The sequence below is a fragment of the Aquimarina agarilytica ZC1 genome, assembly GCF_000255455.1.
Lineage (GTDB): Bacteria > Bacteroidota > Bacteroidia > Flavobacteriales > Flavobacteriaceae > Aquimarina > Aquimarina agarilytica.
Genome location: NZ_JH621250.1, coordinates 95978 through 153648 on the forward strand (window position 1 = coordinate 95978; position 57671 = coordinate 153648).

General features: G+C 30.3%; 47 protein-coding genes (1 of these 47 cut by a window edge). 22 read left to right on the forward strand and 25 right to left on the reverse strand.

The annotated features are described in order from the left end of the window. Positions 1 to 51 precede the first annotated feature (51 nt). Together KQA_RS0204215 and KQA_RS0204220 are read right to left on the reverse strand one after the other, a co-directional pair. Positions 52 to 2469 carry an ABC transporter permease gene (locus KQA_RS0204215; protein ID WP_010178418.1) on the reverse strand — a complete coding sequence of 806 codons (2418 nt, stop codon included), beginning with the start codon at positions 2467 to 2469 and terminating at the stop codon, positions 52 to 54. A gap of 54 nt (positions 2470 to 2523) precedes the next feature. Then, on the reverse strand, positions 2524 to 3207 hold the full coding sequence (locus KQA_RS0204220; RefSeq protein WP_010178420.1) for an ABC transporter ATP-binding protein: 684 nt from the start codon (positions 3205 to 3207) through the stop codon (positions 2524 to 2526). A 201-nt stretch (positions 3208 to 3408) separates the two neighbouring features. Here KQA_RS0204220 and KQA_RS0204225 point away from each other — a divergent pair, with 201 nt between their 5' ends. After that, positions 3409 to 4755: a sigma-54-dependent transcriptional regulator gene (locus KQA_RS0204225; protein WP_010178422.1), complete on the forward strand. Its 1347-nt coding sequence runs from the start codon at positions 3409 to 3411 to the stop codon at positions 4753 to 4755. Beyond that, positions 4745 to 6109: a sensor histidine kinase gene (locus KQA_RS0204230; protein WP_010178424.1), complete on the forward strand. Its 1365-nt coding sequence runs from the start codon at positions 4745 to 4747 to the stop codon at positions 6107 to 6109. The genes KQA_RS0204225 and KQA_RS0204230 overlap by 11 nt, the downstream gene beginning before the upstream one ends. A 56-nt stretch (positions 6110 to 6165) precedes the next feature. Here KQA_RS0204230 and KQA_RS0204235 read toward each other — a convergent pair whose 3' ends face one another. Beyond that, on the reverse strand, positions 6166 to 6663 hold the full coding sequence (locus KQA_RS0204235; RefSeq protein WP_010178425.1) for a thioredoxin family protein: 498 nt from the start codon (positions 6661 to 6663) through the stop codon (positions 6166 to 6168). 125 nt (positions 6664 to 6788) lie between these two features. Between KQA_RS0204235 and KQA_RS0204240 the strand changes: the two genes are divergently transcribed. From KQA_RS0204240 to KQA_RS0204260, 5 genes are all read left to right on the forward strand, one after another. Beyond that, positions 6789 to 7118 carry an FtsB family cell division protein gene (locus tag KQA_RS0204240; protein WP_029209451.1) on the forward strand — a complete coding sequence of 110 codons (330 nt, stop codon included), beginning with the start codon at positions 6789 to 6791 and terminating at the stop codon, positions 7116 to 7118. After that, complete coding sequence (locus KQA_RS0204245; protein WP_232285850.1) at positions 7111 to 8415, forward strand: methylmalonyl-CoA mutase family protein; 1305 nt, start codon at positions 7111 to 7113, stop codon at positions 8413 to 8415. Before KQA_RS0204240 ends, KQA_RS0204245 begins: the two co-directional genes overlap by 8 nt. Then, positions 8408 to 9001 carry a hypothetical protein gene (locus KQA_RS0204250; RefSeq protein ID WP_010178431.1) on the forward strand — a complete coding sequence of 198 codons (594 nt, stop codon included), beginning with the start codon at positions 8408 to 8410 and terminating at the stop codon, positions 8999 to 9001. Before KQA_RS0204245 ends, KQA_RS0204250 begins: the two co-directional genes overlap by 8 nt. A 52-nt stretch (positions 9002 to 9053) precedes the next feature. Beyond that, complete coding sequence (locus KQA_RS0204255) at positions 9054 to 9935, forward strand: SDR family oxidoreductase (RefSeq protein WP_010178433.1); 882 nt, start codon at positions 9054 to 9056, stop codon at positions 9933 to 9935. A 199-nt stretch (positions 9936 to 10134) separates the two neighbouring features. After that, positions 10135 to 10560: a hypothetical protein gene (locus tag KQA_RS0204260; RefSeq protein ID WP_010178435.1), complete on the forward strand. Its 426-nt coding sequence runs from the start codon at positions 10135 to 10137 to the stop codon at positions 10558 to 10560. 68 nt (positions 10561 to 10628) lie between these two features. Here KQA_RS0204260 and KQA_RS0204265 read toward each other — a convergent pair whose 3' ends face one another. Continuing rightward, positions 10629 to 12161: an NAD(P)H-hydrate dehydratase gene (locus tag KQA_RS0204265; RefSeq protein WP_010178437.1), complete on the reverse strand. Its 1533-nt coding sequence runs from the start codon at positions 12159 to 12161 to the stop codon at positions 10629 to 10631. A gap of 402 nt (positions 12162 to 12563) precedes the next feature. Here KQA_RS0204265 and KQA_RS0204270 point away from each other — a divergent pair, with 402 nt between their 5' ends. Next, entirely contained in the window at positions 12564 to 12749 is a 186-nt protein-coding gene (locus KQA_RS0204270) for a hypothetical protein (protein ID WP_157366584.1), read from the forward strand. Between the two features lie 644 nt (positions 12750 to 13393). On the opposite strand, the gene KQA_RS0204275 is transcribed toward KQA_RS0204270, so the two are convergent. Next, the gene (locus KQA_RS0204275) at positions 13394 to 14020 is read right to left on the reverse strand and encodes a T9SS type A sorting domain-containing protein (RefSeq protein ID WP_010178439.1); all 627 of its coding nucleotides are present in this window, start codon (positions 14018 to 14020) and stop codon (positions 13394 to 13396) included. 311 nt (positions 14021 to 14331) lie between these two features. Then, positions 14332 to 14973 (reverse strand): T9SS type A sorting domain-containing protein, encoded by a 642-nt coding sequence (locus tag KQA_RS0204280; RefSeq protein ID WP_010178440.1) that lies wholly within the window; start codon positions 14971 to 14973, stop codon positions 14332 to 14334. A 259-nt stretch (positions 14974 to 15232) separates the two neighbouring features. Between KQA_RS0204280 and KQA_RS0204285 the strand changes: the two genes are divergently transcribed. The 6 genes from KQA_RS0204285 (at position 15233) to moaA (ending at position 18828) form a co-directional block, all read left to right on the forward strand. After that, complete coding sequence (locus tag KQA_RS0204285; RefSeq protein ID WP_010178442.1) at positions 15233 to 15565, forward strand: winged helix-turn-helix domain-containing protein; 333 nt, start codon at positions 15233 to 15235, stop codon at positions 15563 to 15565. Continuing rightward, positions 15565 to 16125, forward strand: a complete 561-nt coding sequence (locus KQA_RS0204290) for a molybdenum cofactor guanylyltransferase (RefSeq protein ID WP_010178444.1) — start codon at positions 15565 to 15567, stop codon at positions 16123 to 16125. The genes KQA_RS0204285 and KQA_RS0204290 overlap by 1 nt, the downstream gene beginning before the upstream one ends. After that, a complete protein-coding gene (locus KQA_RS0204295; protein ID WP_010178446.1) occupies positions 16122 to 16361 on the forward strand; it encodes a MoaD/ThiS family protein in 240 nt (79 codons plus the stop codon). Before KQA_RS0204290 ends, KQA_RS0204295 begins: the two co-directional genes overlap by 4 nt. Positions 16362 to 16440: 79 nt before the next feature. After that, on the forward strand, positions 16441 to 16869 hold the full coding sequence (locus KQA_RS0204300; protein ID WP_010178448.1) for a molybdenum cofactor biosynthesis protein MoaE: 429 nt from the start codon (positions 16441 to 16443) through the stop codon (positions 16867 to 16869). 46 nt (positions 16870 to 16915) lie between these two features. Next, a complete protein-coding gene (gene moaCB, locus KQA_RS0204305; protein ID WP_010178455.1) occupies positions 16916 to 17821 on the forward strand; it encodes a bifunctional molybdenum cofactor biosynthesis protein MoaC/MoaB in 906 nt (301 codons plus the stop codon). After that, on the forward strand, positions 17821 to 18828 hold the full coding sequence (gene moaA / locus KQA_RS0204310; protein ID WP_010178457.1) for a GTP 3',8-cyclase MoaA: 1008 nt from the start codon (positions 17821 to 17823) through the stop codon (positions 18826 to 18828). The genes moaCB and moaA overlap by 1 nt, the downstream gene beginning before the upstream one ends. Before the next feature lie 19 nt (positions 18829 to 18847). On the opposite strand, the gene KQA_RS0204315 is transcribed toward moaA, so the two are convergent. From KQA_RS0204315 to KQA_RS0204340, 6 genes are all read right to left on the reverse strand, one after another. Beyond that, positions 18848 to 22792 carry a DUF2194 domain-containing protein gene (locus KQA_RS0204315; protein ID WP_010178459.1) on the reverse strand — a complete coding sequence of 1315 codons (3945 nt, stop codon included), beginning with the start codon at positions 22790 to 22792 and terminating at the stop codon, positions 18848 to 18850. A 70-nt stretch (positions 22793 to 22862) separates the two neighbouring features. Continuing rightward, complete coding sequence (locus tag KQA_RS0204320; protein WP_010178460.1) at positions 22863 to 24878, reverse strand: hypothetical protein; 2016 nt, start codon at positions 24876 to 24878, stop codon at positions 22863 to 22865. Positions 24879 to 24893: 15 nt separating this feature from the next. Beyond that, the gene (locus KQA_RS0204325; protein WP_010178461.1) at positions 24894 to 25703 is read right to left on the reverse strand and encodes an endo alpha-1,4 polygalactosaminidase; all 810 of its coding nucleotides are present in this window, start codon (positions 25701 to 25703) and stop codon (positions 24894 to 24896) included. Then, entirely contained in the window at positions 25690 to 27303 is a 1614-nt protein-coding gene (locus KQA_RS0204330; protein ID WP_010178462.1) for a hypothetical protein, read from the reverse strand. Before KQA_RS0204330 ends, KQA_RS0204325 begins: the two co-directional genes overlap by 14 nt. Positions 27304 to 27346: 43 nt before the next feature. Further along, a complete protein-coding gene (gene pelF, locus KQA_RS0204335; protein ID WP_157366585.1) occupies positions 27347 to 28924 on the reverse strand; it encodes a GT4 family glycosyltransferase PelF in 1578 nt (525 codons plus the stop codon). A gap of 201 nt (positions 28925 to 29125) precedes the next feature. Continuing rightward, entirely contained in the window at positions 29126 to 33508 is a 4383-nt protein-coding gene (locus KQA_RS0204340; RefSeq protein WP_010178465.1) for a translocation/assembly module TamB domain-containing protein, read from the reverse strand. A gap of 65 nt (positions 33509 to 33573) precedes the next feature. Between KQA_RS0204340 and tsaD the strand changes: the two genes are divergently transcribed. Both tsaD and KQA_RS0204350 read left to right on the forward strand, forming a co-directional pair. After that, on the forward strand, positions 33574 to 34596 hold the full coding sequence (gene tsaD, locus KQA_RS0204345) for a tRNA (adenosine(37)-N6)-threonylcarbamoyltransferase complex transferase subunit TsaD (RefSeq protein ID WP_010178467.1): 1023 nt from the start codon (positions 33574 to 33576) through the stop codon (positions 34594 to 34596). Between the two features lie 2 nt (positions 34597 to 34598). Further along, complete coding sequence (locus tag KQA_RS0204350; protein WP_010178469.1) at positions 34599 to 35309, forward strand: 16S rRNA (uracil(1498)-N(3))-methyltransferase; 711 nt, start codon at positions 34599 to 34601, stop codon at positions 35307 to 35309. A 91-nt stretch (positions 35310 to 35400) separates the two neighbouring features. On the opposite strand, the gene KQA_RS0204355 is transcribed toward KQA_RS0204350, so the two are convergent. The 7 genes from KQA_RS0204355 to KQA_RS0204385 form a co-directional block, all read right to left on the reverse strand. Then, on the reverse strand, positions 35401 to 35976 hold the full coding sequence (locus KQA_RS0204355; protein WP_010178471.1) for a YceI family protein: 576 nt from the start codon (positions 35974 to 35976) through the stop codon (positions 35401 to 35403). 89 nt (positions 35977 to 36065) lie between these two features. Beyond that, a complete protein-coding gene (locus tag KQA_RS0204360) occupies positions 36066 to 36656 on the reverse strand; it encodes a Crp/Fnr family transcriptional regulator (RefSeq protein WP_010178472.1) in 591 nt (196 codons plus the stop codon). Between the two features lie 294 nt (positions 36657 to 36950). Continuing rightward, complete coding sequence (gene lon / locus KQA_RS0204365; RefSeq protein ID WP_010178473.1) at positions 36951 to 39425, reverse strand: endopeptidase La; 2475 nt, start codon at positions 39423 to 39425, stop codon at positions 36951 to 36953. Between the two features lie 305 nt (positions 39426 to 39730). Next, the gene (locus KQA_RS0204370) at positions 39731 to 40420 is read right to left on the reverse strand and encodes a hypothetical protein (protein WP_010178474.1); all 690 of its coding nucleotides are present in this window, start codon (positions 40418 to 40420) and stop codon (positions 39731 to 39733) included. 49 nt (positions 40421 to 40469) lie between these two features. Next, positions 40470 to 41783, reverse strand: coding sequence for an MFS transporter (locus tag KQA_RS0204375; protein ID WP_010178475.1), 1314 nt, complete (start codon positions 41781 to 41783; stop codon positions 40470 to 40472). 157 nt (positions 41784 to 41940) lie between these two features. Next, entirely contained in the window at positions 41941 to 42870 is a 930-nt protein-coding gene (locus KQA_RS18500; protein WP_010178477.1) for a T9SS type A sorting domain-containing protein, read from the reverse strand. A gap of 242 nt (positions 42871 to 43112) precedes the next feature. Next, positions 43113 to 43943: a M48 family metallopeptidase gene (locus KQA_RS0204385; protein ID WP_010178480.1), complete on the reverse strand. Its 831-nt coding sequence runs from the start codon at positions 43941 to 43943 to the stop codon at positions 43113 to 43115. A gap of 189 nt (positions 43944 to 44132) precedes the next feature. Here KQA_RS0204385 and msrB (KQA_RS0204390) point away from each other — a divergent pair, with 189 nt between their 5' ends. From msrB (KQA_RS0204390) to lpdA, 5 genes are all read left to right on the forward strand, one after another. Continuing rightward, on the forward strand, positions 44133 to 44612 hold the full coding sequence (msrB, locus tag KQA_RS0204390; protein WP_010178482.1) for a peptide-methionine (R)-S-oxide reductase MsrB: 480 nt from the start codon (positions 44133 to 44135) through the stop codon (positions 44610 to 44612). Further along, entirely contained in the window at positions 44609 to 45001 is a 393-nt protein-coding gene (msrB, locus tag KQA_RS0204395) for a peptide-methionine (R)-S-oxide reductase MsrB (protein ID WP_010178490.1), read from the forward strand. The genes msrB (KQA_RS0204390) and msrB (KQA_RS0204395) overlap by 4 nt, the downstream gene beginning before the upstream one ends. A gap of 5 nt (positions 45002 to 45006) precedes the next feature. After that, positions 45007 to 45558 (forward strand): hypothetical protein, encoded by a 552-nt coding sequence (locus tag KQA_RS18505; protein ID WP_010178495.1) that lies wholly within the window; start codon positions 45007 to 45009, stop codon positions 45556 to 45558. Between the two features lie 502 nt (positions 45559 to 46060). After that, positions 46061 to 47542: a hypothetical protein gene (locus tag KQA_RS0204410; protein WP_010178497.1), complete on the forward strand. Its 1482-nt coding sequence runs from the start codon at positions 46061 to 46063 to the stop codon at positions 47540 to 47542. A 235-nt stretch (positions 47543 to 47777) separates the two neighbouring features. Further along, a complete protein-coding gene (gene lpdA, locus KQA_RS0204415) occupies positions 47778 to 49169 on the forward strand; it encodes a dihydrolipoyl dehydrogenase (protein ID WP_010178498.1) in 1392 nt (463 codons plus the stop codon). Positions 49170 to 49563: 394 nt separating this feature from the next. Here lpdA and ilvN read toward each other — a convergent pair whose 3' ends face one another. From ilvN to ilvD, 3 genes are all read right to left on the reverse strand, one after another. Further along, on the reverse strand, positions 49564 to 50097 hold the full coding sequence (gene ilvN / locus KQA_RS0204420) for an acetolactate synthase small subunit (protein WP_010178499.1): 534 nt from the start codon (positions 50095 to 50097) through the stop codon (positions 49564 to 49566). Positions 50098 to 50199: 102 nt separating this feature from the next. Beyond that, positions 50200 to 51900, reverse strand: coding sequence for a biosynthetic-type acetolactate synthase large subunit (gene ilvB, locus KQA_RS0204425; RefSeq protein WP_010178500.1), 1701 nt, complete (start codon positions 51898 to 51900; stop codon positions 50200 to 50202). 147 nt (positions 51901 to 52047) lie between these two features. Continuing rightward, positions 52048 to 53724 carry a dihydroxy-acid dehydratase gene (gene ilvD / locus KQA_RS0204430; RefSeq protein WP_010178501.1) on the reverse strand — a complete coding sequence of 559 codons (1677 nt, stop codon included), beginning with the start codon at positions 53722 to 53724 and terminating at the stop codon, positions 52048 to 52050. 650 nt (positions 53725 to 54374) lie between these two features. Between ilvD and KQA_RS0204435 the strand changes: the two genes are divergently transcribed. Further along, positions 54375 to 54920, forward strand: coding sequence for a YbhB/YbcL family Raf kinase inhibitor-like protein (locus KQA_RS0204435; RefSeq protein ID WP_010178502.1), 546 nt, complete (start codon positions 54375 to 54377; stop codon positions 54918 to 54920). Between the two features lie 5 nt (positions 54921 to 54925). On the opposite strand, the gene KQA_RS0204440 is transcribed toward KQA_RS0204435, so the two are convergent. The 3 genes from KQA_RS0204440 to KQA_RS0204450 form a co-directional block, all read right to left on the reverse strand. Further along, positions 54926 to 55669, reverse strand: coding sequence for a hypothetical protein (locus KQA_RS0204440; protein ID WP_010178504.1), 744 nt, complete (start codon positions 55667 to 55669; stop codon positions 54926 to 54928). After that, complete coding sequence (locus KQA_RS0204445) at positions 55656 to 56771, reverse strand: phosphoethanolamine transferase (protein ID WP_198283102.1); 1116 nt, start codon at positions 56769 to 56771, stop codon at positions 55656 to 55658. Before KQA_RS0204445 ends, KQA_RS0204440 begins: the two co-directional genes overlap by 14 nt. 517 nt (positions 56772 to 57288) lie before the next feature. Next, positions 57289 to 57671, reverse strand: partial view of a tRNA (cytidine(34)-2'-O)-methyltransferase gene (locus KQA_RS0204450; RefSeq protein WP_010178508.1) — the 3' portion only. The gene runs 76 nt beyond the window's last position; 383 of the gene's 459 nt are visible here — the last part of the coding sequence; its start codon lies beyond the right edge, outside the window; it ends in the stop codon at positions 57289 to 57291.

Here is a 57671-nt window from a genome sequence, read left to right on the forward strand (position 1 = left end):
AAAACCACTCAATTAGAGTGGTTTTTTTATTTCACATTGTTTTAAACAAACTCACTCCTCTTTCAAGGATTTTACTGGATCTGCTATTGCTGCTCTATAACTTTGAAAACTTACTGTTAACAATGTAATTGTTAGTATAATTATCCCTGAAAGAATAAATAAATGCCATGGTATACTAATATGAAAAGCAAAGTTTTTCAACCATTCTGCAACTAAATACCAAGCCACAGGGAGCACTATTAAAAATGCAATTAAAACCAATTTTAAAAAATCTTTAGAAAGTAAGATGACCAATTCACTTGTTTTGGCTCCTAAAGCTTTCCTTACCCCAACTTCCTTAGTACGCTTATTTCCAATTAAAGCCGCCAATGCATATAACCCCATACACGTAACCAATAATGCTAATAGCGTAAAAAAAGTTAACATTTTTCCATCATTTTTATCTCGAATGTATTGTTCATTATAAAAACTATCCCCAAAAAAGTAATCAAAACTCGTTTTTTTGAAATGTGTATTCCATATTTTTTTTGTAATATCAACAAAGTCATCAATTTTATTTGTCGATAAACTAATCGTGATATAATTGGCTGGAATCCATTCAATAACTCCATTTAAAAGAAATATTACAGGCGTATATCCATTATTTAACCCCTGTTGATGCCAATTTTCAGTTACTCCTACAATAATAAAAGGTATTGACTGTTCTTCTAATAGTACTTCTTTTCCTATAGCTTCTTCTGCATTTTTGATTTCAAGTAATTTTAAGGCGGATTTATTAATGACTATTTTCTGCTTTTCACCTCCAAAATCTTCATCAAAAAATCGACCTGCTATTAAATTTATTTTATACGTATCTAAATAGTGATAATCCACAGGAAGCATCTTAAACAATCGATTTTTATCATCTGTTGCAGACTTTAATTTATTTGCCGCTGCAATCGGTATATCCATCCCGGGTACGGCACCTGACAAACTAACATTTTCAACATCGGTCCTACTTTTTAATTCTTTTGAAAAACTTTCTAATTTATGATACATATTATCTGTCCCTACAGGAAATTTTAAAATCATTTTTTGATTCACATTAAGCCCTAAAGGTTGTGTTTTCATAAATTTAATTTGCTTATATATAGTTAACGTTCCTATAATTAAAAATAAAGACAGACCCAATTGAAGGACTACCAAAAAACTTAAAGGAGCTATTTTTGACTTCCCTACTCTTAATTTACCTTTTAGTAATAGTCCTGGTTTTAATGATGATAAAATAAAAGCAGGATAAAACCCCGAAAGAAAAACACAGATACCAAAAACTAACATGGCTATAGCCCAAAATCTAAACTGTTTTAATGGTAAAAAAAACAGCTTTAAATCCACCAAATTACTTATCTCCGATAAGGCTATCACAATTAATACAACTGCTAAAATTAAAGCCAACACATTCATTAACAAAGATTCAAACATGAATTGATTAAATAGCTTCTTCTTTTTAACCCCTTGTACCTTTTTTATCGCTATTTCTGTAATGCGCTCGTAAGATTGGGCTATTGAAATATTTACATAATTACTCCAAGCTATAATTAATATAATTACAGCTATAAATGATAAAGCATATAAAGTTATTTTATTCCCTTTAGTTTCTCTTTCAGATTCTTTCCACTTATTTAAATGAATATCTTTTAAAGGAACTAATGAGATTCCCCATATTTTTGATTTTAAAGCCTCTTTTGTTTTATACTTTTCTGCCACTGCTGGGAAAGCCTTTTCTACTGTTTTAGGATCAGTATGTTTATCTAATTGTACATAAGTATACGCTGTATGCCAATACCAAAAATTTTGTTTCCAAGCTGGTAAACTGCTATATGATATAAAATAATCAAATTTTATATGTGAATTTTCAGGAAAATCATCAATAACTCCTGTTACTTCACATTTCTTAATTCCCTCTTTGGTAGCAAAAGTCATTACTTTGCCCATAGCACTTTCTCCTTTGAAAAATTTTGAAACTACCTTTTGGGAAATAACAACCGTGTTTGGGTTATCCAACATAGTTAACCGATCTCCTTCTAATAATTTAAAATCAAACAATTCGAAAAAAGTAGTATCTGCATAAGTCACCGTATTTTCTCGGATATATTCATCCTTATAACCAACTATTTGCTCTGTTTGTCCAATGTCTAATCTTGCAAAGTTTTTTACCCCTGCGATATGTTCCTTTATGGCCGGTCCATATCCAAATGAAGCACTAGGCCAAGCATCAGTTAACACGTCTCCTTCATAAAAATCACTCTCTACCCTATAAATATTATCCGCTTTAGTATGAAATGTATCATAACTAAATTCAACACTAACATATAGTACAATTAATACAGTAGCTGCTAAACCAATAGCTAAACCAAAAATATTTATTGTCGCCAGTTTTTTATTTTGCAATAATGTTCTAAATGCAATCTTTAAATAATAATAAATCATTTGTATATTTTTAATTAGGTAATGGAAAAATAATTGACAATTCTATTTTCACTTTTACTGAGTAAACAATCTATTTTCAAATACTTTTTTCCCATCAAGCATTCTAATAATTTTATGCGCATATTTGGCATCATGCTCACTGTGTGTTACCATAACTATGGTGGTCCCTTGATTATTTAATTCCATTAAAAGCTCCATTACCTCACTCCCAGTGCTGCTATCAAGATTTCCTGTTGGTTCATCGGCTAAAATTAATTTTGGATTGTTGATTACTGCCCTGGCAATAGCAACTCGTTGTTGTTGCCCTCCCGACAATTGTTTAGAAAAATGCTTTCGACGATGCATTAGCTCCATTTTTTCTAATATTTTGTGCACCCTTTCTTTTCGCTCTCCTTTTTTTATTCCTAAATAAATTAAAGGCAATTCAACATTTTCAAAAACAGTAAGCTGATCTATTAAATTGAAGTTTTGAAATATAAAACCCAAAGCATCTTTACGGATATCTGCTCGTTGATTTTCATTATAGTTTGTTACATCATTTCCATTAAAAATGTAATTCCCTCCATCTGGAATATCTATCATTCCCAACACATTTAGTAAGGTTGATTTTCCACAGCCTGAAGGTCCCATAATAGCTACAAAATCTCCTTTATACACTTTAAATGAAACTTTATTTAAAGCAGTTGTTTTAACTTCTTTTGTACTGTAATATTTTTCTAAATTATTTATTTCAATCATGTTTAATCTATTTAGAACATACATTATAACAATCGTGCCAACACAATAACCCCTTATAAATAAACACCTTAAACAAATCTATGTAATTTAAGGTGTTCGAAAACGATTCATCTGTGTACGATAATGATACACTTTTTTTAATGCCACATATTACTAATTCATAATTTTTGATAGGCTTAATATTATTGTAATATTGTACATATGCTATTAAAAAATGCCCACATATTAGTAGTTGATGATGATAGTGATGTATTAACCGCTGTAAGACTTTTATTAAAATCTAAGGTTAAATTAGTGATTACCGAAAGGAATCCTAATAATATCGAATCATTAATCACCCGGAATAAATTTGATCTTGTTATTCTGGATATGAATTTTAATGGACTCATAAACACGGGAAATGAAGGTATTTTTTGGCTTAACAGAATAAAAAATATAAATAAACAATTACATGTTATTCTTATTACCGCCTATAGCGATATTGATCTAGCTATTAAAGCCTTAAAAAAAGGAGCTGCTGACTTTTTAGTAAAACCATGGAAAAATGATAAATTAATTACTTCAATTGAAGAAATACTAAATCAAAAAAAGTCGAAAACATATAATAAGCCCAATTTATTAAACTCAGAGTCTCAAATAATAGGAAAAAGCTCCATTATGGAAGCGGTTTTTTCTAAAATAGATAAAGTAGCTCCAACTGATGCCAATATTTTAATTTTAGGTGAAAATGGAACTGGAAAAGACCTTATTGCCAAAGCCATACATCAAAATTCTTTACGAAAAAACAAACCCTTTATAAAAGTAGATGTTGGTGCTTTAACTCCTACTTTATTTGAAAGTGAATTATTTGGGTACACTAAAGGAGCTTTTACAGATGCTAAAACCAGTAGAAAAGGTAGGTTTGAAGCAGCGCAAGGTGGTACACTCTTTTTAGATGAAATAGGTAATATTAGTTTACAACAACAAGCTAAATTATTAAGTGTATTACAAAATAGACAACTCATTCCATTGGGTACAAACACTCCAATTCCTATAGATATTAGACTCATTTGTGCTACCAATTTAGATATTTCATTACTTGCTAATGAAACTAGATTTAGAAAAGATCTTATTTATAGAATTAATACAGTAGAACTAATTATTCCTACTTTAAAAGAAAGGGGAAAAGATATTATTTTATTAGCCCAACATTTTACAAAAGTTTACGCCGAAAAATATTTAAAAGATCAACTCCAACTAGGAGATGATTTTATTGAAAAATTAAAAAAATATCATTTCCCAGGTAATGTACGTGAGCTTCAATATACTATTGAACGTGCCGTTATTATGTCTGAAAATAATCTATTAAATAAAAATGATTTAACATTTTCACCTATTGAAAAGGATACCATAACCATACAACAAAGTGATTTAAGACTTGATATTCTTGAAAAAAAGGCTATTTTAAAAGCTATAGAAAAGCATAATGGTAATATTTCTAAATCAGCAAAAGAATTAGGTATTACGCGTACTGCTCTATATAGAAGACTACATAAATATGACTTATAAAAAATATAAATTAGCTCTAACTATTAGAGTTATAGTTTTATTTTTAACGCTTACTTCACTAGCGTACTTTATAAATATAGTTAACTTTAAATCAACATTACACCTTACTTGGGTAATTATTTTTTTAGTTATTATTGTCCTCTATTTATTTTATACTATTTATGATTCTATTTTTAAACGCTTCAATGAAATAGATAATTTTTTTGAAGCGATTTCCTATCGCGATTTTTCTCGCCATTTTAATGAACAAAATGGGGTTTACGGTATTAGGGAATTACATAAAAAATTTAATTCGGTAAATACAAGCATTAGGGAACTTTACAAAGAAAAAGAAGTACAACACCTTCATCTTAAAAAAATAGTAAATCTTATTGACACGGGTATTATAGCTTATAATTTAACATCTAAAGATGTATTATGGGTTAATGATTCATTTAAACGACAATTAGATATTCCTTCAATAAAAAATATTCAGTTTATAGAAAAAAGGACTCCAAAAATTTATTATAAACTATTTTCTAAAAACTATGTTAATGATTCCAATGTTAATGTGATTATTGATAATAAAAAAACAAGCTTTTTAGTATCAAGTAGCACTTTTAAAGCACAAAATGAATCATTCAAATTAATAGTAATTAAAAATATTGCTGATACATTAAATAGAACAGAATCTGAAGCTTGGAAAAAACTTTTGAGTGTTATGACTCATGAAATAATGAATTCCATAACTCCAATTTCATCATTAGCAGAAACATTACATGCTCATATAACTGCGCATAATAATAATCCTGCTGAAAATTTATTGGATATTGATGATTTAAATATTGGGATTGATAGTATTAAAAAAAGAAGCATAGGCTTACTCTCATTTGCTAAAACCTATCGTAGCTTAAACAAAGTAACGGAACTTAATTTAAGTAAAGTATCTATCAAAGAATTATTTAACTCCATAGAAACGCTCTTATTACCTTCGTTAAAAAACAAATTAATTTCAGTGTTCTTTGAAATTGATAATGAAAGTATTCAAATTAAAATGGATCCTTATTTAATTGAACAAGTACTTATCAATTTAATTTTAAATGCTACAGCATCTCTCGAAGGTATTCAAAATCCCAAAATTATAGTTAAAGCCAAAATAAATAGTACTGGTCAACCCACTATTCATGTTATTGATAATGGAAAAGGAATTCCTGATGAAATTATAGATCAAGTTTTTATCCCATTTTTTACTACCAAAAAAACAGGCAGTGGTATTGGCTTAAGTTTATGTAAACAAATCATGCTACTACATAAAGGAGAAATAACAATAAACAGCATTGAAAATACAGGTACTGTAGTAAATCTATTTTTTTGAATCTAAATAGTATTATGATCCCCCCCTAGTTTATCAATAAACAACATTAGGCTATTTTAAGGAATAATTCTTTTTCCAAAATTAATAAGAATTTGAGGCTTTTTAAAACCCACAACTTTAGTCCTTAGGTTCCCATGATAATCTATAATCAAAAGTGTTGGATAGGAACGTACACTGTACTTGTCAATAAGTGCCCTACCCTCTTTTGTTTCTCCATCAACCGCTATATTTACATAATTTTCATTATAGTATTCCCCCACTGCTTCGTTTTTAAAACTTATACGCTTCAATTTTTTACAAGGAGAACACCAATCTGCATAAATATCTAAAAAAATGAATTTTTTATCTTGTTCTGCTTTTTCCAAAGCTTCCAACCAAGTCCCTTTAAAAAATTCTATTCCCTTTTTACTTTTTACCAAAGTGTAGCTTGAAAAAACAAAAATAAATGTCAGTAAGGTAACTATACATGAAATCCTTTTCATTACAAATAAATTTAAAAATTTATCAATAGCAAGTGCATTCTGTATCCTAAAAATTATTTTTATTTGTTTCATACGTTTTGTAAATTTTCTTTATTAATGAAAGAAGCTTCACTTAATTTAACAAAATAACACGATATTCTTTTAAAATTATGATTGAATTACTATAACTTTACCCTCAACAAAATTGTAGTTTGACCTTGAAATTAAGACAGCTTTTCACTAAAAGATATTTTAAATTTATAAGTAATAAATACTTATTTATTGCACTATTCTTTTCTATTTGGATGCTATTTTTAGATACTAATTCATGGTTAATTCACCGTACTCTAAACAAAGAACTTAAGGGACTAGAGGAAAACAAGCAATACTATCAAACAGAAATATCAAAGGACGAAAAGCTTATAACAATTTTAAAAGATAGTTCGGGTTTAGAAAAATATGCCCGTGAAAAATACTTCATGAAAAAAGAAAATGAAGATATTTACATCATTGATTACGAAAAAAACAGTGTTGATGAAAATGAATGATATCATTTTTGAACGTTTTGCTGCTATTTCAACAAAACAATGGAAGCAGAAAATTCAATATGAACTCCAAGGTTTAGATTACCAAAAAACTCTGGTCAAAAGTAGTGCTGATGGAATTCCGCAATTGCCTTTTTATTCCGAATCTGAACTTAAGTATCGAAGTATTGCTGATTTTCCAAAAAAAATAAATACCTGTATATACATTACAGTGAATAATGAAGCTACAGCCAATACAAAAGCTGTAAACGCTATTAATTCTGGTTTCACTAATATCTGCTTTACTATTTTTAATGCGGAATTGGATATGGATATTTTACTACAAAATATTAGCGTATCTACTTTTATCATACCTCATTTTTTAAACATTGATAGTTATAAAAAAATACAGGCTAACTATCCTCAGGTAACTGTATTATCCGATCCTATTGGTAAAATTACCCAAACAGGAAATTGGTATCGCAACTTTAATCATGATTTTGAGCAATTAGATCTTATTTTAAATCATTCGCCATCAAGCTTAACTATCAATCAAAGCTTATTTCACGATGCTGGCGCTACTCCTGTACAACAATTAGCATATTCACTAACTCAATTAAAACAATATGACCATCAAATTTCTTTAAAAAAATGTAATACCATAACTTATTTTGTTGCTGTAGGAACAGATTTTTTTATAGAAATTGCTAAATTAAAAGCACTTCGTATACTCACTAATAGCTATTTTGAATCACAAAACATCACATTAAATTGCTTGCTCTTTCAACAAAAAAGTCAACGTACTATACAGCTATTTGATTCGGATATAAATCATGAAATCTCGAGTATTGAGTGTCAAATTGGTCAATGCGCAGGTGTTGATTTTATAACTGCTTATCCCGAAAATTACCTATATTTTAAAGAAGATATTCCTATAATTAATGCTCAAAATAAACTATTAATACAAAATATTAAAAATAGTAGTATCCCAATTAATGACGCTATTTATATTGAAAAATTAACCCAACAACTGATTGATAAAACACTCGTTTTATTTGAAAGTATTGAACAAGGAGGTGGTTTTACAAACCAATTACGCAAAGGAATTATTCAGAAAAAAATAAAAGAAAAAGAAAGTGCTGAACAAAAAGCCTTTAATCAACAATTCACAGTAACAACACCAACAACAAAAAAAACTCCTATACACTATCCTTTTTTAAAAACTAAAGGGCATTCACCTTTTTGGAAACCAATAATTAAAAAACGATTAACCGCTCCACAAGAAAAACCTATATGGGATAAACTCTATTCAAATGGATAAGCTTTATGTAAATTATATCGAAATTGATATGTCGAATGGAAAAAACCAACAAGCGGCTGGTTTTCCTCCTTTTACTCGTGGATATCATACACACAATTTTTCAACACAAGTAACTACCAAAAAATTATTTACAGATTCAATCCATTTTCGGCTTTCTGATTTTTCAGTCACACAAATGACAGTTCTTTTTAATGAAATTGTATTACAAAAAGAATTACATCATAAAACAACTACCATCAACTTAAAGATTCCATTTACAGACGCCATAGATACTATAATTTCAATAAGAACATTGAGGACTGTTTTAGCTTGTATTTGTGATGATTTATACAAAAGTCCCAATACTTTAAAATTTAATTTTATAGCTTTTCCTGAAGCTATAAATACCATTTTTAATACACATAACTTAGCTAAAATAGCTCAAGTGGATACTTTAGTTGTTAATGATAGATTGTATAATACATTTATTAAAATTCAATCTTTACTACCTAAATTTCCTATTGACTGTTTATCAGGAAGTAAAGAAATAGAAGAAAAAACAGCTACTTTATTTTTAAAAGTGTATTCCGAATTTTCTTCATATTAAAATAAATTGTGCCACTAAGCTTTAATATTGTAAATTCAACAAAAAAATAAACATGAATTATACTGCTAAAATGTTGCGTGACGACGCTTTAAAGGGAAAAACAATTGTTGTAACAGGTGGTGGTAGTGGTCTGGGTAAATCCATGACTACTTATTTCATGGAATTAGGGGCTAACGTAATCATTACTTCGCGTAATATAGAAAAATTAGAACGTGTAAAAACGGAATTAGAAACAGAAACAGGAGGAACATGTCTAGCTTTAGCCTGTGATGTAAGAAATATAAAAGAAGTTGAAGCCATGCACAAAAAAGCCATTGAAGCTTTTGGAAAAGTAGACGTACTTCTTAATAATGCCGCAGGAAATTTTATTTCACCAACAGAACGCTTATCTGCTAATGCCTTTGATACTATTATAGATATCGTATTAAAAGGAACAAAAAATTGTACACTTACTTTTGGTAAACATTGGATTGATACCAAACAAAAAAACACTAGTGTACTTAATATTGTTACCACATATGCTTGGACTGGTTCTGCATACGTAGTTCCGAGTGCTACTGCCAAAGCAGGAGTATTGGCTATGACTAGGTCATTAGCTGTGGAGTGGGCTAAATATGGTATGCGATTTAATGCTATTGCTCCTGGTCCTTTTCCTACAAAAGGAGCTTGGGATCGCTTATTACCCGAGGATATTAGAGATAAGTTTGATTTAGCCAAAAAAGTTCCTTTAAAACGTGTTGGAGCGCATCAAGAACTATCCAATTTAGCTGCTTATTTAGCATCAGATTTTTCTGCTTACATGAATGGAGAAGTTATCACTATTGATGGTGGAGAATGGCTAAAAGGAGCTGGTCAAATGAATTTATTGGAACAAATTCCTGAAGCATTATGGGACCAATTAGAAGCCGCTATAAGGTCAAAAAAAAGCAATTAATCGTATAAAAATTAATATGGAGTCATTATATCAAGCCTTATACATTAATAACCTACATTTTAATTTAGTACTTCGTAAAAAAAATTATTGAGAAATCAGCAAAATGGCTTAATTATTGCTAAAAGCTTATAGTACTATTATTTTTGAATTAAATAGTGTATTATTGCAAAAAAATAACCCTCAATTTAAATTTTAAATTATGAAAAAGACCTTTAAATTTTTAGTATTAAGTATTGCTTTATTATTTTCGGCAGTATCATTTGCGCAGAGTGTAGAGTTTGCAACTCCTCCTAAAACTTATATTCCTAAAGCGCAAAGTATACCTGGTTACAAAATAAAATATACAGCTACTAAACCTAGTACTATTTACTTAGGCATAAAGAAGGATGGAAAAGCGATTGGTAATGCTATTCATAAAGTTGCCGGAGCTGGAACTAAAACTATTGATTTAAGTTTATGGATTTGGGAAGGAGCTTCTCAATTAAGTAAAAAATCTAATTACACCTATACACTATCAATGTGGGCAGATCCTGAAAATGTATTTGAACATTTAGCAGCAGAAGCAAAACCAATTGATGGAGTAACTTTGGGTAAGCCAAAAAAGAAGAAAAAGAAGAAAAACTAATTAATTTTATTTTTCTATTAGATAATAAACCCCCACAAGCTTTATAGTTTGTGGGGTTTATTATTTAATTAAGCATTCACTGGTTGTTCTGGCTGTTTAAATAATTCCAAATATGCTGGACCAATTTTATCAACAATATCAGACGCTAAAAGTGCTTGATAGCCTAAGCCATTCACAGCTATATCCCCAGCACTACCATGCATATAAACACCAAAAATACTTGCTTGTAAAGCTCCATATCCTTGGCTAATAAGCCCCGAAATCATTCCTGCCAATACATCGCCAGCTCCTGCAGTTGCCATTCCTGGGTTCCCTGTTGTGTTTACATAAATCTCATCATGATAAACTGTAATCGAGTTTGCTCCTTTAATAATTAAAATACAATCGTACTTTTTAGAAAATAACTTTACTTTTTCAAGTTTTTCAAAATCATCATTCCAAACACCAATTAATCTTTCTAACTCTTTTGCATGTGGTGTTAATACGGTTTGTCTTGGAATGTAATCAAGTAATTCCGAATTTTCAGAAAGTATATTTATAGCATCGGCATCAATGACTAATGGTTTGGTATTCTCTTTTAAAAATTTGGCAAATGCTAAAATTGTTTTTTTATGCATCCCCAATCCCATACCAATACAAATAACACTTGGATCTAATTCAAATTTAAAATCTTCTAAATAATCGTCATTATCATGGTCTACTACCATTACCTCTGGGATCCCAGTTTGTATTACATGATAACCACATTCCGGTATTAAAGCTGATACTAAACCTGCTCCTACTCGTAAACAAGCTTTGGAAGCGAGTAACATGCTTCCTATTTTCCCTTTACTTCCACCTATTAATAAAGTATGTCCGTAGGTCCCCTTATGACTAAATTTTTCTCGAGGTCGATATAACTTTAATACCTCATTTTTTAAAATAAGATCCATTTTGGTATCAACTTCATTCAAGTATCCTGTATCTAATCCAATATCAACAAAATCTACATCCTGAGCATATTTAGCTGTTTCAGGTAAAAAGAAGATCAGTTTTGGAGCCTGAAATGTTAGACATACGTTTGAATAGATTACAGCTGTTTCATCTTCAGGTGATTTTTCGGCATATAAACCTGATGGAACATCAATGGATAAAACAAAAACATTCGAAGCGTTTATATAACTAATTAGTTTTTTTACCCAAGGCTCCATTTGCCTATTCAAGCCTATACCAAAAATAGCATCAATCACCATATCATTTGAAGATACAGTGGGTATATCTTCTTCCCCTTTTAATTGTATCGGCCATTCATTATCAATAGCTTTTAAACGATCATAATTAACTAAAAAAGCTTCACTCCTATTTGTGCTAAAGTTAACTATATATGTTGTTACATTATAACCATGTTCAACTAAATGGCGTGCAATAACTAAACCATCACCTCCATTATTGCCTAAACCACAAAAAACATGAATTGGTACTTGTGCACCTTGTAAACGTTCATGTATGGTATTAAAAACAGCGAGTCCTGCTCTTTCCATTAAATCTAAAAAAGTAATCTTTTGATTTTTGACAGTTAAACGATCTGCCTCTTTTATATGTGATAATCCAAGTAATTTCATAACCGTAAATATAACAATGAAATTATATATTAATAAGAGTCTATTCCATTATAAAAAAATTATCATTCCGTAATGATAATAAACTAGATTCATTTAAAACTTTTATGCATGTTTATTCCATTAAACACAAAACTTACAACCAAAAACAATTAGTAAGATTTTTCTTATTAATTAAAAAACCAGAATTTGAATAAACGACAATAAACAAACAAAAAAAACTAAAAAAATATATAAATAAAGCAAAAAAAATATATAAATAAAATTAAAAAACACACACTCAACAAATATTCAAGTCATAACAAATAAGTTAAAAAACACAAAAAACAAGATTAAATGCATTATTTCTTGGTGAAAACAATAAAAATTCTTACATTTATAATGTTGATGTTAATTCTTGATGATATGAAAAAAGGATTCCCCCTAAAATTAATAGCTATTTTTTTATTTACAGCTATTATACAATCGTTTATTGTTTTAGAAATGGATAGCGATAAATCAAATAACTTTAGAGAAGAGTTATCTTGTATTAAAGAACTGAACAAATCTACGTCAATCACAGCCTTGCTATTAAAAAAAGTAAAAAGATAGATACCCCCCCTGAACAGAAAAAGAGACTGTCTTTTCAGACAGTCTCTTTTGGATTAAAATCCTTTTAGTTTTTAACTTTAGGCATGACCCACATGTTATTTTTAAGACTTACAAGCAAGATCCATTAAGTCTTTTACCCTCCAATTATGATGAGTTAGTCACCAAGAATCATTCAATCCGTATTTTTAATACAATTTATTGATCATTTAGATATCAATAAATACACACAAGACAAGACCTACACAAGTATGTTGTATTAGCCTTCCTAACTATAGTTATTATCCACTGATAATTAAACAAGTAATTGTATATATTTATTTTATAATCTTTTTTTTCTAAAATTGAGCTATCCATACAGGAAAACAGCTACTAACATGACTTTGCACTCTAATTGCTATAGGCCATCATATAAATAATGATTTTGAGGCAAGCAACTTATAGGTCATTTGAAAAAAATTTCAATTAAATAGTTGCACTATTGAGTGATTAAGGTTATTTATCTTTAAAAGACTTAAATGTTAACCTGACTAAGATAAGATTGAAACTAACTCCAATCTCCACACTTTTACATAGGCAAAATAAAAAAGACCATCTAAAATTACTTTTAGACAGTCTCTTTTTTATACGTTAATGTATATAAATCACTAAAACGCAACTTTAGTTAAACCTGCATCCGTAGCTAAAATATAAACTCCGCTAGATAAACCAGAAACGTTTATTGAACCATTAGCTGCTTGATCAATTACTTTAGCCCCACTTAAATCATATAATTTATATGATGTAGTTTCAATATCACTTCCAATATTAATAACTCCTTCAGACTGACTGATTGATGCCGAAATATTGTCTTGTGTAAAACTGTCAGATGATAAAGTAGAATCAATTGTTACTGCCGTATTTGCATTTGCAGGAAAAGTTGTTCCCGCTGCTGTATTAACTTGAAAAATCAATTCCAAAAAAGTATCACCATCTGCAACACCAGCAGGAATCGTATACGTATAAACCTCATTAGCCATCCCAGAAGGCCCAGTGTTTGCATCAGCATCTTGATCGTAGAAAAAAGGAGATTCACCGGCTATCCCAGTTTGTATTGTCCTAAATGTATCTGGTGCAACAACTCCCGCCCAAGTAACATCAATTGTTACTACATCACCTGGCAAAAAAGTTGTTGTTTCAACTCCTTCAGAATTTTTTAAGCTATTTAATGTTAAAGTTTGAGAAAAAGCAACAGATGTAATCATAGTTGCTAATAATAATGTAATTTTTTTCATGATAAATATTTTAATGTTTTAATTTATAATAAATGTAGGCAAAATACTTCTACAAATAAAACTTGTAACAAAATTTTAATATTTATAAATTTTTAATTTACAGTTACTTAACAAAAAATATAGTTTTATTAAGTTATTTAATCGTATAATAACAACTTTTAAACGATATAAAATTGATTTTACATGTAAGAATTTCACTTAAAATAAGAATTAAAAAAGCGAAACAATCTTTCGATTATTTCGCTTTTGTTCTAAAAAATTTAAACTTTTACTTCGTACAAGAATATCAAAGTTAAAATTAAATTACTTTACTACTTCCCTATTTTAGTTAATCCAGCGTCAGTAGATAAGATATATACTCCGTTTGGTAATCCATTAATGTCAAGGATTCCATCAGCTTCTTTTTCAATTACCAAAGCACCAGACATGTCATATAATTTATAATCTTCGGTCTCAACACTGTTAGCTATTGTCACTATACCATCTTTTTGACTTATTGCAGCTGAGATGTTGTCTTTTGAGAAATCATTTACCGATAAAGGAGCAGCCTCAACTTCCCAACCAAAGAAAAATAAGTTTTCAGGCGTTTCTGTACCAAAGTTTGTAGTTTGCTTCAATCTTATTTGTATAGTAGCTGCAGGAACTACTTCTGTTGGTGTTAATGTCAATGTTACTTGACCAGATGCCGTTGTTATAGGTTGAATAACTATATTTTCCGTATCAGCAAATGATGCATCATCTACTATAATCTTCACCTGAATATCATTATCCACCACTTCCTGATCTGTGTAATCAATAACAAAAACATAATCTGTTCCAACTTGTAGTGTTGTACTTGTAGCTGTTGCAAAATCACCATATGATTGACCATTAATTGAAGCTATAGATATGCTTTGTTGCGCAAAAGCAACTAGACCTGCAAATACTGCAAATAAAAATGTAATTTTTTTCATTTTAGTTAAATTTTAATGTTATTTAAATTAATTGTTCGATAAATATAGTATTTAATTCCAAATATCACACATCTATTTTAAAAAAAATACCAAAATCTCTCTTAAACGTTGATTAATCTACGAAAACGATATTAGTTCGCTTGAATTTTCTTACTTAATTTTATTGTTTTTAGATTAAATACATGTCCAAATTTATTTACAAACTAATAAATAGTATTTTGATCAATCGTTGTATCTTTGCATACATAACGAATTTAAAATGTATCAAATTAAAAGCCGTATTTGGTTAGAAGGAGAAAAGGGCATTTTTTTAGGAGAAGGTCGTATTCAACTTTTAAAAGCTATTGAAACCGAAGGTTCATTATCTAAAGCTGCAAAGTCATTAAATATGTCTTATAAAAAAGCTTGGAATCTAATTGATGCTATCAATAAATCCTCAATAAAACCTTTTGTAACTAAATCTACAGGAGGTAATGGCGGAGGCGGTACACTTGTTACTGATTATGGCAAATTTAAAATTAAGCAATTTGACATTTTAAAAAAGAATTGCTGGGAATTTATGAATTCGCAAAGTGAACTATTTAAAGACTAATGGATAGTACTATTTATATATTATGTGGAGGAAAAAGTACTCGAATGATGACCGATAAAGCACTGTCTATATATAAAGGAGAAACTTTTCTATCTCGAATAATTAAAGCTGTTGATTATTTAGAAAGTAGCATTGTATTGGTAAGCTCTAATCCTAAGCATACGAATTTGAATACCGGATGTATTCCGGATATTATTAATAATAAAGGTCCTGTTTCTGGAATAATAACTGCGTTAAAAAATACTGTAACGGATACCAATATTATTTTAAGTTGTGATCTTCCTTTAATTAAAAAGGATTTAATTAACTGGTTACTCAATCAACATAAAGCTGACTATGATGGTACCGTGATTACTTGTAATGGAAAACAAATGCCACTGATTGCTATTTATAATAAAAATAGCTTACCTGTTTTTGAACGACACCTAATAAATGAACAACTAAAATTAATGAATGTACTAAAGGAGTTGCACATTAATTTTGTTGAAATCCCCGAAAATTTAGCTTATCAAACGGCTAATATTAACACTCCAAAACAATTAAAAGAGCTATCCTTATGACTATAAACATCCTATATTTTGGTTTAGTAGCTGAGGCTATTCAATGCTCCCAAGAAAAATTAGTATTTAACAATACTACTTCCGTAAAAGAAATAAAAAAAATTTTGGTAGATAAACATAATGTATTAGAAAAATTAAGTTATCAAATAGCTGTTGACCAAAAATTAGCTAGTGATAACCAAATACTAACTACAGCTAGTGAAATTGCTATTCTTCCTCCTTTTTCTGGAGGGTAATCTTTGGTAGTTGGTAGTTGGTAGTTAAAAAACTACTTTTTTGAATTAAAATTCATAATTAGCATAAAAAAAATTAAAAATGAAAAACGTATTTAGGCAAGGCCCAATAACTTCAGAATTTATTGGAAATTCCATACATAAACACCAATCCAAAACAAGCATTGGTGCCCATAATATTTTTTTAGGTCAAGTACGTGCTGACCAAATTGAAGATAAGCAAGTCACTGCTATTGAATATTCTGCTTATGAAGAAATGGCGAATAAAAAATTTCATGAAATCAGAGAAGCCGCTTTTGAAAAATTTGAATTAACCTGCTCCCACATTTATCACAGTATTGGAAAAGTTGGAGTTGGCGAAATATGCTTGTTTGTTTTTGTATCTGCTCCGCATAGAAAGGTTGTTTTTGAAGCTATTGAATATTTAGTAGAACGTATTAAAAAAGAAGCCCCCATATTTGGTAAAGAAGTATTCGAAGACGAAACCCATGTTTGGAAAGTAAACAACTAAGTCGACTACTTTTTAATAAAATTCCAACTGACAACTTAAAACAATAATGGTAGATATAACGCATAAAAATAACACACTACGTACCGCAGTTGCACAAGCCTCTGTAAAAGTAGGAAACACTAAAACGATAGAAGCTATTCTAACAAAACAAATCCCCAAAGGAGATGTATTTGAAATGGCCAAAACCGCTGGACTTTTTGCTGCAAAACGCACTAGTGATATGATTCCTGATTGCCACCCCTTACCTATTGAGTTTACTAGCGTAGAGTATGTTATTGAAAATCTACTAATTCATATTAAGGTTACCATTAAAACCTTATACAAAACTGGTGTTGAAGTTGAAGCCATGCATGCAGCCTCTGTTGTAGCTATCACTATGTACGATATGCTAAAACCTATAGATAAAAATATTGAAATAGAAAATATTAAACTATTACATAAAAAGGGAGGGAAATCATCATATAAAGATTCAGGTATAGATATCAAAGCCGCTGTAATCGTATGTTCCGATAGTATAAGTGCTGGTCATAAAGAAGATCGAGCAGGAAAAGCAATTATTAATAAACTTGAAAGCTGTGATGTTTCCGTTAGCGAATACACCATTATTCCCGATGAATTTGATCAAATACAAGAAAAAACTAAATCACTTCAAAAAGCAGGAAACCAACTCATCATTTTTACTGGTGGTACGGGTTTATCACCCCGAGATGTAACTCCAGAAGCCTTAGCCCCATTAATTGAACAACGTATTCCAGGTGTTGAGGAGGCTATTCGTAGTTATGGCCAAAATAGAATGCCATATGCCATGCTATCACGAAGTTTAGCAGGTGTAATTGGAAATACCATTGTTTTAGCATTACCCGGTTCTACAAATGGTGCTAAAGAATCTATGGATGCTATTTTCCCTGCTGCTCTACATGCGTTTAAAATTTTAAAAGGAGCTCAGCATTAATGAATACTGCATCAAACATATTAACCGACAATTTTAATCGAAAACATACCTATTTACGTATTTCCCTTACGGAGAAGTGTAATTTACGTTGTACCTATTGTATGCCAGCTGCAGGAATTCCATTAGCTCCTAGAGCACATTTAATGACTGCTAATGAAGTTTTTGAAATTACCAAACTATTTGTTACTCATGGAGTATCAAAAATTAGACTCACTGGTGGTGAACCTTTAGTTCGAAAAGATTTTGAAGAAGTGATTCGAAAATTGGCTACACTTAATGTTGAAATAGCCATCACTACTAACGGTATTTTATTAGAACGCTTCCTCCCACTCTTACGCGAATTGGGAATTACAAATATTACCATAAGCATCGACTCACTTAACGCTGAAAAAAATCAACAAATTACGCGTCGTAATTATTTTGAAACGGTATGGAATACGATTAAAAAGTTACAGACTATTGTTAATCAAGTGAAATTGAATGTAGTTTTAATGAAAGGGATTAACGATAATGAAATCATCAATTTTGTTGAATTAACGCGTTTTGAAAATTTAAAGATTCGATTTATTGAATTTATGCCCTTTGATGGGAATGAATGGAATACTGAAAAACTAGTGAAACAAACTGAAATTTTAGAAAAGCTAAAAACTCACTTTTACACAAATCAAGTTATCCGAGTTACGGATGCTCCCAATGACACTTCACGCAACTTCAAAATTCATGGATTTAGAGGTGATTTTGCCATTATAAGTTCCGTAACCAATCCTTTTTGTGACTCTTGTAACCGAATTCGTTTAACGGCTGATGGCAAACTTAAAAACTGTTTATTTTCTGCTAGCGAAAGCGAACTACTAACCGATTTTAGAAATGGTTTGGATATTACACCCAAAATAAAACTAGCCATGCTAGGAAAACATAAATATAGAGGTGGCATGGATACTATGGCTAAATTGGAAGACCCAAAACTACATTCAAATAACCGAAGTATGATTGCTATTGGTGGCTAATATTATTTCTTTTTTAGAACTATTTATAAGGGAAATAATACTTTAAACCTACTTGAAATACATTTGAAAAGAAATCATCATCATTAAAAATTTCAAAATTACTTGTAAGAATAGTGTAATCTGTTAAATCATAAGAGGTTTTACCAGTAAACCTTGTAAAAAGACCTGAAAAATCATCTATAAACAAAGTGCCATCAACTCGTAATTTAAATCTACTCTTTTCTTTCCCTAATTTGTATGCAAGCCCAAAACCTCCATTCAACCTTTGATCAATTGTCCAATAAGGATATCCTGCACCTCTGTCGACCGAAGCCTTTGAAAAAGCTCCTTCAATAAAAGGGTAAAAAGTATGCTTCATCTCTTTATTTAAAGGTAATAATGTTGTTCTATTTACTACCACTCCTTGGATTTCATTATCTGTATAATAATTTATTTCTAACGAAACTATATTTTGAAACCTACTTTTTAAATAGTGTTCCTTGTATAAATTAAGTTGAGACCTATATATATTTTTACTATAACCTGGTCCGGTTCTAACTGGATAAATATCTAATTCTGCTCCAAAAAAGTTTTTAATATTTACGGTATGCAAAGTACCACCTAAGTTATAAAATAAATTTGCTGATTTATCTAATTCTGCCCCTCCCCTTAATTTATATCTATATTTTTTAAATTTTGCTTTATTGTAATATTCATACTGTGCTCCTACTAAATTTCGATCAATATTATCTGAACTATCAAAAGGAATTTCTATTTTGTAAATATTTGTATGTGTTGCAAATATTGAATGATTGTTTTTCTTTTTATCATAAAAAGTATAGCCTGCTCTTTTAGAAAAAAAACTAATTACATCATTGTTTGTCTCAATATTTGAATTTACTGTTAAAATATTTCCTTCAGCTATTCGTATTCTTTTTATTAATTCCTTTTTTGTTTCTGGGTAAAAAAGAGCCGAATAATCTCTTATTAATTCTTTTTGTAAATTTCTTTCTTCATACAAAACATCATTATTTAACATTTTTCTTGGAATTTCTTTACCGTCATTATTGGGTAGTGAATTCGCTAAAACCCATGATGATTTAAACTCCCCCATTGCATGTAAATAATTTACCATTACAATTTTTATCTTGTAATCATCAGGATGTTTTTCTATGTATGATTTATACGCTTCTTTTAATCCATGATAATCTTTTAGTTCATAATACCAGTATAAAATAGAATCTATTTCAATTTGATCACTACATTTAGCCCATTCCAAGGCTTTACTGTAATCTTTTTTGCCAGCATAAAACCAGGTTATTTCATCGGTTAAATTAGTTAATTCTTCTTTTTTACAAATAGTAATTTCACTTAACTCTTCTTCTAGTGTAACAGGATCATTATTTAATAGATATTGAATATATCTAGCATAATTTTTACGTTTTAGTAATTTAAAATCTTTAGCTTTTATTATCCAGTCTATTCGTGTCTCTTCTGTTATTTCATCATCACAATCCGCCCAGTTTAAAGCCTTTTTATAGTTTTTATTTTGAGCATAAATCCATGCTATATCACTTGATTTATCTATTGTTCCTACAACACAAGGCTTGATTTTATTTAATTTACTAGTAATTTTAGTAGGCATATACCATAATAAATGTTGAATATATTGTTCGTGATTTTCTTTATTAGGTTCTAACGTTATTAGTTTTTCTAACAAACCTATTATTTCTTCTTTATTTTTCTCAGATGAAAAAGTTTTTATGTATTTCTTAATGGGTTCAACAGCATTAGGAAATAATTTAATTTCCCTTCCAAGCCATTTTTTTGAAGCCGCTACATTTTTATATCCAATAACATAACTTAGCTCTTTTGCATAAATTAAATTTTCTGGATATGGATATTTAATAAAATGTTTATCCAATAAATCCCATATATCAATCTCTATTTCTTCCCAACTATTTAGCTTTATATAAGCATTCCAAACTTCTGGCCTTATAATTGGATTTGATTTCATTCTATTCTCTAAATTCAAAATAGCCGCCTCTAAATTATCTTCTTGTATATATTCTTGAATCATATAATCAATAGCTAGAATTTCTGCTCTTCTTTTATAAAAAGCAGTATACTCTTTTGTTGATGTATTAACTTTTGATTTTTCGCTAGACTCCAAGTCAAAAACAGTTATACTTTTTTTATTTGTTTTTAAGGAATATAAATATCCATCCAAATATTCTGTTTTATAAAATTCAATTCCTTCCTTTGTTAAGGATAAATCCATTTTATAACTATTAGCATCACTTACATACATAAACCAAAAATGTTCTCTTGCAGCATCTTTAATCTCTAACTTTTCAACTATATATTTATCTCCTTCTTCTCTATAGAAATAATGAGCTTTTCTCCACTTTTGTACACTTACTGATGCATTTTCGGCATTTAAATATCTATTCAAAGGATATACTCCTTGAAATTCTTTTAAATAATTTCTAAAAGTAGTAAACATTCCTTCTTTATCATTGATCGATTTTCTCCAAAATAAATTATGCTTATTTCTGTATTCAAAATGACCCCTTGACGTATTTTTTTCTGATTTTATTTGGTACACATCATCGGGATGAACAAAATGAGACCAGATACCTGTATATAGGTATAAAGAGTGTATATCATAATCTTTTTCATTTTCAATAACATAGCCACTTGAAATCCTTGGATAATCAAACAAATGTTTATTTAATTTATCTGTATCATACTCTCTTTCGTTGCCTTCGGCATAATTCCCTAAATATAGACTGCACATGTATTTAATACTAGGAATTATTTTTACTAATTTATTTAACCCTACACTATCAATATAATTTGATGGTGGCACATAACTTACTGGCAATTTTCCTAATTGAGAAATTTTCCATTTTTTTTTGGCTGCCACTAAGGACATCCCCATATAATTAGCATTTTTCCAATCATTTAAAAGTAATGAGACATGATTATAACCATGCAAGCCTAATTCATGTCCTTGATTTAATACTTCTTCTGCCATCCAATTACTCCCTAAAACATCTCCCTTTTGGCTATTTAAATCCCACTGTTCAAAAGCAAAAGGAGGTAATGTATTATCCGAATATTCGAAAGCAACTAATGCCGTATAATCAATATTAAATTCTTTGGATAAAGCTAACATATCTTGCCACCAAACTTTGGTCACAAAATCACGATTGGAAATACCCATTTCACTTTTTATTGGTTCATTTTCAGAATCATATAAGGGAGAAGGAAAATCATCGATAAAAATAGTACTCACATTAACTATTGGATATGGTCTGCCCTCCAATCCTTTAATTATCATTGAAAAAAGTAAACCTCTATCTCTTTTTGTTAAAGCATTTGTACTGTTATATAAAATTACATTACCATTATCTATTTTATGCTCTAATAATACTGGGAATTCTGTATTAGATACAGATGTCGCCAGCACATTTATATCTTTAACAAAATTATTTCTTGCTAAACCAAAATGAATTGTTTTTAAAGCACTTTTATTGCCTTTTAAATTAGGTAATACTGCCTTTTGAAAATGTATCCCCGTAGCTGTATTATCTATAACTAAGCTTGCATCGGGCTTTAAACCCATAAAATAGGCGAATCTTTTATCTTCTATATTACTTAACAATACTAATGAACCTCCATTGGAAACAAATTCAACAATAGTATTAATTGTTCTAGTTTTTATATTCCTGGTATCTCTTACAATAAGTACTTTAACACTACTTGGAATAAAATGCTTTTTATTCCAATCTTGAATACTTGTTTCCAAAAAAGAAAACTTTGTATAATCACAAATTTTCTGAAAATGTTTTACATAACTAATGCTTTCTGCTATCTCATGATCATTTATAAATTGTATTTGTGGTATTTTTTCAACTAACGAAACCTCTTTTTCATCAATGTAGGTTTCTTCAATAATTTTTTGGCAAGAATTTATCATTAAAGTTATTACTAACAGAAAAAGTTTCTCTAGTAATGACAAATCAAAATTGGTTATCTTCTTTGACATATTAAAATATGAGATCTTTGATTTTACTTGATTTAGGATTATTAACTATCTCAAATATTTTAGTTTTTCCACCGTTAAAAAAGGGAGTTACTTTTCTTCCTTTTTTTTTCAATTTATTTAACAAGCTTATTACTTCTGAATTTGACGTCGAATGTGAATCCTCTTCTGTATGGTGATGGTGGTGATGCCCCTCTTTTTCTTTTGTTTCCTCTTTTTCTTTTTGTGCTTCTTTTATAAAGACTAAAATACTTGCGGGTAAAATAATTTGTGGATTCTCTTTCAGGTATTCTTTATCGTTAATATGTTTAAAATATATAGAATCTTTCGCTTCATAGCTATTAACAAAATCTTTATAATTTATAAAAAAGTGTTTATCCGTACTTATTGATTGAAACTTATTTTCATTAATTACAGCATAAGAAAAGGGTAAAAAAGTTTGAGAAATTTTATAATATGCTAAGAGCATTTTTTGCGAGCCTATATTTGTATTCACCTTATATAAATTCACTTTTTGATGACCCAAACAAAAAGCAGAAACAAATAGCGTTAAAATTATACTACTAACTATTGCTGCAGGAATTTTTCTTGATTCTATTTTATGAATCACTTTAAGAAGATTAAAAATAATGACACTATTAACTCCTAATGAAATACTCATGAAGATCGTCATTGATTGCATAATTAAGTCCTCATCAATAAACCATACATCAAAACTTTTTACTAAATATTCAACAAAAACTAATACATTAAAAAAGGATAAAAAAATAAATAATGGTCTATTATAACTTTTTCTATACTTTACCTTTAATAAAATTATTACACTACTTAATACACTTAATAGTAAATGAATTATAACTAAATTTTTATAAGGTATTATAAGTTGTGGTGTAAACTTAACTGTACTTATTGAAATTAAGTTCGCATATAAAAACTCTTTAAAATTAAAGTCTAAAATATATCCTCCAATTATATAATAAACACCAACTATAGTAAAGGCTAAAAAATAAGCTTTAATTGCTTTTTTTAAATATTTATAATTCCTTCTCCTATGAAAAAAGAATGCAATAACTAGAAATAAAGGAAATAAAATTAATGCTGTAAATAAATTAGTTAAAAAAATCGCACCAATAAAAATCACATGATATTTAAAATACTTTTTCTTATCAAATACAAAGCGTTCTGGTATTAATATGAAAATCATGCATGGCATTAATAACATAAGTGCTAGCAGCATTTGACTATGCTGAGTAATAAAATTTATATTAATAGGAAGTAAAAAATACAATAATGCGAAAGATAATGAGCTTATTAGAGGTGCTACATATCTAGATTTTGATAAAACATAAGTAAACCAATAAAGTACAACACATATCAAACTTGATTCAATAATTGAAAAAGATTGAATAGCCATTTCTGGATTGATTCCTGTTAATTTTGCGAATAGACTAATTAAAGCATATTCTCCAATCATCACATTTCCTGTAGAAATCCATTGCTGATGATTTAAATTATTTAAAATCGTTAGATCTTTGAACCAAAATGGAGAAAATGTATATAAATCATAATTATAAAAATACACCCGCACTATAAAGGCCAGCATAGCTACTAGTATAATTAACAATAAAGTAAGTTTTTTATGTAATTGACTCTTATTTTTATATTTAATAAGAATACTTGACTTTTTTTCAATTTTTTTAAGCCCAAATAATAATAATGATAATTTTTCTCTTTGTAAATGTTCTATAAATTTTGAATTTCCATCATAACCTGTGAATTTATATACTAATGAACAAATAAAAATTAATAATAATGAAAAAATATCATAAGCATTAATTTGAACAAGTAAAAAAACTATAATTATTGATAAACTCGCATATTTTACCCACCTAGTAACTAAAAAATTAATACTATCTTTTTGTATGCTGTACTTAATAACATATTTGTTTAAAAAATACAAGAAAATAAAAATTAACATCAACCTTAAAGGTCCTATTAGGATTGAATAATTATCTAACATATAGAGGTACTTTATTTAGTTATAATTAGATAATGTTTGAAGATCTATTTTTGCAAAAAAATAACTCCAGCCTTTATTTTTAATTCGCTTTTTTACTTTTCTACAAAGCTTTTTTGAATCTACATATTCAATAATCAGTATTGGAATATTGGTTTGTAATGTTGTTCTTTCCAATTCCTCTTTTCTGTAAATAAAATCCTTTTTTGATCTAAGCTTATATTTCTTTTTTTCAAAATCATAAGCTGTAGCAACAGATTCTATTAACAAACTATTTATATAAATAGATGTGTCTTTTAATAATGATAAGCCCGCATTTTGCATTAAAAAAGAAGAAGGAAACTCTTGTTTTATTCTTTTCAAAAAATTAATTAGATCATCTGCTTGATCTTTCATTGGTCCATATATTGTAAAATTATCTATGTTATCTAAAAACACCCCTTCAAAACCCATATCAAACAAATTACCCATGGCTTTTATAAGAATCTTTTGGGTTTCTTCTTTTTGTAAATTCAAGTAATTTCCTCCCCAAATTTCATTTTTACCAAAAGTATTTGGCAATATTTCGTTGTAATATGGAACTGATGGATGGGCTTCTCCTAAACTTATATAAGCTAAAATAGATTTATTGTTATTTTTAAAAATAGTAATATCCTCATGGGTATAGTGTTGAGCTTCTAATATTACATAATTATAGTCTTTAACTTCTTTTGGATTTAATTTTCCATAACAAATCATAAAATCCTTATTCTTAACAAGGGAATTAGAAAATGTATAATTTGTATTAAAAATTACCATAATAAAAAACATTAAATTAATAGGACGCATAGTAGTAGTAATCTAATTTTTTAAAAAACTTAATATTTTCTTTTGTCGTTAGAATCATAAATAAGAAGGCTCCACTAAACATGCCTAATACACTGTATTCATATGATACATTTCTACTTAATAATAAACCAATAATAAGGTTGACTAAAAAGGCCCATGCTAATGCATTTAACGATTTGCTTGGTCTATTTAAAGTAAATAGATATAATGTATTTAATAAACCTATAGAAAATAAAGTATATGATATGGCTCCAATACAACAAACTACTTTACTGGTATTTGATAAGGCTTCGCCAAACTGAGATTGATATCCCCAATCTTTAACCACTATATTATAAATTAAAGCACCAATAAATAAACTTGTAAAGAGTAATAATCCAATATGTTTACGGTACATTTTATAAATTTTTTGATTGTATTTTTGATGGTTTTCAAAAGAAATTTCTTTTTGACCTACATCCAAAAATTTACTAAATGCCACTATACTATATTCTAAAACCCCGGCTAATAGAAAAAATGAAAGAATCGCTATATCCATTCCTATCTCATAATCTTTATCATAATATAAAATATATGGAAGTGGTCCATTACTATTATTACTAGATGACCATGCTAATATTCTATCTAAAAAAACAAATGCATACAATAAAACCCCATAGGTAAAGTATTGATAATTTTTATAAATTATTGATGAAATTCTTGGGCTTCTTAATGCTACTTCCTTTTTAGATTCAGTTGTTTTATTATTAAAATAATACTTAAAATACCCCACAGCTATAACAATAGCTAAACTTATACCTATCCAATGTGTAAAGTAAATATGTATATCAGTTTTTATTTTTAACAAAATAGCTACAAATGTTCCTAAAATTATAGCTACTGATATTACACCACGTTTTTTTATTGTGTGCATGGGAGCTAGTACAAGTAATAAAGCTCCTATTAATAATGAATAAACAAATACAGTTAAGATAAATTCAAACGGATATAAGTAAACTAAAAAGTTTATTAAACAAATAATAAGAAAAATTCCTACAATAGCATATATCCCTAATTTTATAATATCTAAGCTTACTTTTTTTGTTAAATCAAAGTCCTTTTGATACCAATGATAAGAAGCCTGCCTACCAATGACTTGAACAAAACCTCCTGTTATAATTAATCCTAAAATAACTCCCAAAACCACTGCTGTGGATTGTATTTTATTAAAACCTAAATAAGTCCATAAAGAGTATCTAAATATTATAATTGATGCTATTTGCAAAAAAATTGGAATCAAATGAAATAACCCCAAAGGATAATGCTTTATAAACAATTTAGCATTTACCCATTGATATCCAGAAACGGCTATGCTTTTATCAAGTGTTTCATTATTGGTATTGTTTTTATCAATTTCTGTAATATTTAGCTTGATATAAATATCTTTTGCAAGGCTTTCAATTGATCCAAAACCAAAATCACTACTAGTATCTATATTTCTAATCCCAAATGATTCAATGGTAGCTCTTACAACTTTAACATTTACAGGTTTCCCTATTTTATTCTTAATATCCAAATAAAGCTTTTGGCAATTACTATCTTGTTTATTATTAGAGGGCATCTATTTTTGTAATGTAGTGTTAGAAAACAATAAGTTGAAAAGTTTATGTTAATGAATGATTTTTCACTTCTCTATTTTGGGGTCTACCTACAATTCTAATATCTTTTTTGGTTGTCATGGATTTATAAACATGAGCATAGGCATCAGTAAAAGTTTTTATTGTAAAATTTTCGAGTACTTTTTTTCTTGAGTTTTCCCCCATTAAGTTCCTTAATTTTTCATCCTTTAAAAGCTTTATTACTTTTTCACCAATATCCTCATGATCCTTAGGTTTACACACAAAACCTGTTGATTCATCTATAGCTTCTGTAACTCCACCTACATCTGTCGAAACTACAGGTACACCACAGCTCATAGATTCTATAACAGTATATGGAAAACCTTCAGAAATTGATGTTAGAATTGAAATATCACCTTCGGAATAAATTAAATGTGGCTGATCATGAAAGCCTGCCAAAACAAAATTGTCTTGTAATCCCATTTCAATAATTAAAGCCTCGCATTTTTCAGTATATTCTGGAACTGCATCTTTATTTCCGTATATAATATATTTTACATTTGAAATTTCTCTTTTTACTACCGCACATGATTTAATCATTGTTATAATATCCTTTAGCTCAAATATTCTAGCAGCTGCAACTACTGTAGGTACATTTTGTAAGTGTTTTGGTTTCGGTCTAGGCTTAAACTCATTATGATCGATACCATTATAAATAACTTCAATTTTTGCTGGATCAGCACCATACATTACTTCCCATGTTTTGTTGAATTTATTTACCGATAAAATTTTATCAGCTTTGTAGTAAACTAACCTTGTTATACATTCTGAAAATTTTATTAATAAGTCCTTCAAAAAATAGGAATAATCAGAAGCACTAATGGCTATTAAGCGTTCTCTTATGTAAACTCCATGTTCCGTAACAACAATGGGGGTATTATATTTATAATTTAAAATAAGTGCTGGTATTACTGGAAAACCAGATAGTGTTATATGTGAAATATCTTTTTTAGGTATATCTATCGATATAGGAAGTAAAAAATGAAAAAACCATCTCATTCCTATGGTTATATCTTGCAAAGATATATGTACTGTTTTTTGTTTTATTGAAAAATCGTGTATGACATCTTTAAATACTTGCCATATATATTTATTCTTCATTGTGGTTTCATAATCGTACTGTTGAAAAAATTGCCACATATCTTTAAAAATAGCATCAATATCTGAAATTTTATAGGTCTCATTTAAAACACTAACAACAAGTCTTTTAAAAATGGGAACAAATTTTTCAGCAACAACAATGTCACTCGTTTGTTCTTTTTTCCTAACCACTTTATAATACTCTTTACCATAATGTATGTATGATTGTGGTTCCTCTAGCGACCATAATGGAACTTGAATAATATTTTTCACATTATCACTCAAATTATATTTTAATTTTGTTTCAAAATTTCCATTAATAGAATATAATGTAAAATCAAAATCGTCTAATTTTTGGCATAAAGAATGTGCCCAAGTCGATACCCCTCCAGTATTATATGGATAAGTCCCTTCCATTATTAATAGTACCTCTTTCTTTTTCTCAAAATGACTTTTCACTATTGTTGGTATTTTGAATTTCATAATCCAAAAATCGAAACTAACGTGTTCTAATCAAGCTTTGAAACAGGTATTACATTAACAAAATAGATGAAAAGCATAAATATCAGACAAAATAGTTTTGCTAAACTATCTTTTTACCTTTTAAATAAATTAATGAAGATTTTTTTAAAGAATCAGATACAGAGTTATTTAGAAATAAAAATCCTTTTATTACTTTTTATTTTACTTCTTTTTGTTTTCATTCACAAAAACTTTACGAAGTAATTCTTTAAATGTATCAAAATCGTAAGAGTACGAAAGCCCTACACCTTGGGTGTATCCTTCTGTTTCCCCAATTAATTGTTGAATATCGTTTTGCTTATTAAAAATTGTAGCTCTTAATGTACCGTCTTTATTTAAAAGAAAATCAATTCGCACATCACCTACAACTACAGATTCATTTACCCCCCCAATAGGCACCCCGACTTTACCATTTATCAAAATACGATTACTAATTTGAGTAGTTACCGATACCCCAAAACGATCTGAAATTTCTTGATCAGGATTTGTCCTATCCCCAGTAACATAATCAAAACCAAAATCTAGTTTGTCGTCATCACTTGAAAATATACTACTCACTAAACTAGACGCATGTTCTACTAAATTATCTGTCACTATGGAATTTCCTTCGATTAACGCATCACTATAAAAACTACCTTGAGTTACTAATGACAATGCTTGACGTTCTTTTGTAACTCTATCGGACAACACATAATCCAACTCACTCCTAACAATGGAACTTGTTTGCGGGAATTCGATATCAAAACTTAAATCTGGCTTTAACAACTCGCCTTGTAAAGTGGTAATTACTTCGACTGGTATTTTTCTATTTACAAATGAATTCTCTAGCAAAATAGCAGGATTCGCATTTGTTTTATATACCGCCGATAAATTTAATTTAGCTGCAGTAGGGCTTCCGTCCCAACTTATACTACCTCCAGTTTGCACATCAAATCGTTTGGATAATAAGCCTCCATATTTAAAATCATATGTACCTTGATAAGCTACAAAATCCCCCCACATGTTAAACTTCCCATTGGTGTTAATTTCAATTAATAACGTACCTGCACCTGAACCTTTTAATGTACTTCCCGATTCTTTGTCTACCACTACTTCGACTTCGGCATTTTTATTTAAATCCAAATCAAATTGAAGTTCTAAACCTTTAACATCCTCAAAATATACTTTTTCACCAAGATTACGTGCTTTTTTCTCATCGGGTGTCACAAAATGAATAAATGAATTATCTCCTACAGATTCTGCATCACTAATTGGGATTTTAAATTTAGTTCCGGGTTCACTCGCTGCTTCGACTGCAATTAATAATTTATCTGTTTTCCCAGTAATAGTCGCATTACCATTTATAAAAGCTGTACCGTAATACAAATCATTATCCGATTCATTGGTATTTAATGCTAACAAACGATCACTATTTACTTTTAAATCTAGATTCCAATCCTTGAATTTACTATGTGAAATTGCCCCATTTAAATACCCCTTTGTTCCAAATTGCGTATCGGTAAGTACCATATTATCAAATCTAATTTCTTGTTTTGTCAAACTTATTTTTGAATCTTGCTCAATACCAAAATCTACATTCAAGTATTGAAAACTAAGTCCTCCATCTTTTAAAAAAAGTGCGCCATTTATATCTGGATTTTTATAATTCCCAGTAATTTTTGCTCTACCATTAACATTTCCTCGCAAATTAGATAATACAATTCCTCCTAATGGACTAAATGGTTCCAATCTAAATTTTTTAAAATCAACATCTAAATCTATTAAAGGTTTTACACCAGAAACATCAATTCCTCCTTTAAGCGATAACGGAAAAGCTTCATTCTGCTTAAGCCTTGAGTTAATCACATATTTAGTCAAATCGATATTTCCTACAACACTCAACACAAATTCACCTAAAGGAATTTCATTTAATATAAAATTAGAAATAGTCACATTAGATTCTGGATAATAAGCACCATCCTTTTGTAAAATCGATAGATTTCCATTTACTGTACCTTTATATGACAAACTATCCACACTTGGAGTAATTTTAGCTAAATCTACTTCCGAAAACTTTATTTTAAAATCTTTATACGTAGAATCTTTTACAATACCCGAAAAATCAATACGTTCGTTTTTGTGAACTACCTCTATAGAATCTACTTTTATTTCATTAAAATCATGATCAAAAGTTATTAAATGACTTTTATCATCTTTATAATTCATATTCCAAGTATTTCCTTTGAAATTTAAATAGGATTTTTGAATTCCAACAACCGATTTTTCAACATTATTTATAGTATGAAATAAATTAAAATCAAAAACATCCTTAGCCTTTTTTCCTCCTTTAAAAGCAGACCTTACATAAAGTGTATCATTAAGACTTACATTCAATAAACTAAAATCTGTAATTGGGTAACGCTTACTATTTAATCTATCCACAGTTATATAAGCATTATATAATGGATTGGAATTATCTACTTCAAAATTGAATTGTTCAATACTATTTTTTAAAGCTGTTATTTTGGGCGACTTAAAATCTAGTTTAAATTCTGAAACATCACTTGACACATTTCCTTTAATAAAAGTATTTGGTGCTAAACTAACATCAGGAAAAAATACATCTACAATTTTATTATATATTTTAAAATCAAAAGCTATAAATTCTGGTTCTGCAATAAATTTATTAGGTGCTTTATTATATAAACTAATCAGTGAATTTCTAAATAATCGTTTAATATTTTTAAACTTAAACTTTCCTTTTATTTTTCCTTGAACTATATCGGGACTATTCATAGTAATAGTCCTTATATTTTCATTATCAAATGAAGAAGTTACTTTAAAATCCTTAAACTTATAGGCATCATTCTGGTTTTTATAATAAGTATCCCTAAATGAAATAGTCCCAAAAGCATTATCAATAGTGGTTCCTTTTAATTTTGCCACTACATTTCCACTAAAAAATGATAAACTATCTCTTTTAAATAGATTTAAAGTATTAAAATCTATTTTAGTTACATTGGCCGAAAAATCATAGTCATTTTGTGCTTCATTTATATTCACTAAACCATTAAATATTAATTGAAGATTCGGGTCATTTGCTATGATTTTACCATCAAAAAGCGGATCCTTTAACTCTCCAATAACTGCAATATCCGTATAGCTATAGCCTTTATATTCTAATTTAGAAAATGTTCCTTCAAGACTAGTATCTAGATTTTTAAGAAAGAAACCTTTCCCATTCACATCTAAATTAAATGATGTTATTCCAAAATTTTTATTATCTAAATAAGTTCCTAAATCAAAATTAGACACATTTAAATTCCCTTGATATGTTGATTTTGATGGTGTGAGTAATTGATCCATTAAAAGTACAACATTGGCTTTACCCAATTTATTTTCAACTCCTCCATTTAGATCAACACTTTTCGGAGTTACTTTTATTGCCCCATCAATAGTAACTTTACCTAAGGCATCTAACTGTTTTGGTAATCTAGTCCCTAATATATTCGGCAATAAATCACTTAAATCTTTTTTGGAACTCGTCAATTCTTTCAGATTTCCCGACATTTTAAAATCTTCAATCAGATTTTTAGACATCGAATTTCTCAAATGTAAATTTCCAACAATAATGGATTCTTTTAATCCTCTTAAATGTAATTGATTTAACTTAAAATCATTTAATGTTCCTTCAAATTCCGATGTAACGGTAATAAACCTATTTCTCCCAAATTCATTATAAAAAAATCTTAAATCTGTAGTTGACACTTTACTTTTAACCACCGAGGCCTTTACCTTTACTCGGCTATTAAAATCTTCCATATCACCTGTGTTATAAGTAAACAACACATCCCCCTTAACGTCAGATTTTTTATCAGACTGTAGCTGTACATTTTTAAAACTCATTACTCCAGTAGAAAGCTCCATTAAAGTAGATAAATTACTTACATTTATGGCATTATTATAGGTAAATGAAAGTTGTTCAGATTCTAAACTTACATTGGTACCATTGACCAATAAATTACTCCCATTAAAATTGATATCCTTTACAAAAACAATAGGCTCATCTTTTAATCGCTCTGAATAATACTCATACTTACCATTTTTAATGGTAACTGTATTTGTTTGTAATAAAAATGGTTTAGCTATTTTTTTTCCTGTGGCAAATTTTTTCAGAAAAACTCTAAAATTATCCATTGAATCTTCCTCATAATATTGCATTTTTACATGAACATCTTCTAAAAAAGCATTAGTTAACTTACCATTTCCTTTTATAAGATCCGAAAAATTAACGATAGATGTTTCAAATTGCCCAACACTAATTAATGTATCCTGATGATGATCTTTAACAAAAAGCTCTTTTAATTCAATATTTCCTGTGTAACCAATACCAATTCCCTTAATTTTAATGTCTGTATTGTATTTTTCATTTACAGAGGTGGTTACTTTTTTAGCAGCCCATGTTTGTACTTTGGGAAATGAAAACAAGACAACCAACACCACAAATAATAGCAAAATAACTGCTAAGGTGCGAAACAGTATGTTGGTAAGTTTTTTGATTAACAATTAATTTTAACTTTGTGGTGTAATTTTAGAACAATATTAACAATTTCTATGCCCTTTTCCTCTTAATGGATACACAAAATGTTTATATACTAGCTATAGAGTCCAGTTGTGATGACACAGCTGCTGCCATACTTAAAAATGACGTGGTTTTAGCCAATGTTGTTGCAACCCAAAAAATACATGAAGAATACGGAGGTGTTGTTCCCGAGTTAGCATCCAGAGCACATCAACAACATATTGTTCCAGTGGTTGATCAAGCCCTTAAAAAAGCTGGAATTACAAAAGAACAACTCCATGGAATAGCGTTTACAAAAGGACCAGGATTAATGGGATCTTTACTCGTTGGTGTCTCCTTTGCTAAATCCTTAGCCATGTCCTTAAATATTCCTTTATTGGATGTCGATCATATGCAAGGTCATTTATTAGCTCATTTTATTGATGGTGCCAGTATACAAAAACCTACATTTCCGTTTTTAGGAATTACAATTAGTGGTGGACATACACAAATAGTTAAAATTACCGATCATTTTGAAATGGAAGTTATTGGACAAACCATTGATGATGCTATAGGAGAGGCTTTTGATAAAAGTGCCAAAACTTTAGGCCTACCTTATCCTGGAGGCCCATTAATTGATAAATATGCCCAATTAGGAAATCCAAAAGCCTTTGTTTTTTCCAAACCTAGAGTAGCTGATTTAAATTTTAGTTTTAGTGGTTTTAAAACAGCCGTGCTTTATTTTGTTCAAAAACAAACCAAGGAAAACCCTAATTTTGTTCAAGAGAATCTGTACGACATTTGCGCTTCAATTCAATACAGCTTAACTGAAATTATTTTAGATAAAGTAAAAAAAGCTGTAAAACAAACAGGTATTACAACTATTGCTATTGGCGGTGGTGTTTCGGCTAATTCTGGCATTCGTAATATGTTGCTTAGCGCAGAAAAAAAGTATAACTGGCAAGTACACATTCCAAAATTTGAATATACTACTGATAATGCAGCTATGATTGGTATCGTTGGTTATTTTAAATATCTAAAAAAGGAATATGCTGATTTAAGCATTACTGCTTCCGCAAGAACTAAATTTTAAGTATGCAGTTATTTTTCAACTCAACTATATCTTCTCAAGATACTGAAATCCAATTTTCAAAAGAAGAGAGTAGACATATTATAAAAGTGCTCCGCAAAACACTGGATGATGATTTGTTTATTACTAATGGAAAAGGTTATTTGTTTAAAGCCAAAATTACATTAGCTGGAATAAATAAATGTATTGCAAGTATTACTGAAACTGAATACCAAGATAAAGAAAAACATCACATTCATTTAGCCGTAGCTCCTACAAAAATGAATGATCGGTATGAATGGTTTTTAGAAAAAGCTACAGAAATAGGCATTCAAGAAATTACCCCTATTATTTGCGATCATAGTGAACGAAAAGCTATAAAATTTGAACGCTTTCAAAAAATTATTCAAAGTGCAACCAAACAATCATTACGATACCACATTCCTAAACTAAACAATGCAACGACATTAAAGGATTTTATAACAAATCATAAAAATGAAACTTGCTTAATTGCTCATTGTGAAGAAACTAAACGTACTAGTTTAAAACAAATATTATCTAATACCGAAAGTCTAAACTTCACATTACTCATAGGCCCGGAGGGTGATTTTTCTACAAAAGAAATTGATTTAGCATTAACCAACAATTACCAACCCATCACTTTAGGAAATACTAGATTGCGAACCGAAACCGCTGCTATTGTAGCCACTCATAGTATTGTCTATAGTTTAGAATAATATCAATTTGTAAAAAATACAAAGCCACTATAACAATCACGTTATAATGGCTTTTTCTACACTAATTTAAATCAATACAATGATTTAATTTTTAAAACTTTAAATCTACTAGAATATCAAATTCATCATAAATAGCTTTATCCTTAAGACCATCAAAAAAGCTAGCTGATCCATATTTTACGTTATATTTTGTTCTATCAATTTTTAGTGAAGCAGTAGCTTTACTACCATAAACAGAAAAATCAAAAGTTACTGGTTTAGTTATACCTTTTACCGTTAGGTCCCCAACAACTTCATAGCTGTTTTTGCCTTTTGGCGTAACTGTTTTAAAAGTCAATGTAGATGTAGCAAATTTTTCAACACCAAAAAAATCATCTGACTTTAAATGTCCCTCTAACTTGCCTTTATATTCTCCTTCCAAATCAGTTGATACTAAACTTGTCATATCAATTACAAACGAACCTCCTACTAATTTTTCACCATCAAACTCTAAAGCTCCAGATTTTACAGCAATGGTCCCTTCATGAAAACCTGTTACTTTATAACCTTTCCACTCTACCTTACTTTCCTTAGTGTTTATTTCCTTTTTTTCGCCCTCAATACTTGTAAATGACAATGCAAAAACAGCCATTAAGGCTAAACTCAATTTTTTAATCACATTTTTCATAATTTGTGTTTTTATATTATATGTGCAAATATTACTTTTTGTTAGACTCAAAAAAATAAACTAGTTTACAAAAAAAAGATAAATTTAATTTAACCTTCATTTTTGTAAATAAGCTCTTTCTTTAATTTACTTAAAAACTCCTTAGTTATACCTAAGTAGGATGCTACCATATATTGTGAAACACGTTGTTCGATAGTTGGGTATTCTTTACAAAAAAGCAAGTACCTTTCTTTGGCACTTAAACTCAAATTACGAACAATTCTTTTTTGAGATGTTACTAAAGCTTTTTCTAATATTTTTCTAAAGAATCTGTCTAGTTTTGGAATTTTTTCACATAATTCTTCGCGAATAGCATATGAAAATTCAAACACCTCTGTAGCCTCAATGCATTGAATATTATAATCTGCTGGACTTTTGGATATAAAACTTCCTAAATCGGAACACCACCAATTGGCTTCAGCAAATAATACAATATGTTCATTCCCCTTTTTGTCTGTATGAAATGTTTTTGTACAACCTGAAATTATAAAACTAGTATAATTACATACATCACCTTGCACTACTAAGTATTTCCCTTTTGAATACTTTCTTGTATTAATTTTTGAAAGTAGAAATTCATTCTCCTTTTTAGTCAATTGGACGTATTTATTAATAGCCTTTAATAGTGCTTCTTCTTTCATTTTTTTTATAATACAATTTATAGCCAAATTAATGAATATATATAAACCCAGATTGTACAATTAAAACAATCCCGTATCTAAAGCTTTGTTAAATCAATTATGTAACTGCTCTTTTTAACTTTAATATAGTAATCCAATGTTATGCTACAATTAAGAAAATACTAGATTTTACTGAGTGTTCAATACTCCCAACAAAGTTTTATCACATAATCAACCCGATAACAACAAAAAAAGCCTCAATTTTTTGAGGCTTTTTTTATCAAACAGTTTGATTTCGCTTTAATACAAACAATACTATTTATTAGTTGCTTTTGTTAACTCTAGCTTTTTGGCATTTTTTACTTTCTGTTTTGTTATTGCAATATCTAATACTTGACTCATTTCGGAAACATAATGGAATGTTAAACCTTTTAAATAGTCTTCCTTAATTTCAAGAATATCTCTACGGTTTTCCTCACAAAGTATCAATTCTTTTATTTTAGCGCGTTTAGCGGCTAAAATCTTTTCTTTAATCCCACCTACTGGCAATACTTTACCTCTAAGGGTAATTTCGCCTGTCATAGCAATACTTTTCTTCACTTTCTGTTGCGTAAGAAGTGAGACTAATGAAGTTAACATAGTGATTCCTGCACTAGGTCCATCTTTCGGTGTAGCCCCTTCGGGAACATGGATATGAATATTATAATTTGAAATTACATCTGGATCGATACCTAATGATTTTGCGTTAGCTTTAATATATTCTAAAGCAATAGTAGCAGACTCTTTCATTACTTTTCCTAAGTTTCCTGTAATATTCAACAATCCTTTTCCTTTTGAAAGAATGGATTCTATAAATAAAATATCACCTCCTACTCTAGTCCAAGCCAATCCTGTTACTACTCCCGCTACATCATTATTTTCATATTTATCACGCTCTAGTCTTGGTGGACCTAATATTTCAATGACATCTTTAGCAGAAATTTTAGCATCGTGATCTAGCTCCATAGCAATATTCTTTGCCGTGTTTCTTACCACTTTGGCTATTTGTTTTTCCAAACCTCTAACTCCAGACTCGCGCGTATACCCTTCCACTATTTTTTCCAAAACAGGTTTAGGCACTTTTAAATGTTCGTTTGACAGTCCATGCTCATCTAATTGTTTCGGTAGTAAATGTTTTTTACCAATTTCAACTTTTTCTTCAATGGTATACCCCGAAACATTAATCACTTCCATACGGTCACGCAAAGCAGGTTGAATGCTCCCCATATTATTTGAAGTGGCAATGAACATTACTTTTGATAAATCAAATCCTAATTCAAGGAAATTATCATAAAATTCACTGTTTTGCTCTGGATCTAATACTTCCAATAAAGCCGAAGACGGATCTCCTTGATTTCCTGCTGCTAGCTTATCTATTTCGTCTAAGACAAAAACAGGGTTGCTGGTTCCAGCTTTTTTTAAACTCTGTATAATTCGACCTGGCATAGCACCAATATACGTTTTACGATGTCCTCTTATTTCGGCTTCATCACGCAAACCTCCTAAGGATACGCGTACATACTCTCTACCTAAAGCTTCAGCTATTGATTTTCCTAATGATGTTTTACCTACACCTGGAGGACCGAATAAACATAAAATTGGTGATTTCATATCATTACGCAGCTTTAAAACTGCTAAATACTCAATAATACGTTCCTTAACATCCTCTAAGCCATAATGGTGCTTATCTAATATTTTTTGTGCTCTTTTTAAATCAAAATTATCTTTACTATACTCATTCCAAGGCAACTCTAAAAATAGCTCCAAATAATTACGTTGAATCCCATATTCGGCAACCTGAGGATTCATACGCTGCATTTTACCTAATTCCTTTTCAAAATGCGCTTTTACGTCTTTATCCCATTGCTTCTTCTTCCCTTTTAGTCGCATTTGATCCAATTCATCATCATGGGATACGCCTCCCAGTTCTTCTTGAATTGTTTTTATTTGCTGATGCAAAAAATATTCACGCTGCTGCTTGTTCATATCATGCTGCACCTTACTCTGAATATCATTTTTAAGCTCTAACTTTTGATACTCTAAATTCATGAATTTTAGAGTAGCTAAGGCACGATCCTGTAAACTATTAATTTCTAATAATTCTTGTTTTTCAACAAGAGATAAATTCATATTTGAAGAAACAAAATTGATCAAAAAAGAATTACTCTCTATATTTTTTATTGCAAATGAAGCTTCACTAGGAATATTGGGACTCTCTTTAATAATTTTCAACGATAAGTCCTTAATAGAATCTATTATCGCTCCAAACTCTTTGTCATCTTGACTTGGACGTTCCTCGTTTACTTCACTTACCTTAGCCATCATAAAAGGTTCGTCTGCAATCACTTCATCAATAGCAAACCTCTTTTTTCCTTGAATAATCACTGTAGTATTCCCGTCTGGCATTTTTAATACCTTTAAAATACGAGCTACTACTCCAATTTTATTAATATCATCAATAGATGGTTTTTCAACAGTTTCATCCTTTTGGGAAACTACGCCAATAACTTTATCGCCTTTATTAGCGGCATTAATCAATTTAATTGATTTATCACGACCTGCAGTAATAGGAATTACAACTCCAGGAAAAAGTACTGTATTACGTAATGGTAAAATTGGAAGCGCTTCGGGTAGGCTTTCTTGTCGTATTTCTTCTTCATCTTCTGGAGTCATTAATGGTATTAACTCTGCATCTTCATTCATATCTTGTAATGACAAATTGTCCAGACTTAGTATTTTAGATTTGGCCATATATATTTATTTGCCAAAATGACACTTTTTTGAAGCTCATTTTGGTAATTCATTTTATAATAAATTAGTATAAGTATTGAAATTCAAGTTATTGCAAAGATAACTGAACTTTACTGATTAATAAAAAACAATAGTTGTGCCAGCCTTATTCAAACAAAAAGTTTGCTAAATGGTTTAGCAAACTTTTTGTTTTGAATATATTATAGTGTAAATTTAACTAAATGCTAAGCTCTAACTCATTTCGAATGATTTATAAAAAATCTATTTCTGATTAATCTATAAAAATTACACTCTTAATTTAATTACTAAAGAAACGTTACCTCTATTTTTCCAAATCCGCCACCTGTTACTTCGGACGTTTCTGTTGTTTCTACTCCACTAGCATCTCTAAAAAAAGCTTTAAATTCAAATGAACCTGAAACGGTATCTCCATCATAAACTAATTGTAAAAAACCTGTAGCATCACTTGAAAAATCTGTACTAAATACATCACCTCCTTTATCGATAGAACCCGTAAAATTTTCAGCCGAATTCACTCCAAACGGTTGTGTTTTAGGATTGTTTACTGCTAATGTAATTGAATTTCCATTCTCGTTAATAAAACTAATGGTTAATAAGTTCCCATTTAGTAAAGCTGTTGCTGATCGCATATTAAAATCATCACCATCCAAAGTGCCAATTAAATCTCCAGACATAGCAAAAATTTCATCAATCGGTGCTGGTGTTCCGCCACCATCTGATCCTATTGGTTCACCTGTGTTGGGATCTATTTCCAATCCTGTTTCAGGGTCGGTAATCACACCCGTATCTGGATTAATTATCCCTCCTGTTATAGGATCAATAAGTTGACCGGTATTAGGATCTTTAACTCCTCTCGAGATTATTTTTAGCTTTTCTATTTGATCTCCATTCAAAAAGTCTCCGGCACTTGCCTCCTTTTCACAAGAAACTAGTAATAAACCTAGAAGAGAAATTATATAAATTATTTTTTTCATGTGTCGCATTGGTTTCTACTATAATGGAACAAAGTTACAGTTTATTGCCTTATGAAACCATTTTTTTAGGAACCCTAAATAATAACCACGTTCCAATAAAGAAAAACAAAGCAAAAAACAGAATCGAAAATCGAGGACTCCCGGTAAGATCCCCCAAAATACCATACAATAGCATGCCTATTACAATTCCAATTTTTTCTGAAACATCATAAAAACTAAAATACGAGGTAGTATCCTTTGAATTAATTGGTAATAACTTAGAATATGTTGAGCGTGATAATGATTGAATTGCCCCCATAACCAAACCTACAAAAGCAGCTGTAATATAAAATTCCATAGGAGAATGTATGGTAAAAGCATATAGGCAGATTACTAACCAAGTAATATTAATCCCTATTAATGTATAAATATTACCTACTCTTTTGGCTATACGCGAAGTAATAAGTGCTCCTAAAATGGCTACTAATTGAATTAATAAAATACTAATTATTAAGCCCATGGTTGATCCTCCTTTTCCCCATTCTATTTCTTCGACCCCAAAATATGTGGCTACTAACATGACTGTTTGTACTGCCATGCTGTATACAAAAAAGGCTCCTAAATAACGCTTTAAAGCAATATGCTGTTTTATTTGTTTCCAAATAAACATTAACTCTTTAAATCCATTAAAAATAATTGAACTAGTCACCTTATTTTCATTTTTGAAATTTGGCAAATGAGCATACGTATATTGACTAAAACCAATCCACCAAACACCTACTAAGCCTATTGATATTCTGGTAGGTAAGCCTTTATTTTCAAAACCAAATAAGCTGTAACCTTCTATTAAAAATAAACAAATGATTAACAACAAAACACTTCCAATATAGCCTAATGAAAACCCTTTCGCACTTAACGCATCTTGATCCTCGGTACTTGCAATGTCTGGTAAATACGAATTATAAAATACCAAACTAGCCCAAAAACCTATAAGTGCTAAAAAATAGCATAGTAAACCAAAAAACAAATTTTCGAGTGTTATAAAACTCAAACCAATACATGCAGATGCGCCTAAATAACAAAACAGTTTCATAAAAAACTTTTTATTACCTGCATAATCTGCAATCCCAGATAAAATTGGACTTATAAAAGCGACTGTCATAAAAGCTATTGCAGTAATATAGCTTATCAAAGAATCATTATTGAAATCAATCCCTAAAAATTGAACCCTATCATTTCCATATTCATCAGTGGTTAGCCCACTCCAAAAAATGGGAAAAATAGCAGAAACTATCACAAGTGAATACACAGAATTAGCCCAGTCATAAAATGCCCAAGCATTCATCACTTTTTTATTACCTTTTTTAACTATTTTTTTTGCCATAAATCAATACTACAATTTTAGACAATGCAAAACAAAAAAAAGACTGTCTTTTCAAACAGCCTCTTTTCCTCTTTTTCAATTTTAATTAGCAATTTTAATTAGCAATTTTAATCCCATGCCAAGGGCGAAACACTATGTAAAAAACAAATTACATAGTTTAATTTTTTATTATTTTTTGAAATACATCTCCTTTATCTGACTTAATTTTTATCAAATAGCAGCCAGGACTCAAACTACTTATATCTAAATCATTATATTTAGTAGTCAGGCTTTGAACGGTATTCCCAGAGATATCAAAAATATCAATCTCTCTTTCAATACCATCTGCTAAACTTAATTTTACAGCTCCACTAGTCGGATTCGGATATACTGTAATTACATTGGATTGATTCCCTGCTACATTATTTACACTTAAAACTGGAGCATCAACAGACTCATCGCATTCACTAATGGAAAAGAATTGTTCTAATTTACATGACAATCTTTCGGCAACTATTAAGTAAGTGGTATTAGGCTTGATAAAATTGCTTACAACTACACCCGCGGTAACTTCGGTATTATTCACTAAAGATCGAGATCCATCGGCTAAAATTTCAAATAAGCCTAATGTTCCAGGAATACGACTTGGAGAAGCAAAATTATAAACAAGCTTTCTTTCATCTCCAGGTAAACATGTGGCTGTATCATCTTCAATTCCTAAGGCTAAAAAAGATGACAACACATTTACATCATTAGTCATTTCGCAACCATTAGCTGCTGTTACTTTAACACTGTATTGACCTGCCGAAAAAATATTAAATCCAAAGCTATCTAAACTGATATCTTGTCTATCAATAATAACTTCTTTTGTGTTTTTATTTAAAATCATTACATCAAAGGGTGCTTCACCTTTTTCAATAGTTATTGCTAAAACTCCATTTTTATCGTTACAACTTGGCTTGTCCGTATTTTCTGCCTTAAATAATAATGGGTTAGTATCACATATGTCAGTAGTTTGGGCATTAGACATAAATGATCCCAACAATAAAATAGATGCTAAAGATCGTTTCAGTTTATTTGTTTTTTTTGAGTAAAGTAGGCTATTCATCAGTAATTCTTTTTAATTGATATACCTTAATACGCTCAACAATTAAAAACCCCTACCCCTATTATTTAAAAAAAGCAAAAAATAGACAAAACACCTATTAAAATCTTTTAAATGCAATTTAGATTCAAAAAAACTAAAAAAACATTCCTAAAATTCTAGTGTAACAATAACCTCAAAACATAAAAAAACCATTCACTGTTCAATGAATGGTTTAATACATATAATAAATACTAGATAGTAATTTATTTAAATGAGGTCACACCAAATTTAGCGGCTTCTCTTCTTGCTTCAGGCGCCCATTTTGTTAAATTAGCAATACGGGTGTCGTTTGATGGGTGAGTACTCAACATTTCTGGTGGTGCCCCATTGCCACTTTTTGATGAGTTCGCTTTCATACGTACCCATAATTTTGCGGCCTCTTCGGGATTATACCCCGCTATAGCCATCAAATTAATTCCTATTTTATCTGCTTCAGTTTCATGACTTCGACTAAATGGAAGCATTATTCCTACTTGTGAGCCTATCCCAAATGCTTGTGCAAATATTTGTTGCGCCGCTGCACTTTTTCCACTCATAGCAATTGATCCGGCTACACCAGCAACTTGTTGAATTTGACCTGCACTCATACGTTGCTGTCCATGATTTGCTAAAGCATGGGCTACCTCATGCCCCATAATTGCGGCAATACCTGCCTCATTTGCCGCTATTGGTAAAATCCCTGTATAAAAAACAATTTTACCCCCTGGCATACACCAAGCATTTACTGTTTTATCATCCACTAAATTATACTCCCATTTATAACCTTCCAAATACTCAGGATGTCCATTGGCATTAAACCAACGTTCAGCCGCTTTTGAAATTTTTTGACCTATTCGTGTTATCATTTCAGCATCAGAAGTTCCTTTAACTACTTTATTTTGACTCAAAAACTGATCATATTGCTGAAAAGCCATAGGAAATATCTGACTATTACTTACCAATGCCAATGTTTTCTTTCCTGTAAAAGGATTTGTAGCACACCCCATTAGTAAAACTGATGCTAAAGCTCCTATTATTTGATTTCTATACTTCATAATAACCCTGTTTTGTTTTCTTTAATAAAATTACAATTTTTTAAATAATTATGTTAAGAACATTTTATTTTTCCTACTAACTCAAGGAAGTTTGCAAATATTATTTCTAAATTTTTTATTAAAAAAATAAAGTTTGGCTAACTTTTTGAGATATTCGTTTAAAAGCAACTAAAAATCGATTTCGGTAAAATGAAAAAAATTCTAACTTTTATATCTATTTGTGGTATTCTATTTTCTTGCAAGGGACAAGAAAACAATATGGAACAGTCCAAAACTTATGCCATAACTAAAACTGAAGCTGAATGGAAAGCAGATTTATCCGATTTTGAATATTATGTATTAAGGCAAGCTGGTACCGAAAGAGCATTTACTGGTGAATATGACAAACATTACAAAAAAGGGATTTATCAATGTAAAGCTTGCCATACTCCTTTATATGATAGTGCTCATAAATTTGATAGCGGTACGGGGTGGCCAAGTTTTTATCAAGCTATTGAAAATAATGTAGATACAAGTGTAGACTATAAATTGGGTTATGCTAGAAAAGAATTGCTTTGTGCTAGTTGCGGAAGTCATTTAGGTCATGTATTTGGTGATGGTCCACGACCTACTGGAAAAAGACATTGTATTAATAGTGTATCCTTAGAATTTAAATCAACTGAACCATGAAAAAATTTAAAATAGAAAAAAGCGCCGAGGAATGGAAAGCTCAATTAGGTGAAGAATCCTATTTCATTCTTAGAGAAAAAGGTACCGAACGCGCTTTTAGTGGTGCACTCAATACAAATTATGAAAAAGGCTCGTATAACTGTAAAGGTTGTAACGCTACACTTTTCACTAGTGAGCAAAAATTTGACAGCGGTTGTGGTTGGCCTAGTTTTGATGCTTCAGAAGAAGGATCAATTATTTACAATCGGGATACTAGTCATGGAATGATAAGAACTGAAATTTTATGTGCTAACTGTGGCGGACACTTAGGACATGTATTTAACGATGGACCAACAGAAACTGGACAACGCTATTGTGTAAACTCACTAAGTATTAATTTTAAAAAATAACAATGATGAAAAAAATAAAAACACTTTTAATTAGCCTTTTAAGCCTTAGCTTTATGTTAGCTTCGTGCGAAGGTCCTACTGGTCCCCCTGGAAGGGATGGGTTTGATGGAAGAGATGGTAGTCCTACTTTTATTTTCGAAATTGCAGATGTAGATTTTGAAAAAGATAAAAACTATTCTTTTGGTGATATTATCCCTGATGATATTCCCATTGATGATTCTGATTTAGTTTTAATTTATAGGTCAAACGAATTGAATAGCACTGGAGATGATGTTTGGCAATTATTACCACAAGCCTATTTTTTAGACCAAGGAACTTTGCAGGTTAATTTTAATCATACAAAAAATGATTTTGAGATTATTATAGATTCAAATTTTAATCTTGACGACCTAACTCCCGATCAAGTTAGCCGCTTTTTGACAAATCAAATATTTAGAATTGCCGTTGTTAGTGTTAATACATCATCTGTAAATACGTCAGCTAAAATTTTAAATGACAGCAGATATAATTATGAAACTATTTCACAAGGAGCGCAACGCTTAAATTTTACTGAATAAAGATCTATTCCGACATATATATAAAATAATATAACATTTGCCTCAAGGATATACCACTTGGGGCAAATTCTATTATAAATGGTTCTCAAAAATCATTATTACTGATCAGGTCCTTGGTCAAATTGTTCCTCAAAATACCTCCTATTACCACAGCCCCACCTACAAATAGACTTTGGAAAGCCAAAAATCCATGGTTCGAAGCTGATATGCTCCCCTTTATTCAAAAATAAATTGAAATTATCCTGAAAATAAATAATAAACTCTAATACTAACCGTGCAATAATTAAATCTACCAATACTAAAACAACATAATATATTTACAGTATAATTACCTTTCAATTACATCTATTACAAATATTATAATAGCATATTATTTTATTTCAAAGACTAGGTTTACCTTTAGCTTTTTTTATTTACCACCTATAAACTAATTATGAAGCATATCTGGTCCTTCGAAAAAAAAATTTTGTGCGTTTCTTTTTTAATCTGTAGTTTCCAAATATTGATTGCCCAAAAATCATCAGTTATTCCCGAATTTAAATCGCAAAAGGCACAAGCAAGCTTAGATTTTTTATCTATTAAAATGCCTGATGACAATGAAGCCAATATGGGTTTTAGTGGTATTCATTACAACCTGAAATTTAATGATTTTTACAGTGGCTTAGGTATTTATGGCTCCGTTAGTGGCATACGAGGTGGTTTTTTTACTTTAGGAATTAATGCCGGAATCCAAAAAGAAATTACTCCTAAACTTTTTATTGATACAGGTATTCACTTTGGCGGAGGCGGCGGCGCAGCAGCACCAGATGGTGGTGGTGCATTCATTTTACCTCATATTAGTTTAGGTTATCAATTCAATAAATTTTCAGTTACTGGGGGGTATAGTTATGTAAACTTTTTTGATGATGGTGACATTAAAAGTGATCAGTTTTATGTAAGTCTTCAAGTTCCTATTTCTTTTGATTATTCCAATTATTTACATGCCGAAAAAAAGTATACTACAAATGAATTAAAAGGATCTTTTTGGGAAAAAATTTCAAATCGTATTTCGGTGATGGCACATTTAAATAATTTGTCGCCAATGGGAGATTCTGTCAATAATTTTGGTGTGTCATTAAATGATAAAACAATTCGACTTTCAGGCGTTGAAATCAATTCTTATATCACAAATAATTGGTTTTGGCTTTTTAAAACAGATGGCGCTTATAGTGGTATTCCTGCTGGCTATATGGATATTTTTATAGGTGGTGGTTACCATTTTTCAATGAATAAAAACCGTACCAATATTTTAGCTAAAGTTGCTGTAGGTGCCGGAGGCGGTGGCGGAGTAGACTCTCAAGGGGGAACACTACTCTACCCGGATATTTCAATTGAGCAAAAATTATATGATGACTTTTATATTTCCGTTAATAAAGGATTTATGTTATCACCTAATCAACACTTTAATGCCTCAACATTAGGCCTTGGGCTTAAATATTATGTAAATACTGAAGGCTCACTAGCTGATCAAAAAGACTTGACTAAAACAAAATTTAAAGGATTAAATATTATTGTAAAGCAAGATGTATATACTAATGCTAAAAGAGTTACAAACCCGACCGAAGATTTATATCAAATATCACTTCAAGTCGATCTTTTCCTTAAAAAATATATTTATGCTACAGGTCAAACTTCATTTGCCAACTTTGGTAATGCAGGCGCTTATGCCGAAGGTATTTTAGGAGTTGGACTACAATCTGCCTCTTTAATCGATAAAAAAATCAGTGTTTTTGCTCAAGTTTTGGGTGGAGCTGCTGGCGGAGGTAATATAAGTACTGGTCAAGGTTTTATTGTTAAACCAAGTATTGGGTTTTATTACCATTTAACCGATAAACTTAATTTTAGAGCTGCTATTGGTTATGTAAAAGCTAGTGGAGGTGAACTTAATAGTACTGCTTTTAATTTTGGTTTAAGTTATCGCTTTTCATTGTTAACAGCTAAATAATGCATAGTTCTTAACTTTAAAAAGCTTTGGTTTTAAATTATCAATTCGACTGGTATATTAAAAAAACAATGTCATAAAAACAGTAATATCCTCTTAAAACAATTAAAACAACAACAATACTAATTAAAATACTCAAAAGTGACATTTCTATCTAAGTAGAACAAGCACAGAATGGCTTTTTAAATTAAGGATTAATACGTATTTTCGTCCCTCAACAATCAAATATTTATACAGTATGAGCGCATATGATGTTATTGTGTTAGGAAGTGGTCCGGGTGGTTATGTTACTGCTATTAGAGCTTCGCAACTAGGTTTAAAAACTGCAATAGTAGAAAAAGAAAGCCTTGGAGGTGTTTGTTTAAATTGGGGATGTATTCCAACCAAAGCATTATTAAAAAGTGCGCAAGTATTTGATTACCTTAAACATGCCAGTGATTACGGATTAACTGTTTCTGAATTTGATAAAGATTTTGGAGCCGTAGTTAAGCGTAGCCGAAATGTAGCTGGTACCATGAGTAAAGGGGTTCAGTTTTTAATGAAAAAAAACAAAATTGATGTTATTAATGGTTTTGGAAAATTAAAAGCCGCTGGAACACTAACTGTTACTGATGATAAAGGTACTGCTACTGATTACACTGCAAAAAATATCATAATTGCTACAGGTGCACGTTCACGTGAATTACCAAACTTACCACAAGATGGTGAAAAAGTGATCGGTTATCGCCAAGCTATGACTCTTAAAAAGCAGCCTAAAAAAATGATCGTTGTGGGATCTGGTGCAATTGGAGTTGAATTTGCACACTTTTACAATTCAATGGGAACAGAAGTTACTATTGTTGAATTTTTACCAAACTTGGTCCCTGTTGAGGATATAGATATTTCAAAGCAATTTGAAAAAAGCTTTAAAAAAGCAGGTGTTAAAGTAATGACTAATGCTGCTGTTGAAAGTGTAGACACATCTGGTAAAGGTGTGGTAGCAACTGTTAAAACGGCTAAAGGTATTGAAACTATTGAAGCTGATATCGTACTTTCTGCTGTTGGAATTAAAACAAATATTGAAAATATTGGTTTGGAAGACCTTGGTATTGCTACCGATAGAGATAAAATTTTGGTAAACGAATGGTACCAAACTAATATTCCTGGTATTTATGCTATTGGTGATGTGGTTCCTGGACCTGCTTTAGCTCATGTTGCTTCTGCAGAAGGAATTACTTGTGTTGAAAAAATAGCAGGTGTACATACTCCTCCAGTTGATTATTCTAATATTCCTGGGTGCACTTATGCTACTCCAGAAATAGCTAGTGTTGGTTTAACAGAAGCTAAGGCTAAAGAACAAGGATATGATTTAAAAATTGGAAAATTCCCATTTACCGCTTCTGGTAAAGCACAAGCAGGTGGAACTCCAGATGGTTTTGTCAAAGTAATTTTTGATGCCAAATATGGAGAGTGGTTAGGTTGCCACATGATTGGTGCTGGAGTTACTGACATGATTGCTGAAGCTGTTGTTGCTCGTAAACTTGAAACTACTGGACATGAAATACTAAAAGCTATTCACCCTCACCCAACTATGAGTGAAGCTGTAATGGAAGCTGTTGCCGATGCATACGACGAGGTAATTCACTTGTAAACAATCGGAATTTTAACAAAATATATTATAACCCTTGCTAAGTTAGTGAGGGTTATTTTTTTAGTTAATAACATCCACTTTGATTTAATTTTCAGAATCCTTACTTTCTAAAAAAGCCCTATATCATATAATGAACAACTATGTGCCTGAAGTTCATAGTTTTGGTTATGACTGAAAGTCACCATCTTTTTAAACATCCATTTTTGCTCTTAGTTATTAGCACTTTGACAAAAAGCTAACAGCTAACTACCAATAGCTCTTTGTCTTATTTTTAGAAACTAAAAGCGAAATACACTAAAGTGCTTAGTTTTATCTATTCCTGAGACCAATAAAGAAAAAGCTTCATTTCACACAGGTGAAATGAAGCTTTTATTATGAGAATAAAACAATGTTTTTACTCGTCAAAATCTTTTAAAATATCAGAAATATTCATTGCTTCTTTACTAACCGCAATGCGTCCAGATCTAACAAATTGTAGTAAACCATAAGGTTTTAAAGCGGAATATAAAGCTTCTGTTTCTATGCGTCTACCAGTTTTAGAAATTACAAAAAACTTCTTATTAACAGTAACTATAGATGCGCCACTACGTTTAATGATATTCTGTATTTGAGGTTCATCAAATAACAAACCTGAAGCTACTTTATACAAAGCCGTTTCTTGCGATATCGTTTCGCTATCCGTGTGATAAAATGCTTTAATTACCTCAATCTGCTTTTCTATTTGACCGACGATCTTTTTGACTTTTTCTTCAGTCATTTTTACCAAAATTGTAAAACGATACACATCTTCAATTTCAGATTCTGAAGCCGTCATTGATAATAAATTGACGTGTCTCTTCAAAAAAATTGCAGATATTCGGTTAACTAGTCCTATGTTATTTTCTGTATATACCGAAATGGTAAAATATTGTCTATTTTCTTCTTCCATAGTAATTAAACTATCTCAAGCTTCCTTGAGTTATTTATTTTTTAACTATTATTTCTCTAAGAGAAAAATATTCTCTTATTAATAAACTCACGTTACTGTGAGTTAGCTTAATCTAATATCAGAAACCGAAGCTCCTGTTGGTATCATTGGAAATACATTATTTTCCTTTTCAACACATACCTCCAAAAAGTAAGGTCCGTCTGTTTCCAACATTGTTTTAACCGCATCGGCCAAATTAACCCGTTCCGTTACACGTTGCGCTGGAATATGATAACCTTCGGCAATTTTCACAAAATCAGGATTAGTCATTTCCGTTGAAGCATAACGGTTTTCAAAGAAAAGCTCTTGCCATTGGCGTACCATTCCTAAAAACTCATTATTTAATATCACTATTTTAACTCCTGTTTTATTTTGAAAAATAGTTCCTAACTCCTGAATGGTCATTTGATAACCACCATCACCAATAACAGCAATTACTTGGCGGTCTGGTGCTCCCATTTTAGCTCCAATAGCTGCAGGTAAAGCAAATCCCATAGTTCCTAAACCACCAGAAGTTACATTACTTTTAGACTTCTCAAATTCGGCATAACGAATAGCCATCATTTGGTGCTGTCCAACATCAGTCACAATGACCGCATCTCCTTTAGTAACTTCATTTATATTACGAATTACTTCGCCCATACTCATTCCTTCTTTTGAAGGAAACAATTCTTCTTGAATTACTTTTTCTTGCTCTATTTTATCAAAAGCCTTAAACTCACCCAACCATGCTGTATGTGTTTTTTCTTCTAATAAAGGTAAAATATCGGCAAGGGTAGTTTTAACACTTCCCATTACAGCTACTTCCGTGTCAACATTTTTATTTACCTCTGCTGGATCAATTTCAAAATGCACTACTTTTGCTTGCTTTGCATACGTTGACAAATCACCTGTTACACGATCATCAAAACGCATTCCTATAGCAATAAGTACATCACATTCATTAGTCAACTTATTAGGACCATAATTACCATGCATCCCTACCATTCCTACATTTAAATTGTGTGCGGTTGGCAATGCAGATACTCCTAGAATTGTCCATGCTGCTGGAATTCCTGTTTTTTCAACAAGTGCTTTAAACTCGGCTTCTGCTTCACCTAAAATTACTCCTTGTCCCCATACAATCATAGGCTTTTTTGCCGCATTAATAATTGCAGCAGCCTCTTTTACGGTTTCAGGATCTGTTTTAGGAATAGCCTTATAACTACGAACTCCTTTACATTTTTCATAACTAAAATCAAACTCAGCAAACTGAGCATCTTTAGTGATGTCAACTAAAACTGGTCCTGGTCTACCCGAACGTGCAATGTAAAATGCCTTAGCCATTACAGCAGGTATATCCTCGGCTTTAGTCACCTGAATATTCCATTTTGTTACAGGGGTTGAAATCCCAATAATATCTGTTTCCTGAAAAGCATCAGATCCTAACAAATGTGATCCTACCTGGCCTGTAATACATACCATAGGTGTCGAATCAATTTGAGCATCTGCTATTCCTGTGACTAAATTAGTAGCACCAGGTCCCGAAGTTGCTATTGCAACACCGACTTTTCCACTTGTACGGGCATAACCTTGCGCTGCATGGGTAGCACCTTGCTCATGACGTGTTAATATATGAGTTAATTTATCTTGATACTTGTAAAGCTCATCATAAACTGGCATAATTGCTCCACCTGGATATCCATAGATCAAATCCACTCCCTCGGCTAGTAAACATTTAATTACTGCTTCTGCTCCTGTTATACGTTCTGTTGTTTTACTCATTTTTTTAGCTTTTGGCTATTAGCTTTTAGCTATTCGCTTTATTTTTTCAGATTTTTTATATAAATCCGAAAATTTAATTGTTTAAGGTTACCCACTCAATGAATAATCATATAGAATAACCTTTATATTTTATCTCTAATTAGAATACTAAAACTCATCAGTTACACACCCATGAGAAGCTGAAGATACTGAACGTGCGTATTTATATAACACTCCCTTCTTCACTTTCAACTCGGGAGCTACCCATGTTTTTCTTCTTTCAGCTAATACTTCATCAGACACCTCAACATTGATTGTATTTGTTTCTGCATCAATAGTAATAATATCACCATCATTCACTAGACCAATTACTCCTCCAACTTGTGCTTCTGGTGTAATATGTCCCACTACAAAACCGTGAGTTCCTCCAGAAAAACGACCATCTGTAATTAAAGCTACTTCTTTACCTAAACCAGCTCCCATAATTGCAGCTGTAGGTTTTAACATTTCTGGCATACCAGGCCCTCCTTGTGGTCCTTCGTAACGAATAACTACAACATCTCCCTTTTTTACTTTACCATCACGTATACCGTCATTAGCATCATACTCACTATCGAATACTTTTGCTGTTCCAGAAAAACGTAAACCTTCTTTTCCTGTAATTTTTGCTACCGAACCTTCCTTAGCTAAGTTACCATACAGCATTCGTAAGTGACCTGTAGCTTTTATTGGCTTATCCAAAGGCATGATTACTTCTTGCCCTTCTGTTAGATCTGGAACACTAGCTAAATTTTCTGCCAATGTTTTTCCTGTTACAGTCAAACAATCTCCATGCAATAAACCTTCTTTTAATAAATACTTACATACCGCTGGAATTCCTCCCACAGCATGTAAATCTTCCATCGCATATTTACCACTAGGTTTTAAATCTGCTATAAAAGGAGTGGTATCACTAATTTTTTGAAAATCCGTTAACGTGAAGTCTATATCTGCTGCCCTAGCAATAGCTAAAAAGTGTAATACGGCATTAGTTGAACCTCCTAAAATTGTGATTAAACGTATTGCATTTTCTAATGATTTACGTGTTATAATATCAGATGGTTTAATATCATTTTCTAACAAGTAACGCATTTGCTTTCCTGCAGCAACACATTCCGCTTGTTTTACATCACTAATTGCTGGATTTGAAGAGTTATAAGGCATTGACATCCCTAAAATCTCAATAGCAGACGCCATAGTATTTGCCGTATACATTCCTCCACATGCACCTGCACCAGGAATCGCTTTACGAATTACTTGACGGTATTCGCCTTCTTCCATGGTACCCGCTACCTTTTCTCCCCATGCTTCAAAAGCAGACACAATATCTAACTTTTTATCTTCGTGACAACCAGAAGCAATAGTTCCTCCATATACTAAAATAGATGGGCGGTTTAAACGAATCATTGCCATTAATGCACCAGGCATATTTTTATCACAACCAACAACAGTTACTACTCCATCATATGATAAACCTTGTACTACAGTCTCCATAGAATCTGCAATAACATCACGAGATGGTAATGAGTAACGCATTCCAGGTGTTCCCATAGAAATACCATCACTTACTCCTATAGTATTGAAAATTAATCCAAAAGTTTCTTGTGTATTGACGCCTTCTTTGACCTTTTTTGCCAAATCATTTAAATGCATATTACATGGATTACCTTCATATCCTGTACTTGCAATTCCTACTAATGGCTTATTAAAGTCCTCATCTTTTAACCCAACTGCATACAACATTGCTTGTGCTGCCGGTTGCGTATCATCTTGCGTTACACGTTTACTAAACTTGTTAATCTCCATTCGTTTACTTTATTATATTCTGTATTTTCTTTATTTAAAAATAACGAGCTTTCTTTTAAATCACTTTATATGTAAAAATAACAGTACAAAATTAATTTTACTTAATAACTAGACATGTACTACAATAGTCATTTTAAAAAAAATAAAATTAACTATTTGATTACCAATAAACTAAAATAGCCACTTGTACAATCACAATTATTTTTTATTTGTTAAATAAAGTTCAAAAAATTAAGCTTTCTCATTATTGGCTGCAAAGATACTTATATCCTAGTTAATCTAATTAAAACCTTACAATTTTGAATAAATTTATATAATTATAAGTTTTCATTAAAAAATACACATATAAATTCATATTTTAATAAAAAATAATGATTCTATACAAAGCCTTTTATGCATTAAAAATATGTTGATTTTACAACACCCAAATTGTATTATACTCTTTTATTGGTAGGATAGCAAGAACTTAAACAGACTCAAGAGGTAGAATTAATTTCACTAACAATAAGTATCAATCTAAATGATATCTTCAAAAAAATTAAATGTCGACGTTATCAGCCTCAATTAATAATTAAACTTTATTATACATCTGTTACTTTTTTAAAGAATTACTATCTTTAAAAACAAATCATTTGCAATCTATTTCTATTATGTTAAAAATTTCAACACTATTCACTTTTTTCCTTTTTTCAATCGCAACAATCGCTCAAACTTTTACTTTAAAAAGTAACGACATTGGTGGGCAAATGACCTCCAAACAAGTTTTTAATGGTTTTGGATGTAGCGGAAGTAATGTTTCACCCCAATTAAGCTGGAGTAATGCTCCTGAAGGAACAAAAAGTTTTGCTATTACAATTCATGATCCCTCTGCTCCTACTGGAAGTGGTTGGTGGCATTGGCTTATTTTTGATATTGATGCCTCTGTTAACGATCTAGTATCCAATGCAGGAAATATTGAAGCTAATCTAGCACCTAAAGGAAGTATACAAAGTGTTACAGATTATGGTGCTTTTGGCTATGGAGGACCATGCCCACCTCAAGGTCACGGTTTTCATCAGTATGTAATTACCATTCATGCTTTAAAAGTAGCTTCCCTTGGATTGGACAAAAATACAAATGCCGCGGTGGTAGGCTTCAATTTATTTGCAAATACTATTGAAAAAGCCTCGATTGTTGCGTATTATAAAAGGGATTAAATTAATTAACGATCTCCCTTAAATACTCTAAAACTTGTTAATACTATTTTTACGGATGGATCTTTTAAAGCTTGACGTGTAGAAAATAAATTATGATATAAAACCATTCCCATAGACCAAAAATATTTATCTCGTTCTGGAAATTTATTTTTTAGTATTGTATAATCTTTTATACCAGATGATATTGCTGATTCTGGTATAGTTTCTAACACTTTTTCTATTTTATTTAATACTAACTCTCTTTCATTAAAACTCATCTGATTCAAATCAGTCGGAAGATAATAACTTGTTTTAAACCCATTTTTAATAAAAATAGGTAAGGATTTATAATATTTAGACTCAACAATAACTTTGTTGATTGGATAATTGTTATGTTTTAAAGTTTGAAGTATTTTTTTTAATATTTTAACTGAATTATCTTGTTTAAGGTTTTTAATGTCTAACCACAAAAAAGGTTCCTCTTTTAAAGAATAAATATGTGAAATATAATTTTCAAAACTTAAATGAATTGATTTTTGAGGTAAATGGTTTACATCTAAAAAATTTTCGGTTTCATTATACACTAAATCCAATTCAACTCCATCATAAAATTTTAAAGCATAATCTAGTTTTTTTAAACTATTAACTCGATGTGCCCATATTTTGTCATAGTAACCTAAAAGTTCAGGTTTGTATGGTACATAATAATACACAAAAAAAGCACCTATAAAAAAACTAATGAAAAGAAAAAAGTATTTAATCTTTGTCATAATCTATCCCTTTTTTTATTAGTCTTTTAGATTCTTTAAATTTATTGCTAAAAATACTTTTAGTACTATCCAGTCTATTAAAATTAATTTGGCTTACATCTGAAAAACTATGAACAAAGTTTTCTAAGTTGTATTTTCTTTCAAGTAAAAGATCACTTTCCTTTATATGAGAAATATTTTTCTTGTACCCTTTTGAAAACCAAAATATAAAAGGCACTTCATACATTGGCTTTGTAGCATGATATTCATTATGTCCAAAAAAATCCATCGTATCATAAACTTCGTCTCCGTGATCTGAAAAATACAATACATAGCTATTAGTTTCTAGCTCCCTTACTTTTTCAATAATATTTCTTATTACAAAATCATTATACCGAATTGCATTATCATATTCGTTTACCTTTAACTTAAAGCCACTATCATTATTAAAAAACTGAAATTCTTTAGGGTATCTTCTTTTATACGGAGTATGTGTGCCCATTAAATGGACAAACACCATCTTTTTTGTCACATCTTCATTTAAAATATTTTGTAATTGAGGTAACAATTTTTCATCATATACATTATCACCGTAATCATCTGTATTGATAAAATACTTATGCTGTGCTGCATTACCTATTAACGTTGGAATACTTTCATCTATTCCTATGGGTTGTTGGTTTGACAACCAATAAGTAGTAAAACCTGCTTCATTTGCTATTTGAATGATAGAACTATTTTCCTTTACATTGGGATTTGAATAATCTGACATTGTCAATATTTTTTCTAAAGATGCTATAGTATGCACATGAGGAGCTATTACATCTTTAAAAATAATAAGTTCATCTTTAATTTCTGACAGTAAAGGGTTTGTTTCTCTTGCATAATCATATAATTGCATATGCCAACTGGATGTTGATTCACCTATGACTACAACATAAGTTTGGGCTACATCAAGTTTTGAAACAAGTTTTATATAGTCACTCTTTTCTTTTGCTAGTGTATTTTTAAGTTTAGTTTTTAAATCAACATATTCAGCATAAGAATTATAGATTTCAATTAATATATTTTCATCATTAAACTTTTTGTAAATAAGCATACTAGATAGTACAACAAAAATCAAAACAAAAATTTTTGCTATACCATTAGTAAAACATAACAAAGGTATATCACTTAAATTGAGGGTTCCTTTATCACGTAAATATTTTTTTACAAAAAAAAGGATTCCAAACAAAAACATTAAAACAAATAAAACCTTTGATGTTTTTATAAAGTCATAAAAATATCCAGATATTTCTCCTTTATTAGACTCAAATATCACATATAAAGCTGATGTACTTAATTTAGTTTCATAAGTACTATAAAAAAAAAGCTTTACTATTATCAAAATAGATAATAATACAATCAAAAAATCAAATAAAAAATTACGGATTTTGAGTGGTTTAAATAAAAATATTGTCACAAATAGTATCACCGAAAAAAGACCAAATGCTACTATTTCTTTTAAATACCCGTAAGTAGATGGAACATAAAAGAAACCGAATATTAAAAAAACAAAAAAAGGATATAATACTATACCACCTATTGGCAGCAGTTTCTTTAAATCTTTAAAAAATAAATTCATTCATTAAAATTAAGTATTAAAATTGAAACCCATTAATTTGTTTTAAAGCTTCGCCAATGGCAAAACTTACGGCATTTGCTATATTAAAACTTCGAACTTTCCCTGTACTTGGGATAGACACATGATTATCGAATAAATCAAGAATTTCTGATTCTAAACCTTTTGATTCTCTCCCAAAAACTAGCCAATCTCCATCTTTATATTCAGGAGCTAAAAAGTTTTGTTTGGCATGAGATGTAAATAAAAATACACGACTTTCGTCGGAAAGCTGTGCTTTCCAAGCTTCGAAATTTTCGTATTCCGTAACGCTCAACTCAGGCCAATAATCCAAGCCCGAACGTTTTAAATTCTTATCCGTTATTTGAAAACCTAAAGGATGTACCAAATGCAAGTGACAAT

Bases quoted from the DNA above. Each gene is read 5' to 3' on its own strand.
- KQA_RS0204235 (WP_010178425.1), bottom strand. From the start codon at position 6,663: ATGAAACAAATAAAAATAATTTTTAGGATACAGAATGCACTTGCTATT.
- KQA_RS0204245 (WP_232285850.1), top strand. From the start codon at position 7,111: ATGAATGATATCATTTTTGAACGTTTTGCTGCTATTTCAACAAAACAA.
- KQA_RS0204355 (WP_010178471.1), bottom strand. From the start codon at position 35,976: ATGAAAAATGTGATTAAAAAATTGAGTTTAGCCTTAATGGCTGTTTTT.
- KQA_RS0204275 (WP_010178439.1), bottom strand. From the start codon at position 14,020: ATGAAAAAAATTACATTATTATTAGCAACTATGATTACATCTGTTGCT.
- KQA_RS18505 (WP_010178495.1), top strand. From the start codon at position 45,007: ATGAAAAAAATAAAAACACTTTTAATTAGCCTTTTAAGCCTTAGCTTT.
- KQA_RS0204385 (WP_010178480.1), bottom strand. From the start codon at position 43,943: ATGAAGTATAGAAATCAAATAATAGGAGCTTTAGCATCAGTTTTACTA.
- KQA_RS0204265 (WP_010178437.1), bottom strand. From the start codon at position 12,161: ATGAAATTACTTGGATTATCACATATAAAAGAGGCAGATCGTTTAACT.
- ilvN (WP_010178499.1), bottom strand. From the start codon at position 50,097: ATGGAAGAAGAAAATAGACAATATTTTACCATTTCGGTATATACAGAA.
- msrB (WP_010178482.1), top strand. From the start codon at position 44,133: ATGAAAAAAATTCTAACTTTTATATCTATTTGTGGTATTCTATTTTCT.
- KQA_RS0204320 (WP_010178460.1), bottom strand. From the start codon at position 24,878: ATGTTAGATAATTATTCAATCCTAATAGGACCTTTAAGGTTGATGTTA.
- ilvD (WP_010178501.1), bottom strand. From the start codon at position 53,724: ATGGAGATTAACAAGTTTAGTAAACGTGTAACGCAAGATGATACGCAA.
- KQA_RS0204250 (WP_010178431.1), top strand. From the start codon at position 8,408: ATGGATAAGCTTTATGTAAATTATATCGAAATTGATATGTCGAATGGA.
- KQA_RS0204360 (WP_010178472.1), bottom strand. From the start codon at position 36,656: ATGAAAGAAGAAGCACTATTAAAGGCTATTAATAAATACGTCCAATTG.
- moaA (WP_010178457.1), top strand. From the start codon at position 17,821: ATGAATACTGCATCAAACATATTAACCGACAATTTTAATCGAAAACAT.
- ilvB (WP_010178500.1), bottom strand. From the start codon at position 51,900: ATGAGTAAAACAACAGAACGTATAACAGGAGCAGAAGCAGTAATTAAA.
- KQA_RS0204260 (WP_010178435.1), top strand. From the start codon at position 10,135: ATGAAAAAGACCTTTAAATTTTTAGTATTAAGTATTGCTTTATTATTT.
- KQA_RS0204300 (WP_010178448.1), top strand. From the start codon at position 16,441: ATGAAAAACGTATTTAGGCAAGGCCCAATAACTTCAGAATTTATTGGA.
- KQA_RS0204255 (WP_010178433.1), top strand. From the start codon at position 9,054: ATGAATTATACTGCTAAAATGTTGCGTGACGACGCTTTAAAGGGAAAA.
- tsaD (WP_010178467.1), top strand. From the start codon at position 33,574: ATGGATACACAAAATGTTTATATACTAGCTATAGAGTCCAGTTGTGAT.
- KQA_RS0204215 (WP_010178418.1), bottom strand. From the start codon at position 2,469: ATGATTTATTATTATTTAAAGATTGCATTTAGAACATTATTGCAAAAT.
- pelF (WP_157366585.1), bottom strand. From the start codon at position 28,924: ATGAAATTCAAAATACCAACAATAGTGAAAAGTCATTTTGAGAAAAAG.
- lpdA (WP_010178498.1), top strand. From the start codon at position 47,778: ATGAGCGCATATGATGTTATTGTGTTAGGAAGTGGTCCGGGTGGTTAT.
- KQA_RS0204230 (WP_010178424.1), top strand. From the start codon at position 4,745: ATGACTTATAAAAAATATAAATTAGCTCTAACTATTAGAGTTATAGTT.
- KQA_RS0204280 (WP_010178440.1), bottom strand. From the start codon at position 14,973: ATGAAAAAAATTACATTTTTATTTGCAGTATTTGCAGGTCTAGTTGCT.
- KQA_RS0204315 (WP_010178459.1), bottom strand. From the start codon at position 22,792: ATGATAAATTCTTGCCAAAAAATTATTGAAGAAACCTACATTGATGAA.
- KQA_RS0204285 (WP_010178442.1), top strand. From the start codon at position 15,233: ATGTATCAAATTAAAAGCCGTATTTGGTTAGAAGGAGAAAAGGGCATT.
- KQA_RS0204290 (WP_010178444.1), top strand. From the start codon at position 15,565: ATGGATAGTACTATTTATATATTATGTGGAGGAAAAAGTACTCGAATG.
- KQA_RS0204440 (WP_010178504.1), bottom strand. From the start codon at position 55,669: ATGACAAAGATTAAATACTTTTTTCTTTTCATTAGTTTTTTTATAGGT.
- KQA_RS0204435 (WP_010178502.1), top strand. From the start codon at position 54,375: ATGTTAAAAATTTCAACACTATTCACTTTTTTCCTTTTTTCAATCGCA.
- msrB (WP_010178490.1), top strand. From the start codon at position 44,609: ATGAAAAAATTTAAAATAGAAAAAAGCGCCGAGGAATGGAAAGCTCAA.
- KQA_RS0204350 (WP_010178469.1), top strand. From the start codon at position 34,599: ATGCAGTTATTTTTCAACTCAACTATATCTTCTCAAGATACTGAAATC.
- KQA_RS0204325 (WP_010178461.1), bottom strand. From the start codon at position 25,703: ATGCGTCCTATTAATTTAATGTTTTTTATTATGGTAATTTTTAATACA.
- KQA_RS0204270 (WP_157366584.1), top strand. From the start codon at position 12,564: ATGAAAAAAGGATTCCCCCTAAAATTAATAGCTATTTTTTTATTTACA.
- KQA_RS18500 (WP_010178477.1), bottom strand. From the start codon at position 42,870: ATGAATAGCCTACTTTACTCAAAAAAAACAAATAAACTGAAACGATCT.
- KQA_RS0204220 (WP_010178420.1), bottom strand. From the start codon at position 3,207: ATGATTGAAATAAATAATTTAGAAAAATATTACAGTACAAAAGAAGTT.
- moaCB (WP_010178455.1), top strand. From the start codon at position 16,916: ATGGTAGATATAACGCATAAAAATAACACACTACGTACCGCAGTTGCA.
- KQA_RS0204295 (WP_010178446.1), top strand. From the start codon at position 16,122: ATGACTATAAACATCCTATATTTTGGTTTAGTAGCTGAGGCTATTCAA.
- KQA_RS0204330 (WP_010178462.1), bottom strand. From the start codon at position 27,303: ATGCCCTCTAATAATAAACAAGATAGTAATTGCCAAAAGCTTTATTTG.
- KQA_RS0204370 (WP_010178474.1), bottom strand. From the start codon at position 40,420: ATGAAAAAAATAATTTATATAATTTCTCTTCTAGGTTTATTACTAGTT.
- KQA_RS0204375 (WP_010178475.1), bottom strand. From the start codon at position 41,783: ATGGCAAAAAAAATAGTTAAAAAAGGTAATAAAAAAGTGATGAATGCT.
- KQA_RS0204225 (WP_010178422.1), top strand. From the start codon at position 3,409: ATGCTATTAAAAAATGCCCACATATTAGTAGTTGATGATGATAGTGAT.
- lon (WP_010178473.1), bottom strand. From the start codon at position 39,425: ATGGCCAAATCTAAAATACTAAGTCTGGACAATTTGTCATTACAAGAT.